Source organism: Porphyromonas circumdentaria, assembly GCF_900167105.1.
Lineage (GTDB): Bacteria > Bacteroidota > Bacteroidia > Bacteroidales > Porphyromonadaceae > Porphyromonas > Porphyromonas circumdentaria.
In genome coordinates this window covers 1-57,671 of record NZ_FUXE01000007.1, presented here as the reverse complement: position 1 = coordinate 57,671, position 57,671 = coordinate 1, and the positions used below count along the sequence as shown (strand labels likewise).

The 57,671-nt window shown below is 43.6% G+C and carries 51 protein-coding genes and 2 tRNA genes (1 of these 53 running past the window's edge); 29 read left to right on the top strand and 24 right to left on the bottom strand.

Annotated elements, in window-relative coordinates; all coding sequences use genetic code 11:
* The 10 genes from B5D06_RS04290 to ribF all read left to right on the top strand — a co-directional run.
* Positions 1–46, top strand: the 3' end of a protein-coding gene (locus tag B5D06_RS04290; protein ID WP_078736787.1) for a sigma-54 interaction domain-containing protein. The gene continues 1,253 nt to the left of window position 1, outside the view; 46 of the gene's 1,299 nt are visible here — the last part of the coding sequence; the start codon falls outside the window, past its left edge; it ends in the stop codon at positions 44–46.
* Positions 33–560, top strand: a complete 528-nt coding sequence (lptE, locus tag B5D06_RS04285) for an LPS assembly lipoprotein LptE (protein WP_078736786.1) — start codon at positions 33–35, stop codon at positions 558–560. Before B5D06_RS04290 ends, lptE begins: the two co-directional genes overlap by 14 nt.
* 2 nt (positions 561–562) lie before the next feature.
* Positions 563–1,258 carry a hypothetical protein gene (locus tag B5D06_RS04280; RefSeq protein ID WP_078736785.1) on the top strand — a complete coding sequence of 232 codons (696 nt, stop codon included), beginning with the start codon at positions 563–565 and terminating at the stop codon, positions 1,256–1,258.
* A gap of 20 nt (positions 1,259–1,278) precedes the next feature.
* Complete coding sequence (gene secG, locus B5D06_RS04275) at positions 1,279–1,617, top strand: preprotein translocase subunit SecG (protein WP_078736784.1); 339 nt, start codon at positions 1,279–1,281, stop codon at positions 1,615–1,617.
* Between the two features lie 237 nt (positions 1,618–1,854).
* On the top strand, positions 1,855–2,982 hold the full coding sequence (locus tag B5D06_RS04270) for a 4-phosphoerythronate dehydrogenase (protein WP_078736783.1): 1,128 nt from the start codon (positions 1,855–1,857) through the stop codon (positions 2,980–2,982).
* Between the two features lie 188 nt (positions 2,983–3,170).
* A complete protein-coding gene (gene dut, locus B5D06_RS04265) occupies positions 3,171–3,608 on the top strand; it encodes a dUTP diphosphatase (RefSeq protein WP_078736782.1) in 438 nt (145 codons plus the stop codon).
* A gap of 22 nt (positions 3,609–3,630) precedes the next feature.
* Positions 3,631–5,373, top strand: coding sequence for a tetratricopeptide repeat protein (locus tag B5D06_RS04260; protein ID WP_078736781.1), 1,743 nt, complete (start codon positions 3,631–3,633; stop codon positions 5,371–5,373).
* Between the two features lie 86 nt (positions 5,374–5,459).
* A complete protein-coding gene (locus B5D06_RS04255; RefSeq protein ID WP_234989553.1) occupies positions 5,460–6,194 on the top strand; it encodes a lipoprotein insertase outer membrane protein LolB1 in 735 nt (244 codons plus the stop codon).
* A gap of 12 nt (positions 6,195–6,206) precedes the next feature.
* Complete coding sequence (locus B5D06_RS04250) at positions 6,207–7,499, top strand: murein hydrolase activator EnvC family protein (protein ID WP_078736779.1); 1,293 nt, start codon at positions 6,207–6,209, stop codon at positions 7,497–7,499.
* Entirely contained in the window at positions 7,487–8,464 is a 978-nt protein-coding gene (gene ribF, locus B5D06_RS04245) for a riboflavin biosynthesis protein RibF (RefSeq protein ID WP_159442690.1), read from the top strand. Before B5D06_RS04250 ends, ribF begins: the two co-directional genes overlap by 13 nt.
* Before the next feature lie 144 nt (positions 8,465–8,608).
* On the opposite strand, the gene B5D06_RS04240 is transcribed toward ribF, so the two are convergent.
* The 6 genes from B5D06_RS04240 to purN form a co-directional block, all read right to left on the bottom strand.
* Positions 8,609–9,070, bottom strand: coding sequence for a DUF805 domain-containing protein (locus B5D06_RS04240; protein ID WP_078736777.1), 462 nt, complete (start codon positions 9,068–9,070; stop codon positions 8,609–8,611).
* A 294-nt stretch (positions 9,071–9,364) separates the two neighbouring features.
* Positions 9,365–11,053, bottom strand: a complete 1,689-nt coding sequence (locus tag B5D06_RS04235; protein WP_078736776.1) for a T9SS-dependent choice-of-anchor J family protein — start codon at positions 11,051–11,053, stop codon at positions 9,365–9,367.
* Positions 11,054–11,565: 512 nt separating this feature from the next.
* Positions 11,566–13,302, bottom strand: a complete 1,737-nt coding sequence (locus B5D06_RS04230) for a T9SS-dependent choice-of-anchor J family protein (protein ID WP_078736775.1) — start codon at positions 13,300–13,302, stop codon at positions 11,566–11,568.
* A gap of 181 nt (positions 13,303–13,483) precedes the next feature.
* Positions 13,484–14,293, bottom strand: coding sequence for a tRNA1(Val) (adenine(37)-N6)-methyltransferase (locus B5D06_RS04225; protein ID WP_078736774.1), 810 nt, complete (start codon positions 14,291–14,293; stop codon positions 13,484–13,486).
* 110 nt (positions 14,294–14,403) lie between these two features.
* Complete coding sequence (gene nth, locus B5D06_RS04220) at positions 14,404–15,054, bottom strand: endonuclease III (RefSeq protein ID WP_078736773.1); 651 nt, start codon at positions 15,052–15,054, stop codon at positions 14,404–14,406.
* Between the two features lie 50 nt (positions 15,055–15,104).
* A complete protein-coding gene (gene purN, locus B5D06_RS04215; RefSeq protein WP_078736772.1) occupies positions 15,105–15,680 on the bottom strand; it encodes a phosphoribosylglycinamide formyltransferase in 576 nt (191 codons plus the stop codon).
* A 228-nt stretch (positions 15,681–15,908) separates the two neighbouring features.
* On the opposite strand from purN, the gene B5D06_RS04210 reads away from it, so the two are divergent.
* The 9 genes from B5D06_RS04210 to cas2 all read left to right on the top strand — a co-directional run bounded on the left by B5D06_RS04210 (position 15,909) and on the right by cas2 (position 22,979).
* Complete coding sequence (locus B5D06_RS04210) at positions 15,909–16,142, top strand: acyl carrier protein (protein WP_025842694.1); 234 nt, start codon at positions 15,909–15,911, stop codon at positions 16,140–16,142.
* A 1-nt stretch (position 16,143) separates the two neighbouring features.
* A complete protein-coding gene (fabF, locus tag B5D06_RS04205) occupies positions 16,144–17,400 on the top strand; it encodes a beta-ketoacyl-ACP synthase II (protein ID WP_078736771.1) in 1,257 nt (418 codons plus the stop codon).
* A 131-nt stretch (positions 17,401–17,531) separates the two neighbouring features.
* Entirely contained in the window at positions 17,532–18,308 is a 777-nt protein-coding gene (locus B5D06_RS04200) for a ribonuclease III family protein (protein ID WP_078736770.1), read from the top strand.
* Positions 18,309–18,366: 58 nt separating this feature from the next.
* Positions 18,367–19,554: a serine palmitoyltransferase gene (gene spt / locus B5D06_RS04195; RefSeq protein ID WP_078736769.1), complete on the top strand. Its 1,188-nt coding sequence runs from the start codon at positions 18,367–18,369 to the stop codon at positions 19,552–19,554.
* A 170-nt stretch (positions 19,555–19,724) separates the two neighbouring features.
* A tRNA-Thr gene (locus B5D06_RS04190) sits at positions 19,725–19,798 on the top strand.
* A 495-nt stretch (positions 19,799–20,293) separates the two neighbouring features.
* Complete coding sequence (gene cas6 / locus B5D06_RS04185) at positions 20,294–21,073, top strand: CRISPR-associated endoribonuclease Cas6 (protein WP_078736768.1); 780 nt, start codon at positions 20,294–20,296, stop codon at positions 21,071–21,073.
* Positions 21,074–21,190: 117 nt separating this feature from the next.
* On the top strand, positions 21,191–21,703 hold the full coding sequence (gene cas4 / locus B5D06_RS04180) for a CRISPR-associated protein Cas4 (protein WP_078736767.1): 513 nt from the start codon (positions 21,191–21,193) through the stop codon (positions 21,701–21,703).
* Positions 21,700–22,716, top strand: a complete 1,017-nt coding sequence (gene cas1b, locus B5D06_RS04175; protein WP_078736766.1) for a type I-B CRISPR-associated endonuclease Cas1b — start codon at positions 21,700–21,702, stop codon at positions 22,714–22,716. The genes cas4 and cas1b overlap by 4 nt, the downstream gene beginning before the upstream one ends.
* Entirely contained in the window at positions 22,716–22,979 is a 264-nt protein-coding gene (gene cas2 / locus B5D06_RS04170; protein WP_078736765.1) for a CRISPR-associated endonuclease Cas2, read from the top strand. The genes cas1b and cas2 overlap by 1 nt, the downstream gene beginning before the upstream one ends.
* A gap of 755 nt (positions 22,980–23,734) precedes the next feature.
* Here the strand turns inward: cas2 and B5D06_RS04165 are convergent.
* Entirely contained in the window at positions 23,735–26,836 is a 3,102-nt protein-coding gene (locus B5D06_RS04165; protein WP_078736764.1) for a hypothetical protein, read from the bottom strand.
* A gap of 304 nt (positions 26,837–27,140) precedes the next feature.
* Between B5D06_RS04165 and B5D06_RS04160 the strand changes: the two genes are divergently transcribed.
* Both B5D06_RS04160 and B5D06_RS04155 read left to right on the top strand, forming a co-directional pair.
* Positions 27,141–28,142 (top strand): malate dehydrogenase, encoded by a 1,002-nt coding sequence (locus B5D06_RS04160; RefSeq protein WP_078736763.1) that lies wholly within the window; start codon positions 27,141–27,143, stop codon positions 28,140–28,142.
* Positions 28,143–28,338: 196 nt separating this feature from the next.
* Positions 28,339–29,769, top strand: a complete 1,431-nt coding sequence (locus B5D06_RS04155) for an aspartate ammonia-lyase (RefSeq protein ID WP_078736762.1) — start codon at positions 28,339–28,341, stop codon at positions 29,767–29,769.
* 129 nt (positions 29,770–29,898) lie between these two features.
* On the opposite strand, the gene B5D06_RS04150 is transcribed toward B5D06_RS04155, so the two are convergent.
* Together B5D06_RS04150 and B5D06_RS04145 are read right to left on the bottom strand one after the other, a co-directional pair.
* Positions 29,899–30,501 carry an aminotransferase class IV gene (locus B5D06_RS04150; RefSeq protein WP_078736761.1) on the bottom strand — a complete coding sequence of 201 codons (603 nt, stop codon included), beginning with the start codon at positions 30,499–30,501 and terminating at the stop codon, positions 29,899–29,901.
* A gap of 71 nt (positions 30,502–30,572) precedes the next feature.
* The gene (locus B5D06_RS04145) at positions 30,573–31,604 is read right to left on the bottom strand and encodes an aminodeoxychorismate synthase component I (protein ID WP_260398690.1); all 1,032 of its coding nucleotides are present in this window, start codon (positions 31,602–31,604) and stop codon (positions 30,573–30,575) included.
* A 72-nt stretch (positions 31,605–31,676) separates the two neighbouring features.
* Between B5D06_RS04145 and B5D06_RS04140 the strand changes: the two genes are divergently transcribed.
* The 3 genes from B5D06_RS04140 (at position 31,677) to B5D06_RS04130 (ending at position 34,490) form a co-directional block, all read left to right on the top strand.
* Complete coding sequence (locus tag B5D06_RS04140; RefSeq protein ID WP_078736760.1) at positions 31,677–32,258, top strand: anthranilate synthase component II; 582 nt, start codon at positions 31,677–31,679, stop codon at positions 32,256–32,258.
* A gap of 371 nt (positions 32,259–32,629) precedes the next feature.
* The gene (locus B5D06_RS04135) at positions 32,630–33,829 is read left to right on the top strand and encodes a leucine-rich repeat domain-containing protein (RefSeq protein WP_078736759.1); all 1,200 of its coding nucleotides are present in this window, start codon (positions 32,630–32,632) and stop codon (positions 33,827–33,829) included.
* Complete coding sequence (locus tag B5D06_RS04130; RefSeq protein WP_078736758.1) at positions 33,810–34,490, top strand: InlB B-repeat-containing protein; 681 nt, start codon at positions 33,810–33,812, stop codon at positions 34,488–34,490. The genes B5D06_RS04135 and B5D06_RS04130 overlap by 20 nt, the downstream gene beginning before the upstream one ends.
* A gap of 197 nt (positions 34,491–34,687) precedes the next feature.
* On the opposite strand, the gene gcvP is transcribed toward B5D06_RS04130, so the two are convergent.
* The 5 genes from gcvP to B5D06_RS04105 all read right to left on the bottom strand — a co-directional run bounded on the left by gcvP (position 34,688) and on the right by B5D06_RS04105 (position 40,251).
* The gene (gene gcvP / locus B5D06_RS04125) at positions 34,688–37,579 is read right to left on the bottom strand and encodes an aminomethyl-transferring glycine dehydrogenase (RefSeq protein ID WP_078736757.1); all 2,892 of its coding nucleotides are present in this window, start codon (positions 37,577–37,579) and stop codon (positions 34,688–34,690) included.
* 5 nt (positions 37,580–37,584) lie between these two features.
* Complete coding sequence (locus B5D06_RS04120) at positions 37,585–38,238, bottom strand: MBL fold metallo-hydrolase (protein WP_078736756.1); 654 nt, start codon at positions 38,236–38,238, stop codon at positions 37,585–37,587.
* A 24-nt stretch (positions 38,239–38,262) separates the two neighbouring features.
* Positions 38,263–38,901, bottom strand: coding sequence for a 16S rRNA (guanine(527)-N(7))-methyltransferase RsmG (gene rsmG / locus B5D06_RS04115; protein WP_143742607.1), 639 nt, complete (start codon positions 38,899–38,901; stop codon positions 38,263–38,265).
* 727 nt (positions 38,902–39,628) lie between these two features.
* Complete coding sequence (locus B5D06_RS04110) at positions 39,629–40,021, bottom strand: outer membrane beta-barrel protein (protein WP_159442689.1); 393 nt, start codon at positions 40,019–40,021, stop codon at positions 39,629–39,631.
* The gene (locus B5D06_RS04105; RefSeq protein ID WP_078736754.1) at positions 40,018–40,251 is read right to left on the bottom strand and encodes a hypothetical protein; all 234 of its coding nucleotides are present in this window, start codon (positions 40,249–40,251) and stop codon (positions 40,018–40,020) included. The genes B5D06_RS04110 and B5D06_RS04105 overlap by 4 nt, the downstream gene beginning before the upstream one ends.
* A 498-nt stretch (positions 40,252–40,749) precedes the next feature.
* Here B5D06_RS04105 and B5D06_RS04100 point away from each other — a divergent pair, with 498 nt between their 5' ends.
* Complete coding sequence (locus tag B5D06_RS04100; RefSeq protein WP_200804982.1) at positions 40,750–42,132, top strand: tyrosine phenol-lyase; 1,383 nt, start codon at positions 40,750–40,752, stop codon at positions 42,130–42,132.
* 358 nt (positions 42,133–42,490) lie between these two features.
* Here B5D06_RS04100 and B5D06_RS04095 read toward each other — a convergent pair whose 3' ends face one another.
* From B5D06_RS04095 to B5D06_RS04040, 10 genes are all read right to left on the bottom strand, one after another.
* On the bottom strand, positions 42,491–44,554 hold the full coding sequence (locus tag B5D06_RS04095) for a T9SS type A sorting domain-containing protein (RefSeq protein WP_078736753.1): 2,064 nt from the start codon (positions 44,552–44,554) through the stop codon (positions 42,491–42,493).
* 366 nt (positions 44,555–44,920) lie between these two features.
* Positions 44,921–44,993 (bottom strand) — tRNA-Gly (locus B5D06_RS04085).
* 271 nt (positions 44,994–45,264) lie between these two features.
* On the bottom strand, positions 45,265–45,822 hold the full coding sequence (locus B5D06_RS04075; RefSeq protein ID WP_078736750.1) for a DJ-1 family glyoxalase III: 558 nt from the start codon (positions 45,820–45,822) through the stop codon (positions 45,265–45,267).
* A 24-nt stretch (positions 45,823–45,846) separates the two neighbouring features.
* On the bottom strand, positions 45,847–46,626 hold the full coding sequence (locus B5D06_RS04070) for an energy transducer TonB family protein (RefSeq protein WP_078736749.1): 780 nt from the start codon (positions 46,624–46,626) through the stop codon (positions 45,847–45,849).
* Positions 46,627–46,629: 3 nt separating this feature from the next.
* A complete protein-coding gene (locus tag B5D06_RS04065) occupies positions 46,630–47,055 on the bottom strand; it encodes an ExbD/TolR family protein (RefSeq protein WP_078736748.1) in 426 nt (141 codons plus the stop codon).
* 14 nt (positions 47,056–47,069) lie between these two features.
* Entirely contained in the window at positions 47,070–47,801 is a 732-nt protein-coding gene (locus B5D06_RS04060) for a MotA/TolQ/ExbB proton channel family protein (RefSeq protein ID WP_078736747.1), read from the bottom strand.
* 8 nt (positions 47,802–47,809) lie between these two features.
* The gene (locus B5D06_RS04055; RefSeq protein WP_078736746.1) at positions 47,810–48,529 is read right to left on the bottom strand and encodes a pyridoxine 5'-phosphate synthase; all 720 of its coding nucleotides are present in this window, start codon (positions 48,527–48,529) and stop codon (positions 47,810–47,812) included.
* Positions 48,530–49,454: 925 nt separating this feature from the next.
* Positions 49,455–50,393 carry a cation diffusion facilitator family transporter gene (locus B5D06_RS04050; protein ID WP_078736745.1) on the bottom strand — a complete coding sequence of 313 codons (939 nt, stop codon included), beginning with the start codon at positions 50,391–50,393 and terminating at the stop codon, positions 49,455–49,457.
* Positions 50,394–50,511: 118 nt separating this feature from the next.
* A complete protein-coding gene (locus B5D06_RS04045) occupies positions 50,512–51,492 on the bottom strand; it encodes a YeiH family protein (RefSeq protein WP_078736744.1) in 981 nt (326 codons plus the stop codon).
* Positions 51,493–51,673: 181 nt separating this feature from the next.
* Positions 51,674–52,831 (bottom strand): DNA polymerase III subunit, encoded by a 1,158-nt coding sequence (locus B5D06_RS04040; RefSeq protein WP_078736743.1) that lies wholly within the window; start codon positions 52,829–52,831, stop codon positions 51,674–51,676.
* 195 nt (positions 52,832–53,026) lie between these two features.
* On the opposite strand from B5D06_RS04040, the gene ftcD reads away from it, so the two are divergent.
* The 4 genes from ftcD to hutH all read left to right on the top strand — a co-directional run bounded on the left by ftcD (position 53,027) and on the right by hutH (position 57,443).
* Positions 53,027–53,932: a glutamate formimidoyltransferase gene (ftcD, locus tag B5D06_RS04035; RefSeq protein ID WP_078736742.1), complete on the top strand. Its 906-nt coding sequence runs from the start codon at positions 53,027–53,029 to the stop codon at positions 53,930–53,932.
* Between the two features lie 114 nt (positions 53,933–54,046).
* Positions 54,047–55,300 carry an imidazolonepropionase gene (hutI, locus tag B5D06_RS04030; protein WP_078736741.1) on the top strand — a complete coding sequence of 418 codons (1,254 nt, stop codon included), beginning with the start codon at positions 54,047–54,049 and terminating at the stop codon, positions 55,298–55,300.
* A gap of 16 nt (positions 55,301–55,316) precedes the next feature.
* Entirely contained in the window at positions 55,317–55,943 is a 627-nt protein-coding gene (locus tag B5D06_RS04025; protein WP_078736740.1) for a cyclodeaminase/cyclohydrolase family protein, read from the top strand.
* Between the two features lie 3 nt (positions 55,944–55,946).
* Positions 55,947–57,443 carry a histidine ammonia-lyase gene (gene hutH, locus B5D06_RS04020; RefSeq protein WP_078736739.1) on the top strand — a complete coding sequence of 499 codons (1,497 nt, stop codon included), beginning with the start codon at positions 55,947–55,949 and terminating at the stop codon, positions 57,441–57,443.
* The last annotated feature ends 228 nt before the right edge of the window (positions 57,444–57,671 follow it).

Sequence of the window (57,671 nt, the reverse complement as noted above, 5' to 3'; positions counted from 1 at the left end):
GGTACGTACACTGCATCGCAAATTAAAGGAGTATGGTTGGGAGTAGTTATAAACGTTACTTGCTCGGTGTGGGTAGCCTTCTTTTAGTGCTTTTCTTGGGAGGGTGTAGCATCTCGTACAAGTTCTCGGGTACCTCGATAGATTATACCAGAACGAAAACATTCTCGGTGTCTCTCTTCAACAACCAAGCTCCACTTGTTTACCCTCCGTTAAGTCAATCATTTACCGAGAGCCTAAGAGAACTTTTTCGCCGTCAGACCCGTCTGGAAGAGGTGGGGCAGGCGGGCGATTTTTCTCTCGAAGGGGCTATTGTAGGCTATGATTTGGCACCTGTGGCAGTACAGGAAAACTCATATGCGCTCCTAACACGCTTTACGATGACCGTATCGGTGCACTTTGAGAACAGTGCCAACCCCAAGAAAAATTTCGATAAAAATTTTTCCGCCTATACCGATTTTGAGAGCAGCTCCCTATTTTCAGATGTGCAGGATGATTTGGTACGACAGCTTACAGAGGATATAACCAAGCAGATATTCAATGCTACGGCAGAAGACTGGTAAAAATGACAGCAGAAGATTTGAATACCTATCTAAAAGACCCTTCGTTGCTCCATAAGGGTACACTGGACGACCTGAAATATATGGTCGATAATTACCCCTATGCCCACACGTTTGTCTTTCTATATCTCTATAACCTTGCATTGGTAGAGGATATTCGTTATTTCGCCGAGTTGCAACGCTTAGCCCCTTTTTTGGCCGACAGAAACAAACTCTACGTGATGGTAGAGAAGAAATATATCGCCTCCTCTTCGTCGTCAAGAGAAGAGCACAGCTCCGATAGCTTTGCCTCGGTAGACCGTTTCCTGGAGCAGATGGAAGAGAAAGGGGCATCCGCTGTGTCTTTGCCTGCCGACTTCGTCTCCTCTTCGGGTGATTATTTTTCAATCCATGGCATATCTTCCGATGCTACTCTACAAACAGAGGGCGGGGAAACTTTGGCAGCTCTGCATCAAGATATCTCTTTGACTCCTCAAAACGCTGCCGTACCTGCTGTAGAGCTGACCCAAGCGGTGGGCGAACCCGACGATGCCGATGCTCCGATCTTTACCGAAACACTGGCGCGGCTCTATATAGAACAGCATTGTTATGACAAAGCGTTAAGTATAATTCTCTCTATGAAAGATAAAAATCCAGAAAAAAGTAGTTACTTTGCAGATCAGATACGTTTCTTAGAACGCTTGATAGAGATTAGTAAATAAATTAGATACATACAAAGGCAATGTTTATATTTTTGACTATTTTGATTTTGTTGGCAGCGATCTTACTCATATTGCTCGTTGTTATTCAGAACTCTAAAGGTGGAGGTTTGGCTTCTGGGTTTTCTTCAAGCAACCAAATCATGGGAGTGCGTAAGACAACCGATTTTTTGGAAAAAGGTACATGGTGGTTGGCAGGAGCGATAGCCTTATTGAGTATCGTATCTACACACTTCTTGCACAGCTCTATTAATGAAGAGAAGCAGGTATTGGAGGTAATCGAGCAAACTACGCAGGAAGAACCTGCACCTCAGTTGCCTAACTTGGGCGAAACTCCTACGTTGCCTACAACTCCTCAATGAGGCGTTAAGTAAAGGATCGTAAAAACATATTTTGAGATATCAGGAGTTCGGCTCTCTCAGATAGAGAGGGGTGAACTTCTTTGTTATATTTCTTTGTAAAGAGGATTTTTATGGGGGCTAAAAAGAGCGATAAGATCGGCCTTTTTCCATAATCCTATTACACAATACCTTCCTTTTGTTGGTCAGAAGTTTTATTTGCAGTACCATTGCAGGCGCAAAGAAAATCAACAAAGCTCTATGCCTACTCGTTTAATAGCCGATGCCTCGCTGCCCTATATAAAAGGGGTATTGGAGCCAGTGGCAGATGTACTCTACTTGCCCTCTCAAGAGATTACTCGAGCAAGGATTATAGCCGAGAGAGCCGAGGGGCTGCTCATTCGTAGTGTAACTCGATGCAATGCTACTCTTTTGGAGGGAACGGCTATACGATTTATAGCCACGGCAACGGCTGGGTTTGACCATATAGATACCGCCTACTGTGCAGCACAGGGCATAGAGTGGCACAATGCCCCAGGCTGTAATGCTCGGGGGGTGGCGCATTGGGTTATGTGTGCGCTCTCTCTAATGGCTGTGCAACGTCGTCGCCCCTTGAAAGAAGAGAGTTTGGGCATTGTAGGGGTGGGGAATGTTGGGCGTAACCTTTTGCAGATGGCAGAGGGTTGGGTTGGCGAAATCTTACTGTGTGATCCGCCCAGAGCAGAGCAGGAAGGAGCCGAGGAGTTTCACTCTTTGGAGCATTTGGCAGAGCATTGTTCTTTACTTTCTTTTCACACACCTCTTACGCGTGAGGGGTGTTATCCTACCTATCACCTTATCAACTCAAAGTTGCTGGCACACTCTTCGCCACGAACTATTGTTCTTAACGCTGCTCGAGGAGGAGTAGCCGATAGTCAGGTCTTGCTGCAAGCCCTTCGATCAGGAGGTATAGAGAGTGCTATGCTCGACTGTTGGGAGGGAGAGCCTCATATAAAAGAGGAGTTATTGCCCTTTGTGCATCATGCAACACCCCATATCGCAGGTTTTTCTGCCGAGGGGAAAGCGCGTGGCTCTCGTAGTGTGGTAGAGGATACTCTTCGTTTCTTTGGTTGGGAGGGTATAGATCTTTCTGTCATTAAAGTGCCCGATTTGGAGCATCCCTTTATTACTATTCCTCCAGAACATGCTCTTTGGCTCGAGGAAGTATTCCTTCAAACTTCCGATACTATCCGTCAAGTCGAGGTTGTTTTGCGCAAAAATCCCTCTCTTTTCGAGGCACATCGTGTAAATTACCCTTTTCATAGAGAGCCCGAGGCTTATATCGCTATAGGGGGAAATGCGCATCAACGAGCTATTTTACAGCGGATAGGCTTTCGCCTCGAAACATAGCTTATTGGATCGTACAGCCTGCAAATACTTGTACGGTACGCCCTATTATCTCTAAATTTTAGTAGTATAGTGCTTTTTAGTACCTTAGTGGACTGAACGGGCTACTTTTTCTAACGGGGAAAAGCGATACTCTTCAAAGACTCCAAAAGGAGAAGTAGCGACGTATGGCTTAGATAGAAAAAAGAGGTATGAAAATCCCTATCATCAATAAATCTGATAATCCTTTGCCCCGATATGCGACCGCTCTCTCGGCAGGGGTAGATCTCTCTGCCTATTTGCAAGAACCTGTGCGTTTGCAACCTGGGGAGAGACGATTGATACCTACGGGTATTTCGATTGCTTTACCATTGGGTTACGAAGCACAGATACGTCCCCGTAGTGGTTTGGCTCTAAAGAAAGGGATTACGCTACTCAATACGCCAGGAACCATTGATGCAGATTATCGAGGAGAGATAGGAGTTATCTTGATCAACCTTTCGCAAGAAGAGGTAGAAATTGTTTCTGGAGATCGCATTGCCCAGATGGTAATAGCTCGTTACGAAGCAGTGGAATGGGAGGCAGTAGATACTCTCGACGAGACAGAACGGGGAGCTGGCGGCTTTGGCCACTCTGGAATTAAAAATTAGAGTGATACAAAAGGCACATTGTATGAGAGCTTTATCCTTTAAGCAACTATTCGCGATATGTATAGGAGTAGCATGTTCGATCTCTTTTTTGTATGGACAGACTCCAGACCAAAGGGTTATCGACAGTGTGCGCTCGCAGTTTCTTTTCGAGCAGGGGATGATAGCCCTCCATACAGATAAACCAACCTTGGCTTACTATTTACTCTCTTCTTCGTTTAACTATTCTCCCTCTGGAGCTGCTGCGCATGCTTTGGCCGAGTTGACACAGGGGCGTATGTCTGACCGCTCTTATGAGTGGGGCAGAAAGGCTTTTGATTTGTCTCCTTCGGAACAGCGTTATATGCAGACTTATGTGAATGAGTTGCTCCAGAAACAGGACTGGAAGGCTGCCATAGAAGTACTTGAACGCTATAGAAAGTATGCGCCCACAGAGGTGGAAGCAGCGATGCTACTCACAGAAATCTATATTGTAGATGAAAAGCCCGACAAGGCAAAGAAACTCTTTGACGAGATGCGACCTCTTATGATAGATACACCCTATGAGGAGGTTATGCACCAGATACGTTTCAAAATCCTCCAAGCAATGGGGGCAGATCTTAAAGAGGTGCGCCTTTATGCAGAAGACCTTTTGAAGAGTCAGTTGCGAGCAAACCCCGAGAAAGCTATGTCTGGAGTTTCCTATCTACTCTCGATGGGAGATGCAGAGGGTGTAAGGGAAATCGTCAATCGACTGCCTGAGGCGGAGCGCAATCTCCCCTCCAGCCGAGTATTGGTTACTACCTCCTTTATGATAGAGGGGCGTCGAACTGAGGCAAGTCACGAAATATTACAGCTGTTGGCATCGGGACAATTAACTCCCGATGAGGCTTTGGTAACGCTTTTACCTTTATTACAACGAGAAACTCAAAAGGGTGTTTTACCCCGAGAATACAATACGGTTTTTGAGGCATTACTCGCCCTTCACCGTGATAACTATGACTTGCATGCCTCTTATGTAGCACAATTGTATGGGCAGGGAGATAATGATGGAGCCTTAAAGTATCTCTATAAACTCTCGCAACTATTCCCTAAAGAGCATCCCGAGATATGGTCGGCTCTTATAGAAGAGCGTTTGATGGAGGGAGATTTTTCTGCTGCAGAGCGTTTTATTGACGAAGGGTTACAGCAGTATCCCAAAGAACCTTCGCTTATCGTTTATAGGGGACTCATCAGAATGGCGCAAGAGAAGTATACTTCGGCAAAGGAGCTTTTCCTACAAGCCTTACAATTCACTCCTGCCGAGGAGCATACTGTACGGGCAGAAATATTCTCGCATTTGGGCGATTTATACTACGCACAAAACTCTTCGCAAGAGGCTTTTGACTATTATGAAAAGGCTCTTGCCGATAATCCCAAACAGATAAACGTGTTGAATAACTATGCCTATTACCTCGCAACAGAGGGCGGAAATCTTGAAAAGGCTGCCCGTATGGCGGCAAAAGCTGTAGAGCTACAGCCCGAAATGCCTTATATCTTAGACACGTATGGTTATATCCTTTACTTGCAGAAGAACTATACTCTTGCCGAAATCTACCTTCGTAAAGCGATAGAGAACAGCGTGGATAATCCCGATAGTCGTGTTACCTATCTACTCCACTATACAGCTGTTTTGGAGGCTTTAGGTAAAGTTGCCGAGGCCATAGAACTACTCCAAAAGGAGTTGCAAACGAATCCTAATGAAGAGATAACTGTAAGAATAGAGTATCTCAAAAGTTTGAAGAAGTGAAAGCAAAAGGAACTTTTCTTCCCCATTATTTACTCTTTTGGGGTTTTCTATTTGTGTTATTTTCGTGCAGCACGCGCAGAGAAGCGTTGGAGTCTCCGACGACTATTGCCGTACGTCCGCAGGACTATTTGAGACAGTTTACCGAAACGAGAGTAGAGCCGATAGCTTGGCAGGGGTCGGGGTCTTTAGGAGTAGAGGTTTCTGGTTTCTCAATCGATGTACGTACAGATATATCCTTTTTCCCAGGCTATGGCTTTTTCTTTTCTTTCCGACCTATGCTCTTTGCAGAGGTGGCTCGCATTTATATTTTGCCCGACGAAGTAATCGTTATTGATCGATATAATGAGCGTTACTTCAGAGCTTCTTATGATTATCTAAGTGAGCAAATTTCTTTTTCCCTATCTTACTCGATGATAGAAAGCCTTTTTTTGGGAGAGGCGGTACGTCCTTATGAAAAGGTGGCCTTTGCCGAAGAGGGCGCGGTAGAATTACACCCTCTGGGTGCTCCCATATACCTATACTATCGTTTGAATGATCTTATCCGTCCGCATCGAGCTATGACTATGCCTTTGTTTAAGGGGGTATACGCAACGATCGATTATGCCTCTTACTCCGATCGATTGCCTGGGGCATTGCCTACCGATATAAATATCCAAGTTTTCCGTCAGGGCTATAAACAGGTCGGACTGCACTACGTAAGTCGTACGCTACGTCGAGATATCACCGCTGCCGATCGTTTACGTCCAGAGATTCCTGTGCAATACAGAGAGTTGACGGAGGATGAGATAGCCCGTTTACTCAGCAGTTTATTCCAAGATTAAACCCTATATAGCATGAAACGTATTCTATATATTCTCATAGCCATAGGTTTGGCACTTTCTACTCTGACTTTATCGGCACAAACGAAGTCTAAAAAGGTGCAAAACCTTGAACGTCAGCGCAAGGCTGCTATGGAGGAAGTGCAGAAAACAAGCAAAGAGTTGAATAAAGTAAGCCGAGATAAATCGAAAAAGCAACAAGAGGCCAACCTCTTAAAGAAGAAGGTAGTGCAGCGAAAGAAGCTGATAAACCTCTTGGATGCCGAGATAAAGGAACTTAATGGGGATATAGATTCGCTCCAGAAACAGGAAACACACCTTAAAAGTGAGGAGGAGTTGCGCAAAGAGGCTTATGCCCGTTCGGTAGTAGCTTTGCAGCAAAGGAGGTCTATTACAGACCCTATGCTCTTTGTACTCTCATCTCAGGCCTTTGACCAAGCTGTTAGACGTATGCGTTTTGTATCGCAGTATGCTTTGGCGCATCAAGAGGCTTCTGCCAAATTAAAAGAGACCCGCGTCGCTTTGGAGCAGACCCGTATATCGATAGAAGCGAACCGAAACAGCAAATCGAGCCTTTTGGTACAGCGAGAAAAGGAGTGCAACCTCCTCCAGCAAGAGCAGAAACAACGCCTTACAGAGGTACAACAGCTACAAGGCAAAGAAAAAGACCTCAAGGCACGCCAACGCAAACAGCAACAACAAGTAGCGGCATTGAATAAAAAGATCGAGCAGCAAATAGCTTTCGAAATTGCCGAAGCAGAGCGAAAGGCAAGAGAAGAACGAGAAAGACGCGAGCGAGAAGCCGCAGCGCGCGGGGGAAAATTACCCGCTACCGAGGAACGAAAGGCTGTCACAAAAGGAGGCTATCCGATGACGGCAGAGGAGCGAAAGCTCGGGGGTAGTTTTGCTCAAAATAAAGGCAACCTGCCCGCTCCAGTCAATAATAATTACCGAATTATAGGACACTTTGGTGTACAGCAACATAACCAACTTAGCAAAGTGCAAACCAACAATAATGGTATCGACTTGGAGGTACCTAACGGAACCAGTGCACGTGCCGTCTTTGAGGGCGTTGTTACCTCTGTTTTTGTGATAGAGGGAGATAAGGTTGCAGTTATTGTGCGCCACGGTAACTATTTGACGGTTTATTCCAACATAACCAATGTAGTCGTGAAAAAGGGGCAGAGGGTTAAAGCCCATCAGCCCCTGGGACGTGTGGCGGTCGATAGTTTCTCCAATAAGGCCGTTCTCAACTTCCAAGTATGGCACGAACGTACAAAGCAAAACCCAAGTTCATGGATACGATAAGATTGATTCGCTCCGAAGAGGGTATCTCATTGCCCGAAGGAGTAGTTCTTTCCACTCCCTTAGTTGCTACTATGGGGGTATTTGATGGTGTGCATTTAGGACATAAGTATCTCATCGAGTGCCTCAAAGAGGAGGCTCGTAGAGAGGGACTTTCCTCCGCCGTTATCACATTTGACCAACCGCCCATAGCGGTGATAAGACCCGATATTCCCTATGAAAAGCTTCATTCGGAGGACGAAAAACTAATACATCTTGCCGAGACGGGTGTCGACTACGTGATCGTTCTCCCCTTTGACCGTCCGTTGGCAGCTCTCTCTGCAGAGGAGTTTTGCGCCCAGATATTGAGTAAAGAACTCTCTGTGCGTAGGTTGCTTATGGGGTACGATCATAATTTTGGGCGTCCTCCACAAAAGGGAGCACCTCCCACAGACTATCAAGCTATCGGCAAGCGATATGGTATAGAGATATTACCTCAGGGACCTATCTTCGACGAAGATATGAATTTGCCCTATAGCTCCAGTACCGTACGTAAGCTCTTACGGGAGGGGAATCTGACCACAGCGAACCGTTTCTTAGGGTATCCCTATTGCCTGAGAGGTGCAGTAATAGGAGGTTTAGGCTTGGGGCGTAAGTTGGGTTATCCAACAGCTAATATCGAATTGGAAGACGACCATAAACTAATCCCCCCTCATGGAGTATACGCGGTATGGGTTTCTATAGAGGGAGTGCGGTATGGAGGTATGCTTTATATTGGACGACGCCCATCTATTGCCGAAGGATTGGAGGAGAGTATCGAGGTTAATATCTTTGATTTCTCGGGCAATCTGTACGAGAAAAAAATTTCAATTGAATTGATGGCGCATACAAGAGGAGAGATGTACTTCGATAAGCACGAAGACTTGGTAGCGCAGATTGATAGGGATTTCGAGCAAGTGCAGAAGGTATTGACCGAAAATCCTCGTTAAGGTAGAGGGGCTTGTAGCACATACACTCGTCTCCTCTTTTTATAGATTGATTAAAGCTGTTTGAATAGAAAGCCCCCGAGCCTCACAGAGGTTCGAGGGCTATTTTTTTGACCTGTACGTCGCTCTTTTAGGTGTTATGCTTTTTTACTCGTGCGCGTTAGCAGGGTACTCATTCTGCTTGGGGTCTTCTCCGTACTTATTAGTTCCGATATTACCATCTAACAATAGGAAGACAAGACCCACAATGGGACCAATAAGAGGTATGAAATTGATGAAAAACCACCAACCGCTACGTCCCGTATCGTGCAGACGACGAACATAAACGCATATGCCTGGTATGAGAAAGATAAGAGCTACAATTTGATTGATAATAAAAGGCGTACTCCCGTATAGTATGAGCATATTGTTTACCATATCGTTGGGATTATTTCGCACAGCCTCCATGTACTCGATAACGGGTAATCCAAAAACCGCTATGGCAAGGACATATAGTCCGTTTACGATGAGAAACTGAAAGAGAACATAATACCAATACTCTCGACGACGTGCGCGTCCTCTAAAGTTCCATGTCTTAAATGCTTTGCTAAAATAACCAAATCCATTCATAAGAAGTGTACATTAAGTTGTTAGTATTCTTGTAATAATTGTTCTTTTAATTGGCAGGGAAAGAGCCTCTTTGACGAGCAGAGATACACCCGTAATAGGGATAATCTCTAAAACACAAGACCATTCTCCCAAGGGAAAGATGGTCTTGGCTCTATGTCGCATAGGGAAGATAGTTGCTTGTACAATCAACTATGCTCATAATCTTTTTCTAACAAAGAGTAGTTTGAGATTATACCGTCTACAATAAGAGTATGATAGCTCTAATCCCTACCCTGTTTGTGTTAGAGGCTCTGTTTAGTGTTGTACGATGATAGGAACCAATTTAGTTGCTCCCTCTTGCTCGGTAACACGTACGAAATAGTTGCCAGGGCTTAATTCATTCGTTGTGATCTCTACAATACTTTCTGCCTTTTCTTGGCGGAAGATTTGTCTTCCCTGAATATCAAAGAGAACTATAGAAGCCCCCTCGGTACACTCTACTGTAATATTTTGGTCGGCAACCGTAGGATAGACTTTTACATTCTCTGCTTCTGGAGCATTGATAGCTACTTTTTTGTTGAGGCTAATCTCAATATCATCAAGCATAATGCCTGGTCCCTCTCTTAATGTTTTGTGTACAAAGGCGAGGGAAATACGTTGGCCTTTGAAGCGAGAGAGGTCTATACTTTCTACTCTCCAACCTTGATCTTTTTCTGAACCATACCCATCTTGTAAGAGGAAGAGGAAATCCGATGTCTTGATCGTTGCCCCTATCGCCGCATAAACCCGATACTTATCCTTTTTATTTTTAGTACTAAAGAAACTGTTTACTGCAAAAGTCAGTTTAGGCTCTATATCGTCATCGTTGGGAATGTTTATAGCGGGTGAGATAAGCCAGTTATTTGGATACAATTCGATACCCTCGAACGTGAATTGATTCTCGTCAGTTCCACTGGGGGTTGCCTTAGTCGGATAGAAACTCCAAGATACCAACGAATTTTTAGACTTGTAGCCGTAGCCAAAGTTCTCTCCAACTGTAATGCCCAAACGCTCTAATTCTCTTTTTGTATTTGTCCATGTGTAGTTGTCTCCATCCTTTCTTAGCGTACGCCATCTGGAGGGGAAGTTACCATCTTCCATATCGATCTTCACTGGAAAATCAGTACGGTTGCCATCATACACCTTGAACTCAGTTTCACTGGTCGCTGTACCATATTTGTTGGTTATGGTAAATGTAACCTTGTAATTACCAGGATTGTCCCAAACTACTACAGGACGCTCTTTGGAAGAAGTAACGGTTCTTGCACCCTCAAACTCCCATGCAAAAGAGGTGATGGGGCTATCAGATCTGTAGTCGGGTAGCCAATCGATTTCCTCTCCCGTATAAGCAAATTTGATGGCTTTAGGAGTGCTTGCTGTAGGAGGAATTGGGCGTTCTTTCGGTGCAGGGCAAGATTTTAATAGCTCTCTCATAAGAGCGATATTTCTGATAGTACCCTTACCATAAATATTTGCATATTCACCTCCAGGGCTTATGAATGCCACTGTAGGGTAACCTTCGAGTCTTATGCCCAAAGCGGCCATTAGTCCCTTATCGCTAATGACGGGGTAGGGTACTTCTTCCTGAGTACCACTAATCAATGTCCAGTTTCTGTCGTTTGCTCTAATCTTATTTTCTGGAGCTCCTTGAGCTTCTACCCAAAGGATTATTAAGTCCTGTGATTGACGTCCATTAGGGCCAAACTCTTTGTCAAGAGCTTCTAAATAACCATTGGTGTGAATAGCCCAGCAGGGTCCGCACCATACGGCTGAAAAATCAATGAGTATTTTCTTCCCTTGACGGAGTAGTTGTTGAATGTCATGTTTGTTTCCCTTCAAATCGGTAGCAATGTACTCTGCCGAGGAAATCGGTGTCCAGCTGAAAGTGTTGTACACGGAGCTTTGCCCCCAAAGAGCCAATACTCCCAAGCAAAGAGTTAGGCAGAAGGTAGTAATTCTTCTCATCGTAATTTTATTTTTTATAGTTATTCTCTGATTAACATCTGCTCTTAAAAAAGGAAATCAGTCTCTTAAATAAAGAGGTTAGGTAATATAGCGTTACAAATATAACTATTTTTAGAACAATTTGTTCTATCTGCATATTATGTTCTTTATATATTCCCTCTGCAGATAGAATAGTATTTCTTGTCTCGCCTCTTTGGAGAGAGTGATATAAGGGTGTAATACTAACTTTATAGGCTTGTTTTTGTTTGCTATATACCTTTTGAAAGTTAGCTCATATGCTAAGTTGAGTTTCCATATATCAAAACTTTAGTTAGCATATGAGCAAACAAAAGTTGATACATGCCTTAGAAATCTAATATGCCGCCATCGTATAAGTTGCCCCCTTGAGGTTTTGTGAATGCTTCCCAAAAGAAAGAGGCTCCTCTACATCAAAGTAGAGAAGCCTCTCTGGGTTATGTGCTCAAGCAATCTTGCCTCAGTAGGCTAAAGATAGCTTGGTGTGAGCATTTCGATTAGCGTTTTACGATCACAGGAACTACCTTCATAGCACCTTCGGCTTCTACAACGCGAACGAAGTAGTTGCCTTCGCTAAGAGCTACTGTATTGATACGTACTTTGCCGCCTTCTACACGAAGAGTTTCAAGCTGACGACCCATTACGTCGAATAGGACTACAGTAGCATTTTCTGCTGCTTCAACAAAGAGTTCGCTGTTAGCTACAGTTGGGTACACTGCTACGTTCTCAGCTACAGGGATAGTAGAGATACCTACTGTACCATCCAATGTAATACTTAACTTGTCAATCCCAACGCCCGAACCTCCATCAGGATTGTTTGATTCGTGTACGAAAGCAATTGTTACGCGTTGTCCTTTGAACTGAGAAAGATCAATAGTCTCGGGTTGCCATCCTTCTGCTCCCTTGCCAGGAATCTTAGGAGCTACCAATTCCACTGTAAAGGCAGTAGGATCTATCGTAGAGGTCGTAGAAGCCAATACTTTATATTTGTCGTTAGGTTTAGTAAAGAAACAACCAGAGGCAAAGAAGAGAGTAGGCTTCGCTGCATCGGCAGGAATATCGATAGCAGGTGAAACAAGCCAGTTTTTAGGTTTGTGAACATCTCCTCGGAATTGTAGCCCTTGTGGTCCTTGAACCGCCTCTGTAGGGTAGTAAGCCCAAGATACGGCATGGTACAATGAGTTGTAACCGAGCTTAGCTCCTGGGTTCAGCGTGAGGCCTAAGCGATCAAGCATGGCCTTAATGTTTTCCCAAGAGTATTTGTCTCCGTCTAAGCTGAGTGTGCGCCACTCATTCCATGGAAAGCCTCCATCATCAAAACCAGCTGCTATGGGGAAGTCTGCGCCCTTAAGTTCTTTAACAACGAAGTCGCGTTCTACCTTAGTTTCTCCATATTGGTTAGAAACAGCAAACTTTACCTTGTAAGTACCAGGGTTAGCCCAAGACACCTTAGGTTTTTCTTCGGTAGAAGTGGTGGTATTAGCCCCTTCAAATTCCCACTTAGAGCCTGTAACGTCTGCTACAGAGCGGTATTCAGAAGAGAACTCGATAGTTTCCCCAGCGTAAGCATACGACACAGAGCGTATATTCACAGATTGAGGTGCAGCGTTAGGATTGGGAATGTCTTCGAGAAGAGCCGCTATTTCGTCTGTTTTTATATCATCGAAAGCACCTACAGCAAATCTTCGAGCATCTGTAAATTGCCCAGTGGGAGCCAGAAGAACAAGTGTAGGAACAGCAGAAGTATTTATTCCTAAACGACCCCCTAAAGATTTATCGATGATAACAGGATAAGGTACTTCTTCCGTTGTACCGTATTTCAAAGTCCAATTCTTGTCGGGGTTCTTAATTTTTGCTTCAGATGCTCCTGTTACTTCAACCCACAAGACCACCATATCCTTTCTCACGGTTCCCTCTGGACCGAATTTTTCGTAAAATTTTTCAAGCCACCCTTTTTGATGTACCATCCAACAAGGGCCACACCACTCGGCAGAAAAATCAATCAAAACAGTTTTTCCTTCAAGGAGTAAAGCTTGGATATCAATTTCATTACCTTTCAAGTCGCGAGTCTTATAACCATCAAGTTTTAAGTCTTCCCACTTGTAATCTTCGTATGCACGAAGAGAGTTTGCGTCCCTGAGGACTACAGGTGCCGATGTTTGCATCGTCTTCTGAGCAAAGACGCCACCCGAGAGTGTAAGTGCAGCGGCACATAGCGTAATTAATTTCTTCATAATGGTCTCAAATAAAATAATTATGTATTAAACGTTATTCTCTTTTTCAATGTAGTTGGAGGTGTGTACCCGCAGTAAGACGATAAAATCTTTCCGATACAAATGTAGTAGTTTTTTTATGAGAAAGATGTTTTAGGTTGTTAAAAATAGAGGCACTTCACAGCTGTTTTGTGGATTTAGTTTATAAGAAAATATAAAAAGGAGCGGTGAGAGCTGTGTATTCGGGGGTATATTCCCCCTCTTTTGTGCGTAAAGAGAGTGTTGTTATAGGGCAGAAAGTATCCTCTTTATTACTTCGCTTCCATTCGCTTAGTAGACGCTTTGGGGCTTTACCCTCTACTGTGACAACAGCTGTGAGACGATGAGGGGTCAATCCGACGGCTGTAGCCTCTATGCGTAGTGCGTCGAGTTGGTCAAAAGGGGTAATCAAGGCCAGTCTTCCCATGGGGCGTAAGAGACGGAAAGCCCAAGGAAAAAGTTGTCGAGCCGAAAGGGTTTCTGTGTGTCGCGCCTGCTCTCTTTCTTGAGATCGAGTAGTTACTCCAGAGGGGAAAAAGGGAGGGTTGGAGACGATAAGATCTATCGAATGGTCGGGAAGAGTTAGAGCATACTGGGCAAAATCATCATGTATGATAGAGATACGCTCCGAGAACGGAGAGGATAGGACGTTGTTTCGAGCTGTAAGGCTTGCCCCCTCTTCTATTTCTACTCCTGTCAAAAGGGCACTGGGATACCGCTGAGCCAGCATAAGTGTTAGTAGCCCGGTTCCAGTACCTACATCTATAATAGTAGTGGGCGAGGAGATATTTGCGGATGAAGCTTGGGAGAAGTGTTGGGGCTTCGTCGGATTAAGCCGTGAGGAAGACGAGGATGTCTCTAACGCAAGCGATGCCCAGCTGCCTAACAATACACCATCGGTACCGATACGCATGCCACAACTCTCTTGCCGTAGAGAGAATTCTTTGAAGTGCATTATATCTTCGCCAGCCATGAATGTGCTCTCTTTGTACTGCGCAAAGTTATAGCTCTTCTTCTAAAATTGATATAATGTTCTGGTTAAACAAGGATGGATTTTTAGCCACGACTTCTCGGCAAAGTCATCTATTCTCCCTTTCTTTGCTGAGTAGCGTAATAACGGCAATAGGGAGTTAGTCCGCATTCCTCACATTTGGGCTTGCGAGCCAAGCATACATATCTCCCGTGGAGGATAAGCCAATGATGCGCTTTGGGTATTAAATGTGCGGGAATATATTTGACAAGTGTTTCTTCTGTTTGGAGAGGAGTTTTTGAGTTTGTGGTGAGGCCTAAACGATTGGATAGGCGGAATACATGTGTATCTACTGCCATGGCAGGCTTGTCGAAAACAACGGAAGCTATAACGTTCGCCGTTTTTCTGCCTACTCCAGGGAGCTTCATCAGTTCTTCTCTTTCGGAGGGTACTTCTCCGCCGAATTGGAAAGAGAGCATCTTGGCCATTGAAGAGAGGTGTTTGGCTTTGTTGTTGGGGTAACTGATACTTTTTATAAGGTCGTAGATCTCTTCCACCTTGGCTGTCGCCAAACTTTCTGCCGAGGGGAAATGCTTAAAAAGTTTAGGAGTAACCATATTTACTCTCTTGTCGGTGCATTGTGCCGATAAGATAACAGCAACGAGTAGCTCAAATGGGGTGGTGTATTCCAGCTCTGTTTCTGCCACAGGCATATGCTCCTCAAAGTATTCTATAATGTGTTTGAAGCGTTCTTGTCGAGTCATGAGAGTAAAAAGAATCCTTTTCTTGCAGTTCTAAGGAGAGATTGTTTCGGTTAATCCGCTCGCTGCAATAAATCTCTTACAACAACAGGAAAATAAATGTGTTCTAAGCGATGTATCCGCTCTGCCAAAAGATCGGGAGTGTCTGTATCTGGATATACAGGACAGGTTACTTGACAGATTGTCGCACCGTGGTCATACTCGGCATCGACAAAATGTATAGTTATACCCGAGAGTTTCTCTCTCTGCTGTAAAACGGCCTCATGTACATAGTGCCCATACATCCCTTTTCCACCAAAACGGGGTAAAAGGGCAGGGTGGATATTTACAATCCTCCCTCCAAACTCCTCCAGCAAAGGCCCAGATATTTTCCCTAAGAAACCAGCTAATATAATCCAGTCGATTTTTTCTTCTTTGAGGAGTTGGCAGGCAGTAGCCCCTTCCGAAAGCTCCTTCCTCGAAAAGTGTAAGCATCTTACACCTAATCTTTTACCTCTCTCCCATATGCCTGCTTGCAGATTGTCACATATAATGAGGGGAAATGAGTACCCCTCCTCAGCCCCTAATTGAGTTATTAAATTCTCGGCATTACTCCCATTGCCACTGGCAAAAATTGCTATCCTTTTCATCGGTTATAGTAGAGATTGTTCGCACACATATGCATTCTTTGTGCAAGAAAGTTGTATATTTGCTTCCAAGTTTTCCTCAAGATTAGGCAAAAATGTCTTTCTTTGTGGCAAAGATAGTACGAAAGGTACTATCTAAATATAACCCCTATTATAAATATAGGGTGGTATGTGATATTTAATAAGTGAGTATATAAATAGTTTATAAACCCTCTAAACAGAGTAAAAACAATGAACGAAATTCAAGAAAAAGTAGTAGAACTTATCGTAGATAAGCTTGGCGTTGAAGCAAGCGAAGTAACAATGGAAGCAAACTTCACCACAGATTTAGGTGCAGATTCACTCGACACAGTTGAGCTTATGATGGGCTTCGAACAAGAATTCGATATGAAGATTCCTGATGAAGATGCTCAAAAGATCCAAACTGTAGGAGACGCTGTAAAATATATCGAAAGCCATAAGTAATATGGAATTCAAAAGAGTCGTAGTTACTGGTCTTGGAGCCTTGACCCCATTAGGGAATAGTGCCAGTGAGACTTGGGATAATCTTTTGGAGGGGAAGAGTGGGGCAGGTCCCATCACTCTCTTCGATGCTTCGAAGTTCAAAACTACATTTGCTTGTGAAGTGAAGGATTTCGTCCCAACGGATCACTTTGATCGTAAGGAGGCTCGTCGTTATGACCGCTACACGCAGTTTGCATTGGTTACTGCCAAACAGGCTCTTGAGGATGCAGCGGTAGATCTTGACAAGATCAATAAAGAACGCGTCGGAGTTATCATTTCATCGGGTATCGGAGGGTTAAGTACTTTCGAAGAGGAAGTAATGCAATACTCTCCCGAGGTAGGTCCTCGTTTCAATCCGTTCTTTATTCCAAAAATGATTTCAGACATTGCTGCAGGATTAGTTTCCATCCAGTACGGATTTAATGGTCCCAACTATTCGGTTGCTTCTGCCTGTGCTTCTTCTACAAATGCTATTATCGATGCTGCTATTATGATTCGTTTAGGAAAGGCAGATATGATTTTGGCAGGAGGTAGTGAAGCATCGGTTACGGCGGCTGGTATTGGTGGCTTTACAGCAATGAATGCTCTTTCTACACGCAACGATAGTCCTCAGACAGCAAGTCGCCCCTTTAGTAAGAGTCGTGACGGTTTTGTATTGGGAGAAGGTAGTTGTGTGCTTATATTGGAAGAGTTAGAGCATGCTCTTGCACGTGGAGCGAAGATATATGCCGAGTTTGGTGGTTTTGGGCTATCTGCCGATGCGCACCATCTTACAGCAAGTCACCCCGAAGGATTAGGCGCACAGCTCGTTATGAAGCGTGTGCTTGAGGATGCGGGCATGACACCTGCCGATGTAGATTATATCAACGTTCACGGTACGAGTACTCCTGTTGGAGATGTTAGTGAGGTTAAGGCTATTAAAGCTGTCTTCGGAGAGCAAGCTACTCGCTTGAACATTAGCTCAACGAAATCAATGACGGGGCACTTATTGGGAGCTGCTGGAGCTTTGGAGGCATTTGTTGCCGTGAAGTCCGTGGCAGAAGATGTTATCCCTCCTACGATTAACCACTCCGATGATGATGATGATGATCCCGAAGTAGATCCATCATTGAATTATACATATAATAAGCCTTGTAAGAGAGAGGTGCGAGTAGCAATATCCAACACCTTTGGTTTTGGAGGTCACAATGCTTCTGTGCTTTTTAAGAAATACAAATAAGTATTTGTTGGGCTCAATGCTGTATAATATTTACTAACAAGTAAGGGACACTTCCTTGATAATAATGAAAAGGGTGTCCCTTACTCTTTGTATCATTGTAGAACTCTCAGTATACCTATACTACATCGTCTATGAATTGGACTTCGGTTTTGAACTTTTTCTCATTAAACTACTCTGGAAAGTTTAGAAGGAAGAAGAACGAGCCAAATTGGGCTGTATTAGAGAGTATTTTAGATTTTAGTGTTCGCAACAAGGAATACTATCGCCTCGCTCTTATAGACCCGTCTTGTCATCACGCAGGAGCGCAAAGGCATTCCAACCAAAGGGATAATGATCGTTTAGAGTTCTTGGGAGATAGTGTCATAGGTGCTATTGTTTCAAAGTATCTCTATCTGAAGTATCCCGATAGCCTTGTTGGTCCTATGTCTGAAAAGAAAGCGCGCATTGTATCTCGAGAAATAGGAGATACTATAGCCAAACGAATAGGAATAGATAAAGTCCTCATCAAGAACAAGAATAATCCTTTGGCAAAAGATGCTTTAGGTAACGCTTTGGAAGCTATTGTCGGAGCAATCTTTTTGGATAAAGGTTTTGAGCAAGCCGAGAAGTTTGTTCGGCAAAAAATGATTTCTATTTTCGAAGAAATCAATCAAGAGAATCCAGATCTGGGGATTAATTTCAAGAACCGACTGCTCGAATGGGGCTTAAAAGAAAAAGTAGAAGTAGATTTCCGTCTCATACACCATAGACCAGGCCCTTGTTGTACCTTTGTATCTCGAGTGTATATTAACGGAGTTGCTTCGGGAGAGGGTAAAAGCTCTACCAAAAAAGGCTCTGAACAGATTGCTGCCAAGAATGCACTTTCTGCTCTTCTGAAACAGCCTTCCATTTTATCCTCAATGAATTAAAACCAATCCGCCCCGCGAAGAGAGACTTCTTATCGAAGCAGAAGTAGATAATAGCAATATGAAAATACTCCAAGAAAAATTAGCCTCCTATACAGCTCCTCAGGAAGCTCAGGCGTTAGGCATATACCCCTATTTTCGTAAGATAGAATCAGAGCAGGATACCGAAGTCGTGATTGATGGACGTAAGGTGCTCATGTTTGGCTCTAATTCATATTTGGGACTTACCAATCACCCAACTCTAAAGAAAGCTGCCATTGAGGCTACCGAAAAGTATGGTACTGGTTGTGCGGGAAGTCGTTTCCTGAACGGAACTTTAGATAGCCATATCGCTTTAGAAAAAAGACTGGCCGAATTTTTGGGTAAGGATGATGCTATCATCTTTTCCACGGGGTTTCAAGTTAACTTAGGGGTTGTTTCTATCCTTACAGGAAGAGAAGACTATATCATTTGGGATGAGCTCAACCATGCTTCTATCATAGAGGGAATGCGTCTTACTTATAGTACTAAACTGAAGTACAAACATAACGATATGGCTTCTTTGGAGCGTCGCTTGAAGCAATGTACTCCTGGGAAGATAATTCTTATTGTGGTTGACGGAGTTTTTTCTATGGAGGGAGATATTTGTAATCTGCCCGAAATAGTTCGCTTGGCTAAAAAGTACAAAGCTACTTTGATGGTGGACGAGGCTCATGGTATTGGGGTACTTGGCGATTGTGGTCGTGGCGTCTGTCATCACTATGGACTTAGTCAAGATGTAGACTTGATTATGGGTACTTTCAGTAAATCTTTTGCTTCGCTTGGAGGCTTTGTGGCAGGAGATAAGGTTTTGATAAATTACCTTCGCCACCATGCGCGTAGCTACATTTTTAGTGCAAGTTGTACTCCTGCTTCTACAGCCGCTGCCAGTGCGGCATTAGATATTATGCTTTCAGAGCCTGAGAGATTTGAGCGTCTCTGGGAGCTTACTCACTACGCCTTAGATCGTTTCCGTACCTTAGGATTTGAGATTGGGAATACTTCTACCCCCATTATTCCTCTTTTTATTAGAAACAACGAGGCAACATTTTGCATAACGAGAGATCTTTTCCAAGAAGGCGTTTTTGTAAACCCTGTGGTTTCTCCTGCAGTTCCACCAGAAGATACTCTAATTCGCTTTAGCTTAATGGCCACACACACTAAAGAGCAGTTAGACTTTGCAATAAATGCCTTGTATAAAGTCTTCGTGGCCAATGGCATTATCCGTTAGACCATAAAAAAGAATGCTTTTTTTGAAAGAAAATATTGCAGATGTCAAAAAAAGTAGTACTTTTGCACTCGGGTGAGTCCTACACGACCAGCTCCCTGTGAATCCCCCAGGGCTTGATCGCAGCAAGGGTAGTAGGTCGTAGCGGTGCGATGTAGGTTGCTCACCTATATGCCTCTTTAGCTCAGTTGGCCAGAGCACGTGATTTGTAATCTCGGGGTCGTTGGTTCGAATCCGACAAGAGGCTCAGGTAAGTGAAAGCTCCCTTCTAGACAAAAGTATAGAAGGGAGCTTTCTTATGTATATATTCTTTTGAACTCGCTTTGGGCTATTAAGAGCCTTAAGAATGGTAGTGTCTCCCCAAAATCTAAGCTTCATAAAAACAGTTTTTGTGAGGCTTATATTGTTCTAACTCGAAAGATAAAAACCTTGAGCTTATCCTCTTTTTGGGGACACTATTACGTGTAATCAAATGTTCTATCCTCTAAAAATCAAGGAAAAAGCAAGTCTTTATTCAAAGTAAGCTTTCCCAGAAGTTGATTCCCTTTTTTCTCTCTTTTGAAAACTCCCTTCAAAAAACATGAGTCAATAGAAAGAATTGTTTTTTTGTAGGTGTAAACTTTATTTTTGACTAAAAACAGAAATAAGATAGTACGAAAATAATATGAAAAATAATATCCATTAAATTAAGCCTCTATTTTTGTACATTTGCGAACAGTTGTAAATAAAAAACAATACATAGATGAGGTTCAAAATATCTTTACAGGTTAATAAGGCTGCATACGGCAATCTTTTGCCTCTAAACTATCAGTACGAACTCTCTGCTGCTATATACAAGATATTGTCCCGATCCGATCAAACCTATACGGAGTGGTTGCACAATAATGGCTTTATGGGGATACATAATCAGAAAAAATTCAAGCTTTTTTGTTTTTCCCGACTTTATCCCGAAAAGTTTCGTCTCATAAAAGAGAGCGCAAGGCTTGAGATATTAAGTGATAAGGTTGAATGGGAACTCTCCTTTCTTCCTGAGAATAGTACGAGTAAGTTTATCCAAGGTATATTTTTGAATCAAGTCTTTGAGATTGGCGATAAGTACTCTTCTGTTCAATTCAAAGTGCAAAATATAGAGGCACTCCTCTCTCCCTCACTCTCTTCCGAAATGCGTTTTGAGACATTGTCTCCGATCTGCTTGCGAATGCGTAGGGAAGACTTGAGTACAGAGTACATATCCCCTTTGCATGAAAAGGCGCGAGAAGCTATTCGATATGGTTTGCTCAATCGTTATGAAGCTTATCACAATAAAACCTATTCTGGAGAGGACTTTTTTGAATTTGAACCTCTAAATATTCCCAAATCTGCACTTATCAAAGTCAAGGCGAATACTCCTTATGAGACGAAAGTGAAAGGGTTTATGTGTCGCTTTCGAGTGAAAGCCCCTGTGGACTTGATGCACATCTTATATGCAAGTGGAGTAGGAGAGGAGTGCTCACAAGGCTTTGGTTGTGTACGCATATTGTGAAACAATTAAAGAAACCCTATTTATGAGTTTAGATACCATATTAACTATTGGAAAGGCTTTGCGAGAATCTTCAAAACAAAGTTTTATTTATAGAGCGAGTACCCTTTACAATAGAATATGATTATCACGGGAACACATTTCAATTACTATCAGGTCTGCCACAGAAAGCTATGGCTATTTTCCAATCAGATTAGTTTCGAACACACTTCAGACCTTGTATATGAGGGTAAGCTCATTCATGAGCAAAGTTATCCTCAGCGTTCTGTAAAATATGAAGAGGTTGCTATAGATGGGATAAAGGTCGATTTCTACGATCCTAAAGAACACATTATACACGAGATAAAGAAATCCAACAAAATAGAAAAGGCACACGAGTGGCAACTCAAATACTATATCTATGTTTTCGAGCGCAATGGAATAGAGGGCGTTTCTGGCATATTGGAGTACCCTGCTCTGCGAAAGAAAGAGTGCATATTTCTAAGCGACATAGACCGAGAGCACATTGTGCAGATGGAGGCCGACATAACTCGTATTGCCTCAAGTGAAGTCTGTCCCCCACTTATAAAGCGAAGTTTTTGTCGCAACTGTAGCTATTATGAATTTTGTTACTGTGGAGAAGAAGAAGCATGAAGAAGAGTTACTATCTATTCAACCCAGGCGAATTGGAGCGAAAAGACAATACGTTGAAGTTTACCCCCTATGAGGAGTTGGGAGAAGACAAATACACCCCAGGACCTGCAAGATACCTCCCGATAGAAGATATTGACGAACTCTACGTTTTTGGTTCATTAAAGGCTAATAGCAGTTTATACAATTTTCTCGGGCAGCAAGGTGTAGTCGTTCATTTTTTCGATTATTATGAGAACTATACAGGCTCATTTATGCCTCGAGACGCTCTCCTCTCGGGTAAAATGCTATTAGCACAAGCTGCTGCTCATAAGAATAAGAAGAGACGTTTGCTATTGGCACAGAAATTCATCACAGGTGCTTCTTTCAACATACAGAAGAACCTCTCCTATTACAACAATCGAGGGAAAGAGTTGCTCTCAACCATTGAACTCATCGAAAAGTATGCTGCTTGTATCGAAACCTCTACCTCCGTCGAGGCTCTCATGGGTATCGAGGGCAATATCCGACAGTTATATTATGCGGCTTTTAATACCATTATAGAGAGTTTTGAAATGGGGGCGCGCAGTAAACAGCCTCCACAAAATGAGATAAATGCTCTCATCTCTTTTGGCAATATGATGTGTTACTCGCTCTGTCTTAAGGCTATTCATCAAACTCAATTGAATCCTACGATTAGTTACTTGCATACTCCAGGAGAGAGGAGGTATTCGCTCTGCTTGGACATTTCCGAAATCTTCAAACCGATACTCGTAGACAGAACGATATTTAAGGTGTTAAACAAGAGGATTATACAGGAAAAGCATTTCGACCGACAGCTCAACCGTTGCATCCTCAACAATAACGGCAAAAAACTCTTTGTGCAAGCTTTTGAGGAGCGACTACAAGAGACTATAAAACATCGCAAACTAAATCGCTCAGTTAGTTATAAACACTTAGTCAAATTGGAGTGTTACAAACTGGCCAAAGATATATTGGGAGTAGAGGAGTATCAACCCTTCAAAATGTATTGGTGATGTATATCATTTTAGTTTACGATATTAAGGAGAAGCGTGTGGCAAAGATGCTAAAACTCTGTCGCAAATATCTCAACTGGATTCAGAACTCCGTTTTTGAGGGAGAGATATCGGAGGCCAAACTCAAAGAACTCAAGATATTGGCGAGCGAAATTATGGACAAAAAAGAGGATAGCCTTATCATATTTTCCTCTCGACAGGAGCGTTGGCTCAATAAAGAGATTATCGGCAAAGAGCGGGGAGCGACAGATATTTTCCTTTGAAAAAGAATATCACGCGTTTTAATACTGTTTCAAAAAGCGAGTAACCGAGCTTCCTTTATTTACCCTTTCTCGCTAAGTATAGCCCATTCGTAGCAGAGAGGTTGCTTTCTTGTATGTGAGGTGCATATTTCAAAGAAGCTCTTCACACGCCGATGCTTCTTTTCTCTTCTTTCGATAGGCTTTGTATCCATAAAAGCTCGTCCGCCCTATCTATCTACTTTTCCTAACCCTTTTTCGTAAAGAGGAAATAAACTGATTAAGTCTTTTCAGAAAACAGATTGTATAGGTGTAAAAGTTACTTTCATTATGTGTATTTCTCTATTCCCAATCTGAATATATGTATATTTAGATTGCGTTTATATATATTCAAGTTGCGTATATGTATATTCAGTCTTAATATAGAGAATTGTACAAGATGAAACGAGAAAGTTGAAGTGATAAACGCATTAAAAGGGTGCTTACGTAGCGAAAAATCTGCTTATTGGAGTTGCTGTTTCCTATTTTTTCTCTCTCCGATGCTAAAGATTGGAGAGGGAAAGGTATGCACATTTTTCAGACATTATCCCGAACACTACCACTTTATACATCCTAACAGACCAGAAAGAAGGGCTTTGCCAAATGAATCTTGGCAAAGCCCTTCTTTACAAATTATGGTATTTGAAATTTCGTTACCGTTGGAGCCTTCCTATAGCCCCAGGGGGCGAAGCCCCGTAGAGGTCTTTACTAAGAAAGAACTCTACAGAGAAACTCAACACTTAACGAACGATACATTTTCTATTGTTTACAATATAGATACCCGCTGGAAGCCCCTCCGCATCCGTTGCATTACGGCGGATTAGGCGACCATCTATTGTGTAAATATCAGCACGACCCTCTTCTTTCAAAATAGCTTCTATATGGGTAGGAACGGTTACATACACAGGAGCCGATTCGATGCCATTGTCGAAGAGAACGGTTACTGCATACGTTTCCTCGCCTTTCACATAGTCGGTTTCAAAAGAGGTCGTAGCCTCGCCCTCGAGTGTGCTGAGAAGTTGATTGTTGCGATATACCTTGTATCCCGTGATCGTACCAGCAGAAGCCTTGAAGGTAATATCGTCTATTCCCATCATATAGGTGTCTTTTTTTCCTGTGATACGGTGGAGGGCAAAGTAGCGTGCTCCCTCGGGCACTTCCACACGTACCTCTTCCCAAACAACGCCAGAAACGACACGACTTTCTCCCAACTTCTCAAAAGAAGCGATATTCTTGTCTGTTTTCGAAAAGAGCAAGTCATACGTTTCGGGATAAGGCTTAGAACCAGATTTTTGATTCAGTACCCAAAGGCTTATTGTCTGTTTCTCGCCCGACAAAAGAGGGCTGATAAGCCATTCGTCTGCATCTACAATCTCGGAGTTTATAAACTCGTAGATACTTGCTGCGTATTGATCTCCCGTACGGGGCGACATCTCGGGGAAAAGACGCAAGCACTCTGGAGAAATTGCACTTGGATTCATTACACAGAAAGCGAACGGTGTACCCTGCAATGGATAGGTTGTTCTCTTGAATAGAGCCCCTGCCGTAGCTTCTTCTTTACCATTCACGGTAGTCCATTTGCCAAACTGGGTGAGCCAAGGGCTATAGTCCTCAAAGCTTTCTGTAATAAGTACGGAATTAGAGGCGGGGGCTTGCCATGAGAGGCGTACCTTACCCTCTTTATTTTGTGCCTTGAGAGCAGTTGCAGAGGGTAGAGTAGAGGTGAGCAGAGTTATATTTTTTACTTCATTGTCGTTCGAAGCATTGCCGTCGTTTTCTGTCGTCACAATAGCTTTTATTTGAGCGGTTTCTCCTGCTACACCATCTATTTGAAGTCCATCGAAAACGATAGTTTGGATTTCTCCGAATGTATTAAAGGGTGCTTTAACGTTCAGTTGTTTTACTTCCTTACCATCAATGTAAACAGTAACAGTGTAGTCAGATACTAACTCCTCTCCCAAACACTTGACTACTGTGCTGACAGAAAAAGGCTCTCCTTTAACAATCTTTTTGGGCGTAAAGAGTTCCAAAGCGAGGTCGCGTTTAGGTAGATCTATGACAGAGATAGCATCCAGAGAGAGTTGTACTCCTGCTTGCCCGTAGGCCTTAAAGCGGGGCATAACGTAACGCTCGCCTTTTAAGCTCTCGAGACTTACTCGTTTCATTGTCCACTGAGGAACTTTTGTAGTGCTATAATCTATCGTTTCTAAAATTACCTCTTCACCATTGGGCTTTTTGCCAATAACTTCCATGCGCACGGGCTTCTCTTCGGAGCACTTGTGATAGAATACCAAATAGGGCTTTTGAGTATTCTTAAGGGTAATTTTCCCAAAGTTGATAGCACTCCACTCTCTATTGTTATCTGCCTTGAAAGCTAAGGAACCACCGTCGCCATCTGCATGGTCATAGTCGATGATAGTAAAGGATTGTTTGCTGTTTTTATTGATCCAAACCACCGTTTCATAGTTTGTTTCGGGGAAACTCTCCATAAAAGGCACTTTATAGGCTTCGCCCATCAAGAGGTAGGTGTAGGCATTATCACTGGTTCCTGCAGCATTGCTGGCGGCAAGATACCAAGTAGCAAGATTTTGTTCTCCTTGATTGGGGTTCATCTCGAGTGTATGGGTGGTTTCTTTGGTTACTACGGCAACGAGCTCTCCAGGTTCGCCATCTTGATTCATTGCGCGAATCTCATAGTTGACGGTTTCGGGATTAACCCAACCTCCTGTTTCCCCTTGCTCGCTCACAGCATCCCAAGTAAAACGTATTTTTGTCTCTTCATCGTAGGCCTTGAATTTTTCGGGACTTTGTGGTCGGTCTACTCCTACACGTGCAGAGGCTTGTGTTTTACGCCCCTCTTCTGTACCACTATAAGTAATAACTGTATATACGTTTATTCCGTTTTTAGCGTGTATGTCTTCATGCTCAAGAAGACTTCCAGGAGCAGGGTTCGCAAAAGATTTGATCTCTTGATTGCCTCTAAATATACTAATGCGGGTAAGGTTGGTGAGGGCAGTCCCGTTGATAGCTTGAGTAGGAGCCTTGAAAGCAATTTTTGCCCTATTTAACCCCGTGGGGTCAGGAGTGATCTTAAGTTCACTAACCTTGTCTGGAGAGGTTACAAGGGGACCTGCTTTGATGTAGATCTTTCTCAAGTGTAGTTGGTATTTATTGGCTCTACTGGTCGCATGAAACCCGAAGAAGTAGTTGTCCGTAGTCTCGATAAGCACCTCTTTTTCATAGGTTTTTGGGGTAGTGTCATATATCTCGACTTCAGGAATTAACTCGTTAGATAACCCAGCTACTGTTGGGCTTTTGCCCCATTTAGCCTCCATGTGCTCCGAGTCATAAAGGCTACCTGCATTTACCGTACAACCAACGTAATAAAGTCGTCCCGCAACAAGGTTAATGCTCGGGGTTATAGCCCATTCATCAGCTTCTGAAAGATTGTAGTTGTACAGGATATATTTTTCTTGCATGTTGTACATCCATGTGTTGCCGTCATTATTGGCATCAATGATTGTCATCTTTCCAAACCCTGCCGAAGTTTGAAACTCTTCGTTGTACAGTAGATCATTGACGTTGGTTCGGAGTCCTCCACTTTGCAGAGATGGTGTACTATCAAAAAACATTACCCCTGCCTTTTGTAGTCTTTGGTAATCGTTCCAATGTAGATGATTGGCCTTAACTCCATCCTCTGGTAATACTCTCAAGGGGGTTTTTGAAGTAACTTTTTTTCCATTACTCTGGGGTGATTTTTTCTGAGCACTCATGGGTACGGTAAAAAGAAGTAACTGTACCAAGAGCACTCCTACTAATCGAAAGAAGTTCTCTTTAATCATAATATCCAAATACTTATTATAAAAATGCCTGCTCCAAAAATAATAAATTTTACCATTCTAATGCGACATCATATTGTTTTTCTGAAATGTTTTTCTAAAAGTCTTGTGCTTGTTTAAGGCAAAAACTTCTAATTAAAGAGCTAAACCAAAGGATAGATAGATGAGAAAAGATGTATGTTTACTCCCAAAACTTTTCGTTTGTAAAGATGGATGAAAAGGAGTATCTTTGTCCAAGTCCCTGGTAATTATGCGATAACTGGATAAACAAAGGGGAGAATATGTAAATAATTTAAATAGAAAAACTATGAGTTTCTTGACGGAAGATAAATTGGTTTTTGTTGGAGCTGCTGGTATGATTGGCTCCAATATGGCACAGACGGCAGCGATGATGCGTCTTACACCTAATATTTGCCTCTATGACCCCTTCATCCAAGGATTGGAAGGGGTAGCCGAGGAGATGCGTCACTGCGGTTTCGAGGGGCTGAACATTACCTTTACAGATAGTATTGAAAAGGCTTTTACAGGAGCAAAGTATATCGTTTCTGCTGGTGGAGCACCTCGCAAAGAGGGTATGACTCGTGAAGATTTATTGAGAGGGAACTCCGAAATCGCAGCCGAGTTGGGTCGTAATATCAAACGTTATTGTCCTGATGTACAGCATGTAACGATTATTTTCAACCCTGCCGATATTACGGGGCTTGTAACCCTTGTTCACTCTGGCCTGAAACCATCTCAAGTAACCACACTGGCTGCTTTAGATACCACTCGTCTACAAAGTGAGTTGGCAAAGCACTTCGGAGTGCTCCAAAGCAAAGTAACCAATTGTCGTACTTATGGAGGTCATGGAGAGATGATGGCTGTTTTTGCTTCTACAGCGCAGGTAGAAGGTACGCCTCTTACCTCTCTGATTGGTAGTGATAAACTCTCTAATGAGGAGTGGGCAGCTCTAAAAGAGAGAGTGGTTAAGGGGGGAGCTAATATCATTAAGTTACGTGGTCGCTCCAGCTTCCAAAGTCCTTCTTATGTATCGGTGCAAATGATTGCAGCCGCTATGGGGGGAACTCCTTTTACGCAGCCTTCGGGATGCTATGTGGCAAATGAAAAGTACAACCACATTATGATGGCTATGGAAAACAACATTACCAAAGAGGGAGTCGTATGCCACGAAATGAAGGGAACCCCTGAGGAGTTGGCACTTTTGGATCAAAGCTATCAACATCTTTGTGCGTTGCGCGATCAGGTTATTGATATGGGTATTCTGCCTCCCGTTGCTGAATGGAATAAGGTAAATCCCAACCTAAAGTAATAGGGCACAGAGCCTGACAAAATAGGGGAAGTAGTATCTGCGTCAAGGAGATACTACTTCTCTTTATTTATATGCAGATGAATAGAAAATTCTTATTTATTGCTAAGAGCGTTGTTATTAGATATTTAAGTGTACCTTTGCGGAACACATTAAATTTCAACGTTCGACGAGTATAACACATAAATAACTATATACGATGGATACGAACAATAAAGTGCGCATTGAAAGCGACCTTCTCGGAGAGAGAGAGATTCCTGTAGACAAACTCTATGGAGTGCAGACCCTCAGAGGGATTGAGAACTTTCGTATAAGTAACTTTCGTCTTGATCAGTACCCTCTCTTTATTAACGGCTTAGCTTATACCAAATGGGGAGCAGCGATAGCCAACTATGCTCACGGGCTATTGACCAAAGAGCAGTACGAAGCAATCGTTGGAGCTTGTCGCGAGATTATTGAAGGTAAGCACCACGATCAGTTCCCAATAGATATGATACAGGGTGGGGCGGGAACAACGACCAATATGAACGCTAATGAGGTGATCTGTAACCGCGGGCTCCAGCTTATGGGACATCAACCTGGGGAGTATCAATACTTACAACCCAATGACCATGTAAATTGTAGCCAATCAACCAACGATGCCTACCCAACGGCTATTCATTTGGGATTATATGCAAAGCATCTTTCCCTGAAGCCACATCTCGAAGAGCTTATTCGTTCTCTCAGAAAAAAGAGCGAAGAGTTTGCTCATATCCTTAAAATGGGGCGTACTCAGCTCGAAGATGCCGTGCCTATGTCTTTAGGCCAGACATTCGGCGGATTTGCTTCTATCCTTGAGGAAGAAATAGAGTATTTAGATTTTGCTGCGAAGCAATTCCTCACTATTAACATGGGAGCAACCGCTATAGGGACGGGAATTTGCTCAGAGCCTGGCTATGCAGAGGCTTGTATTAAGGCTACTGCAGAGATTACAGGTTGGGATATAAAACTTACCAAAGATCTTGTCGGTGCTACGAGCGATACCTCCGTAATGATTGGTTACTCATCGGCACTTAAACGCATTGCCGTTAAGCTCAATAAGATTGGTAACGATATCCGTCTTTTGGCATCAGGACCTCGTTGTGGTTTGCACGAAATCAACGTTCCTGCTATGCAACCAGGCTCTTCTATCATGCCTGGTAAGGTAAATCCAGTTATCCCAGAAGTGTTGAGTCAGGTATGCTACAAGGTAATGGGTAATGATTTGACCGTTACTTTGGCAGGTGATGCTGCTCAAATGGAGCTTAACGCTATGGAGCCTGTTATGGCGCAATGCTGTTTCGAGAGCTGTGATTTGCTCATTAATGGTATGGATACATTCCGCTTGCTCTGTGTAGATGGTATCACAGCCAACGAAGAAGACTGTCGCAACTACATACGCAATAGCATCGGTATCGTTACAGCCTTGAACCCAGTAATTGGGTACAAGAACTCAACGAAGATTGCTAAAGAGGCTATGGAGACAGGTCGTGGTGTTTATGACCTTGTACTGGAGCATGGCATTCTTACTAAGGAAGACCTTGATACGATCTTGAGCCCTGAAAATATGATTAAGCCTGTCAACTTACAGCACATTAAGCCTCTGAAGTAAGTGCAGGTATATGCTGAAAAGAGAAAAGCACCTTAGAAAAACTTCTGAGGTGCTTTTTTATTGTCGTCTTCTTTTACAATGGGAGGTAATGCTTGCCGAATTTGTGTTGTACTTGGGGTACTGGGAGCGTTATCGAAGTAAATCTTTCACAGCAAAAAGAGGCATTTCTTCCAGTGGCATCATAGCATTGATAAGTCCTATATAGTCGTATTCGTTGAGGCCTTGAAGGGTAATTTCTCTCTCCTCGATTCGATTCTTCTCCAATAGATAGTGTCGTTGTACTCCTTCTAAGAGAGGAGTTGAGGGCGTGTAACAACTTCCCTCTTGCAGGAAAATAAGGTTCGTATAACTACTATCGGTCAAATGCCCTTTTGAGTTGAACAGAATTACTTCGTCGGCACCACTTTCACGGCGCAGTCCCTCTAGTACAGAGCGATTGGTACTCTTGTAGCGATAGCTATAATCGGACGGAAGAGCGGCCAAGGCTATATGTTTTAGGGGGCGTTGCTTATACTTTTCAAAAGATATATGCTCTATTTTATCTCCGTAGATAATACGACACTTGGTAAGCCCTTGCCGACAATCGATAGGGCATAGCACTTCTAAATCGGGAAGCTGTAGAGCGGGCAATGCATGGTCTCGTAGTGTGCGGTCTATTCTTTCTTGGTGTAGATCTTTCAGTTGCACTACTCCTTCCCTTAGGGCAATACTTTCTATAAAAAGCTGTTCCATAGATAGCGAACTTTGACGAGCCTTATCTGTAAAAATGATTTTAGTACAGAGTTTTTCCTCCTGTTGAGATATTAAGTAAAAGGGAGGTAGATCTTCTGTATCACCTCTTCATACTCCTCCTCGGGTTGACTGTTTATGGTTATTCCTCCACCGCTTCGGAAAAATGTCTCCCCCTCCTCATCGCATTCTATGAAACGTATGAGCACGCCCGAGTCCAAAGAAGAGCCATCGAAATAGCCAAAAACCCCAGTGTAGTACCCTCTGCTTTCTCCCTCTGCCTCGTGAATCGCCTTGAGGGTAGCTTGTTTGGGAGCTCCAGATATAGAACCTGCAGGCAATAAAGCATGAAATATATCTCCCAAACGAGAGAAGGCTTCTTCTTCGAAATCGGCTACAATCCGAGAACTTACCTGTAGTAACTCTCCTCGTAGTGTAGGTACTCGATCTATGTAACGAAACTCTTCCACACGCACATTGCGTCCTACTCGCGCCAAGTCATTACGCATAAGATCTACAATAGTATAATGCTCTGCCGTTTCCTTATAATCATTGCGTATCAACTCCTCTGCATTGGGAAGAGAAGCATCTATGGTGCCTTTCATCGGGCAGGTTTCGATTCTTTTGCCCCCATGGGTTATAGAGACAAAACGCTCGGGAGAGAAAGAAAGAAAACTATTAGGAACGAGAAGTTTATAGGGCGCAGAAGCCCGTGTATAGATCTGTTCCAAAGAAAGTGGAGTACTGATAGGAGTTTTGATTGTTAGGTTGGCAAGAAAGGAATCGCCTCTTTGAAGAGCCTGCTCTATGCGGTGGTATTTGAAAAGATAGTCGTTAAAAGTAATGGGCGATACGTGTAGCAACTCCTCTTGGGGAGGTAGATTCTTTTCTTCGTTACCCAGAGGTGGAAGTCCATTGCTTATAGCTCCTACTTGAAAGTGTATCTCCCTCTGCTCGGTAGGATGGGTAATAATAAAACCTTTCTGGAGCGCATAGTCCACGGCAAAGAGGAAAGGCGTACCCAATGCTCCCAACCGATTCATTTTATTGAATACGCCACGCACCTCTTCCGATGGGTGTACCTTTTCCATAATGTCCTGTCTCATATTTTTCTTTCGGGTATTCCTTAGAGCAAATACCTATTCCTCGACAAATATACTATAACTTTGCCTGCACTTATGGCGCATATACTGGTTGCAGACTGTCACGACTCTTTTGTTTACAATCTTATTGAGATTATACGAAATACTGATGGATGCTCTTACGAGGTCTATCCCATAGAGGTGTGTGGAGAGATGCAATTAGATACTTTCGATGCGTTACTACTCTCGCCTGGGCCTGGGCATCCTACAGAAATGAAGGGGCTTTTCGATTTAATCGAACGCACCTATCGGCGAATGCCTATAATGGGGGTGTGTTTGGGATTGCAGGCTTTGGCTTGTTTCTTTGGGGGAAATTTGCGCCAACTATCTCGCCCTCTGCACGGTCATGCCGATTATTTGCGTTTATCCTCTCCGACGGAAGAGTGGTTTTCTGCTTTTCCTCTGGATAGTTGCATAGGACGTTACCATTCGTGGGTTGTGGACGAAGAGACTTTTCCGAAAGAGCTTCGCGTAGTTGCCTATGCCAAGAGCGACAACACTATCATGGCTCTTCGCCACCGTTCCTTGCCGATATATGCTGTTCAGTTCCACCCCGAGAGCTATATAAGTCTCCATGGAGCCGAACTTATAAAGTATTGGTTGCGCTCTATACAGTAGAGAGTCTTGCAAAGGGTAATTACTCGCTCATTACTATCATTTCTTTTGTAGTGTAATCCCTTTCTTCCTTCTCTTGAAAAGGGACTGAGCTACTCATTTCTACTTATATTCTTTAGCTTAAAAGGGTTATTAGTACTAAATTATGGTGATTTAGTATTATTATTTTGATTATTAGTACAAAATAGTATTTACCTTTGTGCCGAAAGTAGTACTCAATCGAGCTTCCAGTAGCCTTTTTATGTGCTTATGGGAGTGCTGATTATGGAAAACTCTATTAGAGAATAATTTGTTCCTCATTGCATATGAGGCAAACTCGAGAGAATGCTCTATCCAATCTTTGACTAATAATCGAATAAAAAATAGTTTGTGTTATGAATTTTAGAAACTTATTCGGACTTTTTCTAAGTCTTTTCTTTGCATCCTTGCTCCCAAATTCTGTGCTTGCCGACAATGTGATTACCATTTCGGTTAAAGATCTCGCAGACAATCACAATGACGAAGGAACACCTATCATTAAGTTTAGCCTGAAGGCCAATGGAGATGTAACTCTTACAGGCGTGGAAGGAGTGTACGACCCCTCGAAAAGAGTATATACAATGACCGATAAGACTGTAACAATTACAGGAGATGTTACAGAGTTTGACTGCGACTATGCTAAGATGGAAACATTAGACTGCAGTCAAAGTGCTCTATTGGAGGAGCTTTATTGTAAGAGTGCCAACATAAAGCATCTTAAAGTTGCAGGACTAACAAAGCTTCTTAAGGTAGATTGCCGCTATAATGACTTTGAAAACTTAGATTTTACGGGATGTGCCGCATTAACTTCTCTAAAGGCAAGTGGCTCTAAGACTAAAACTTTGGTATTAAAAGGTTGTAGCGCACTTAAGACTTTAGAAGTTTCTACTTCTTCAGATTTGGAAGTTCTTGACCTTTCGGAATGTCCTAATATAGAAACGGTAGAGTGCCAAAACTGCAATTTGAATACACTGAATCTTCAAAAGTGTGAGAAACTAAACGATTTGAGTTGCTATGAAAATAAACTTACTTCAATTGATTTCTCTGATTGTAAGAGTCTTACAAGTGTTACATGTGGAAGCAATCCTCTTACAAAATTGGAGATAACTAATAGTCCAAAGTTGCAGTATCTCTCTTGTTACAATGCAGAATTAACTCAACTCAATGTGTCTGGAAGTCAAAAGCTAACGGATCTCTACTGCGAAAAGAATAAACTAACCTCTGTTAATATCGAGAATTGCCCCGCTTTGGCGCGTATGTATCTCTTTTTTAATCAGATTTCTAAAGAAGAAATGCAACGCATCGTAGAGGCTCTTCCTAATAGAGAAGAAACTCAAAAAGCAAAGATAACCGCCATTGGTAAGGCAAGTGATAGGGAGGAAGGCAACAAGTGTAGCAAGAAAACAGTCGCTGCAGCTAAAGCAAAGAACTGGAGTATTTTCTTCAAAAATGAAGATACCTACCAAATAGAAGAGTACGAGGGAGAGGCAACATACTATGCTGTTACGTTAGAAAGTAACTTTAGAGATTGTAGGTATGCCTTCCGATGCTCTTAACCAGATAGAAGAGGGTACACTACTAAAAGTAAAAGCTACCCCTAACGAGGGCTACAAACTTGTAGAGCTGCTTGCAGGAGAGGTCTCTATTATGGATGTAATGGAGTTTACGGTAAATGCCGATGTTACAGTAAAAGCAGTATTCCAAGAAATAACTTGCAAGGTAGAACTCTCCGCAGAGGGGCCTGGAATAATACGCATCGAGGGCTACGATGCTGAGCAACTCAAGAAGGTTAAGCCTGGGCAACTGCTCAAAGTAATCGCTGTACCCGTACCTGGCACCGACAATGTGGAGCTCAAAACCTTGACGCTAACGGTTATTAATCCAGATGGAGAAAATACGGTAACCGATATTCTCGCCTCTAAGCAGTTTACGACAACGGAGAAAGACGTCCGTGTAAATGCTGTTTTTGAAGTGGTTAAGTCTGTAAACAAAATAGAAGAAGCAACTTTTGCCGTTTATGCCAACGAGGTAGGCAATGTACTCTCTGTTGAAAAAGCTACTCCTCTTACTCATGTGGAGGTATATGCCGTAGAGGGAAGAGTTGTACGCACAGCGACCACTAATAACGAGGGAGCTGCTCGCGTGGATATTTCTCTTCTTCCCAAGGGTACCTATATCGTTCGCGTTGCTAACAAGGCTGTAAAGGTTATCCTTTGATAAGAGTGCTATTCCTATTGAGCAAGGGTTGATGATTCCCTTTTGCTGAAAATCAATACCTCTGCTGGAGTTTTCTCTATGCAGAGGTGTTTTTGTTTCTAAGTAATACTATGACGCTGTTCTATACAGTAGCCAATAAAAAACTCCCTCTGTTGGCCAAGACCTTCAGAGGGAGTACTCATCGTTAAAATATAGGATTATTTACCCTGTTCTTCCTTGAGTTGAGAGAAGAAGCCTTCGCAGTCGCACATTGTAGGGATAAGGTTACGGTCTCCAAATCCGTTGTCTACGCGTGCTACGTTGATCCAGAACTTATTTTCTTTCAGGAAGGGAAGAGCAAAAGCAGCTTTGCTACGTGGATAACTGTGCTTCCATTCGTCGGCAACTACTTCGTATTGTGGGTGAGGAGCATTCTTCAACACGTTGTCTACCTTGTCTGCTTTACCCTCCATGATCTCACGAGTTTCTTGGTAGATGCAATCCATGACATCGCAGAAGCGGTCAAGCTCTGCCTTGCTTTCGCTTTCGGTGGGCTCGATCATCAAAGTGCCATGTACGGGGAAAGATAGTGTGGGAGCATGATAGCCAAAGTCCATCAAGCGTTTTGCGATATCGCTTTCGTCCACTCCACACTCCTCTTTCACTTTACGACACTCGAGAATCAACTCATGACCTACACGGCCAGTTGCTCCTGTATAGAGTATACCGTAAGTATCCTTAAAGCGTGACGCCATGTAATTAGCGTTGAGAATAGCCATTGCAGTAGACTGGCGCAAACCCTCGAATCCGAGCAAACGGATGTAGCTATACGTGATGATTGCTACTCCCGCACTTCCGTAAGGAGCGGCAGCCACTTGGTTCTGCTCATCCTCGAAGCGGATAACGTGCTTAGGAAGGAAGGGGGTCAAGTGTTTCGCTACGCAGATAGGACCAACACCAGGGCCACCACCACCGTGAGGTATAGCGAACGTTTTATGTAAGTTTAAGTGACACACGTCAGCTCCGATAAATCCAGGGTTTGTATAGCCCACCTGTGCATTCATGTTGGCACCATCCATATACACCTGACCTCCACAGTCGTGGATGCGTTGGCATAGATCTACGATGTTTGTTTCAAAGATGCCATGGGTACTTGGGTAGGTAATCATCATCGCTGCAATCTGATCTTTATGTGCTTCGGTTTGAGCCATGAAGTCGTCCCAATCTACGTTACCGCGCTCATCGGTTTTGATGATAACGCACTTGTAACCGCATTGTACAGCACTTGCAGGGTTGGTTCCGTGAGCAGAAGCAGGAAGAATTACCACATCACGATGTCCCTGACCGATGCTTTCAAGGTAGGTGCGGATAGTACGCAACCCTGCATACTCGCCCGAAGCTCCAGAGTTAGGTTGGAGAGATGTAGCGTCAAAGCCCGTAATCTTAGCTAAGTAGTCGCTCAAATTATCCAACATTTCGAGGTAACCCTCCACTTGATCATCAGGTGCATAGGGGTGAATGTTGCAGAAGTTAGGGTTGCTCAAAGCGAAAAGTTCGCTCGCAGCGTTCAACTTCATCGTACAAGAGCCAAGAGAAATCATAGAGTGCGCCAAAGAAATATCCTTGCGTTCCAAGCGTTTGATATAACGCATCAACTCGGTTTCTGTGTGGTAGTCGTTGAAGACATCGTATTGGAGGAAGTCGCTGGTACGTACTTTCTTCTCAGATACGTATATCTTATCACTGCTCAAGCCTTCGAGAGAAGGAACTTCCTTACCTGCAGCTTCAGCAAAAATGTAACAGAGTACGCCGATGTCTGATGGGAGGGTGGTTTCGTCGAGGCTTATACCTATGCATCTGCCGCATGGGAAGTAGAAGAAGTTTACACCGCACTCAAGAGCGATTTCTTTAACGCGGTCGATAGAAACTCCCTCATGCATACGTACGTGGAGGGTATCGAAAAACTCTTGGTTTCTTTGATCGTAGCCCAGCTCTGCCAGTTTCTCATTCAAGAATCCTGTATAAGAGTGGATGCGGCGTGCTATCTGACGCAAACCTTCCGCTCCGTGATACACAGCGTAAAGACCACTCATTGTAGCGAGCAAAGCCTGTGCCGTACAGATGTTGGAAGTTGCTTTTTCACGCTTGATGTGTTGCTCACGAGTTTGGAGGGCAAGACGATAGGCAGGATGCCCATAAGCATCTTTGGACATACCGATGATACGCCCAGGGATTTCTCTCTTATATTCCATACGGCAAGAGAGGTATCCTGCCGAAGGACCCCCGAAGTACATGGGGATACCAAAGCGTTGAGAAGAACCGAATACCACATCTGCCCCCCATTCTCCTGGAGGTGTAAGAAGTACAAGGCTCATAAGATCTGCCGCTACAGCCACCATAGAACCGTTGGCCTTAGCCTTAGCCACAAACTCTTCGTAGTTGTGTACCGCCCCCTTCATATCGGGGTACTGAATCATCACTCCGAAGATGTCGGGAGTAAATTCCAACGTTTCATAGTCGCCCACTACGAGGTTCATCCCCTGAGGGATAGCACGTGTACGTATTACGGCCTGTGTACTCTTGAAGAGACGCTTGTCTACAAAAAGAGTTTTTGCACCCTCTTTTACCTGTGCACGTGTGCGCTCGTTGAAAAGAAGAAGAGCCGCTTCTGCCCCTGCCGTAGCTTCATCGAGTAGAGAACAGTTGGTCAGAGGCAAGCCTGTTAGCTCGGTAATTACGGTTTGGTAATTGAAAAGAGCTTCCAAACGTCCCTGTGAAATCTCTGCCTGATAGGGTGTATACGAAGTGTACCAGGCTGGGTTTTCCAACACATTGCGTTGGATCGGTGCAGGAGTTACCGTATCATACCAGCCCTGACCGATATAGGAAGTAAACGTTTTATTCTTGGAGCCAAGCTCGGCGATATGCTCTGCAAGCTCACGCTCTGTCATCGCCTCAGGAATATCTATAGGTTCTTTGAGAAAGATATTCTCTGGGTATACTTGGTGCATAAGTTCGTCAACGGAAGATACTCCTACTGCTTGGAGCATCTCGGGTAAATCCTTGTCGGAGATACCGATATGACGGGTGGAAAATTTAGTTGTGTCCATTTTTTTTATTGGATATAGGGATTATATTTATGAACTGAATCCATGTCGAAAGAGGGGCCATGCCCCGAATAGACTTTAGTCGTAAGGGGCAGCGGCAGAAGCTCCTCCTTAATACTCTTGATGAGCGTAGAGAAACTCCCCCCAGGTAGATCGGTACGCCCAATATCACCGCCTACAAAGAGTACGTCGCCTGCAAAGAGAGAGCCGTCTACAGGTTCGTAAAAAGCGATATGCCCAGGAGTGTGCCCTGGTACCAACAGTACTTTTAGCGTTGTTGCACCCAACTTAATTTCATCTCCCTCGTGTAAAGGGGCATAGGAGGGTTGAGGACGTACCTCTGTATTGGGAAACCCAAAGGCAAGTAATTGCTCTACCAGAGGAGGCATCTTTTGTATCTCGATGTCATGCGCCATAGGGGTCAGACCGTATTGCTCTGCCGCAAAGGCTGCTCCCCAGCAATGATCGAAGTGTAAATGAGTAAAGAGAAGAAGTCGAGGGGTTACTCCCAACTTTTGTATCGTCTGTACTAAACGTTGCTCTTCCGCCTCGTTCATACATCCGCAATCGATAATTGCTGCCTCTTTGGTTGCTTCGTCTACGAGTATATAGGTATTTTCTTCGACGTAATTAAAGGTAAGTTGATGAACAGAAGTCTGCATCTCTGATAGGTTTTTGTTATTGGGTTAAAGGGGCAGATAGACAACCTTTTTCTCTTTGAAATAAAGATCGGGGAGAAACGGGTAAAGCTCTTCTTCCATGGCCTTTTTGCCAAAAGAGGACAGTTCTCCCGCCAAATTACCTCCCTTAAGAGCAATAAAACCGTTGGGTAGAGCATTAAATTGCTCTTTGGATATGAGATGACGGCTCAACTTGACCAACTCTGCAAGAGGCATCGTGGCACGTGTTACTACAAAGTGACACTGCTCTTTGAGATTTTCTACGCGGGTATGATAGGTGGTGACATTAGACAACCCGATGGCGTTGGCAACGTTCTCTGCCACTTTTATTTTCTTACCTATGCTATCGACGAGCGTAAACTCTACCTCGGGTAGCATTATCGCCAGGGGGATGCCAGGGAACCCGCCTCCCGTACCCACGTCAATCACTTTTGTTTGGGGGGCAAACTTCAGTACCTTGAGTATCCCCAAGGAATGGAGTATATGGTGGAGATAAAGATGCTCTATATCCTTACGAGATATAACGTTTATCTTGCTGTTCCAGTCCGTATAGAGCTCCCAAAGAGCTTTCATTTGGCCTCTCTGCAGATCGGTTATATCGGTAAAGGTGGTACTGATAAGTGCCAGTTCTTCCTGTGGTGTCATATCGTATCGTCTCTATAGAGATCTCTTTTTCTTTAGGAGTAAAAGGCCTTTTGGGCTAAGTGTAGATGCTTTTGTCTACGCCATAAAAAGACTTTTTTTAAGCACACAAAAACGAAATAAGGCACGGCAAAAAAGCTATAACCTTATCCCCTTACTATGCGGATACAAATATACACCATTTTTGTATAGATATTCTCTATAAAGAAAGTGTCGAGAGTAGATAGAAATGAGAGCGAACCTGAATAGCAACAACAGCGTGGTGTAGATTCTGTTGCAAAGCCTCTTTAACTTGTTTATCGTATAGGAGAAAAAGAGTTTTGTTACCTCTATAAACTTATAATCTTACGGGGAATTCTTTATTTGCAATCTACAAATATATATATGCAACTTGAAAATATATATATTCAGATTAGAAATATATATATTCAATCTGAAAATAAAGAATTGTCTGGTGGAAAATAGGGTTTTTACTGGGTCTCGGAGAGTTTTTGCTCAAGAGCCTTTGAACTTCTCAATGAAAATGGAGAGAAGAAATATGCCTTATAGCCTCTTTTTTAGATCCTTTACAAAAGGAGGATAGAGTTTGAGGTAAAGAGTAGAAGGAGTAGGAAAAGCTCTTATAGTATCCTTACTCAGATCTCTTTTGATAAAAATATGGGTAGCCTTTTTACGGACTACCCATGCTTCATACTCCTCTACTGCGAGAGAGGATATATTGTGGAGAGTGTTAGAAACGGAAGCCTATACCCATTATGTAATTGAGGTTGTTCAATGTTACGGCAGAACTTTCCGTTGACATATTAAGTAATCCGCGCTCATATCCAAAAGTTGCGTAGTATCGGTCGTAATCCAAGGCTACCGATGCTCCTACACCCATATCGAATCTGGATATAGTGCCATCTTCCTGGAAGAGAGAGTTAGAGGTTTTTACCGAACCTACCTTTCGGGTAGCACTACCAAAAAGGCCAAAAGCTACATAGGGACCCACTTCTACCGATACGTTAAACTTATTGCCCAAGTCTATGCGATACCCTACATTGATGGGTACTTCCAGATAATGAATGCGGCTACTAAGTCTAACTGTCGTGGTGCCCAGAACACTGCTCTTGAACCCTTTCACGCTGTACGCCAAGCCTGGAGCCACATACACCCCTTTGCAATGGCAAACTCTGCGGCACCACCTACTCTAAAGGTGGGTAATGAACCCATGGTGGTACTACTGTTTTTGGAGAGCACCACAAAGTCTGAGATCATAAAGTTTACATCTGCTCTAAAAGAGGGTCCTTTCTGTGCCCAAGACAAAGCTACAGAAGAGAGCAACATCATTGTTACGAAAAATACTTTCTTCATAATTTAAACTTGTTTATAAATACACTTATATTCGATTAATATTAAAGGTCTATCTATTTTTTACTTTATGGTATCTCATTTGCAAATATATGTGTATTTCCAAAAGTTTACAAATGTGTTTTGATTTCGATGTTTATAACCAGCTTAGATCTCTTATGTACCAAGATTTTAGAGCGTCTATGTTGGATAAAAAATGATACTCTCCTCTGTGATCTCCCATGTATTATACTCCTTAGTATAGCCTTTGGGAGGGGGCTAACGCTCCTCTGGCATCTCGCCTTCGTAGGCTTGCAAATGTTCTGGTAGGAGAAAAAGAGTGAGCAATACTTGATACTTCATTGTCTCACAGAGTTACTACTTGCATATCTGAGAATAATACGTATATTTGCATTGCATCATTTACATACAGACCTATTAAGGTTTGTTCTTTTAAGAATATACCTTTTGGGGCTTTTTTGTGGTGTGTAAATTAAATAACCATTAAGTACAAGTATAATTATGATTGATTTTAGCAAGTATCCTGCAGAGCCATTTCGCATCAAAAGTGTAGAGCCAGTAGCGATGATTTCTCGCGAAGAGCGTCTCAAAGTAGCACAAGAAGCTGGGTATAATACCTTTTTGATTAACTCCAAGGACGTATATATTGACCTCCTTACCGATAGTGGTACAAATGCGATGAGCGATAGACAGTGGGGAGGTATGATGATTGGAGATGAGGCTTATGCGGGTAGCCGTAACTTCCACCACTTAGAGGAAGTGGTTCGCAAGCACTTCGGTTTCAAACATTTGGTGCCTACTCACCAAGGTCGTGGTGCAGAAAACTTGCTCAGCCAGATAGCTATTAAACCTGGTCAGTACGTACCTGGTAATATGTACTTTACGACTACTCGTTACCACCAAGAGCGTAATGGAGGTATTTTCGTTGACATCATTCGCGATGAAGCACACGACGCTACTTTAGATATTCCATTCAAGGGTAATATCGACTTGGCGAAACTCCAAAAGCTTATTGACGAGAAAGGTGCAGAAAACATCGCTTATGTTTGCCTTGCAGTTACAGTAAACTTGGCAGGAGGTCAGCCCGTGGCTATGGAAAATATGCGTGCTGTGCGCGAATTGACCCAAAAGCACGGCATCAAAGTATTCTATGATGCAACCCGTTGTGTAGAGAATGCTTACTTCATCAAAGAGCAGGAAGCAGGTTACGCAGATAAGACAATCAGCGAAATCGTACACGAAATGTTTAGCTATGCAGACGGTTGTACCATGAGTGGTAAGAAAGACTGTCTTGTAAACATCGGCGGTTTCTTGTGTATGAACGATGAGGAACTCTTCCAGAATGCTAAAGAACTCGTAGTTGTTTACGAGGGAATGCCTTCTTACGGAGGTCTTGCGGGGCGCGATATGGAAGCTATGGCAATAGGTTTAGAGGAGTCTATGCAGTATGAATATATCCGTCACCGTGTACTTCAGGTACGTTACCTCGGCGATCGTCTCAAGGCTGCAGGAGTTCCTATTATCGAACCCGTTGGAGGACACGCTGTATTCCTCGATGCACGTCGTTTCTGTCCACATCTTACACAGGAACAGTTCCCAGCTCAGAGCCTCGCTGCCAACCTTTATATCGAGAGCGGGGTACGTAGTATGGAGCGTGGTATTGTTTCAGCGGGTCGCGATATCAATACGGGAGAAAACCACAAACCCAAATTGGAAACTGTACGTTTGACTATTCCTCGTCGTGTGTACACCTACAAACATATGGACGTAGTGGCAGATGCAGTTATCGACCTCTATAAGAACAAAGAACAAATCAAGGGCTTGCGCTTCGTTTATGAGCCTAAACAGCTCCGCTTCTTTACAGCTCGCTTTGAAGAGATCTAAGAGAGAAGCCGTTGCATAGTTCACAAAAATATACCTCCTCTTTGTGAGGAGGGAATAACTGAAAAAGCCGAGCGACCTTTAGGGTTACTCGGCTTCTTTTTATTGATAGCGGTAAGAGGCATTATATCGGGAAGAGAGAAAGATATTTCCTATACACCAAGCATTGTGGTTCTACGAGATGTCGTTACAAGAGGGGGAATATGGGATCACTGTTAATATACAGGGACGAGGTACATACGTACAGGAACTTTCTTTTCTCCTTGTTCTCAATGCTTTGTGATAGTACTCCTTTATTGTTTTAGTCGGAGAGTTGTCCCGTTAGTCTGGGGAACAACCCTCCGAGGATAAAGTTTTTCGACTACTTTGTTACTTGTAAGAGGTGTGTCCCTTTTGCTGTTTGGAGCAGATACCACCCAGCAGGAACGGTTGCGAGATCTATGTGTACGCTATTTTGCTCTGCAAGCGTCTTCCACAGCGTAACGCCTTCGACAGTGAGAAGCTCCACTCGATCTCCACGTTCTACACCCGATACGATGATATACTCTTGTGCAGGATTGGGGTAAATTGCCGTCTTAAGAACGTCATATATAGGAGCGCAACCTGTAACTCCTCCGTATTCGCTTTCCTCATAGTCTGCATCAACTTTGGTTACCTTCCAGCGTTTTTCACGAGCTATCTCGACATCCGTCTCCATACAGATATTACTCTCGGGCATATCTGTTCCTTCATAGAAAACGGCAATGTAAGCCTGACGGTCGGGATCTTGGACAACAGGTAGCGATTGCATCATAGCGGTCATAGCCTCTCCTTTAATCTTATTGGCAAAAACGGTTACTCGATAGAGTTGATCAGAGACGAAAAGAAGCTTCGTGAGTTCGTTGGCATGTGCCTGAATGCTCTCTAAAAGAGGGTTCTTAGAGAGGTCTAATTCGGTCAAAGAACAGCCACTAACGGTCAATTCTTTCAAGAGAGGAGCATGGCTAAGGTCTATCTGACGGATGTCGTTATTAGATATATTGAGCTCTTGTAATAGAGGGGTTTTGCTCAAATCCAAGGAGCCAATTTTAGAAGTGCTACACTTAAGCACCTTTAGATTCTCGGCTTGAGAAAGGTCGAGTGTGAAGATGTTCGTTTGGGTAATATCCAGCTCTTTCAAATCTTTGTGTTGAGAAACATCTAGCTTTTTGAGCATGGGGTTGTTTGCACAGCGGATTGTAGTCAAATGCTTATTGCCCGAGATGTTTAAGTCGGTAATTTCACAGCCCGAAATATCTAAGTAAGCGACCTTACCCTTTATAGTAACCTGTTTTTTCTTTAGGATATATTCGTCGCGTTCGCTCTTACGTTGCCAGTATTCGGCCCCATCTACCAAAACGTCTGCATTATCCTTTCCTTCGATGCGCATGAAGATAGATGCGTTTTGGGCTATATTAGTATTGAAGGTAATTATATCGTCACTGTAGTTGGGGGCATAATCATAGCCTTTGTAGGGTTGGCGAGATTCATTAAATACACCCCAGTCTTTTTTTACAGCAGCGTTGACATGCGCTACGGAGCAGCGGTTGTTTTCTTCGAAAGTAACGGGGTTTTCATCAATTACAAAGAGCATCCCACGTTCATCGTTCTCAGATAAATCGGGTAAAGAGGCAATTAACTGAGCCATCTTCTCATCTTTAATCTGGTTACCAAATACCAAAAGAAAAGAGAGATTATCACAACCGGTTACATCCAATTCGGAAAGTTGTGCAGGAGCCACTGAGAAAACAGAAAGGAACTTAAGTCCCTTTACATTTACCTTATTGACTTTTGTAAAGGCTGCTGCTATTGTTTTCATATAGGGGTTATGAGAGAAGTCCAAAACCGCAAGATCTGGGTTTCTATTAGCATAGAACTCTTCGAGGGTTGGGCAGTGTGAAGCATCGAAAGAGACAATACCTGTTTCCTCGACATCTACGATACGAAGGGGAGTTTCTGCCAAACTTTTTACACGGATTTTTTGATTCAAAACTCGGTAAATGCGAGTGTCATGACTTCCTCCCTCGGGATCTGGAATGACACGCACGAACTCCAAACCCTCGATTTGATTATCGGGGACATCGGTTCCGAAGCGTACTTCTGCTCCGATAGCTTTGGTTAAAACGATATCTACATACGCCTCCTCGGGTGATTGTGCCTGAGAGGCAAGATTTTTTGTCGTATCGAAACGAGCGATTACGTTTCTCTTCTCTTGCTTCTTTTGCGTGGTTTGTTCCAGTTTCTCGGTAAGAGAACGACTCAAAGTCTTAAATAAATGGGCATTCTTGCGTGTTACGTTTCGAGGGATATCTTCTCTCTCAACAGCTGCACGACCCTCTACAAAGGTAGTATGAAACAGAGCAAAAAAGCTCAGTAGAAATACTCCAACGGTAAAAAATCTTCTCATCTTTTCATTCTAATTATACTATTACTTTTTATACCTATAAGGAGGGAATAGGCTTTCGTTATGGTTGCTCTACCTGAGAGAGCAAAGGGTGTCTCTCCTCTTTTTATGTTCTGATTTAAGGTCTCTCCCACTCTATTGAAGAAAAGAGAGGATAGAAACTTCGGCTTCGAAAGTACAAAAAGTATCTCTCCCATCAAACTTTCTCTCTTTGTGCTTGACTTTAGGAATATTTCTATCTGAGGGAGCAATGCTTAAAATACCATTTGACGAGAGAAAGAATACGAGTAAAGCGGAACTCCATAAATAAAAAAGACCAAGAGAGCCGCAGCTCCCGATGGTCTTCTCCACCTAAAAATCATGAAAGAGAGCGGAAAACGAGACTCGAACTCGCGACCCTAACCTTGGCAAGGTTATGCTCTACCAACTGAGCTATTTCCGCATAAAGAAGAGAATAGTCTTCCAATCCATCGCAAAGGTACTACTTTTTTCGAGTTGAACAATAACTCAATGTGGCTTTTTACACTCTTAAAATCAAAAAAAAGAGAGAAAGCCATAGCCCTCTCTCCTATAGAGTTTCTTTGGAGTATATCTCCCGCTCTCAACAACCCTATGCTTGCACGCATTGTAGGGAACATGGGCGAGAGTTTAAGAAAGCCCCAACCTCTTTTTCTTTTGCCTCAAAGGGATTTTTATTGCTCTCTTTTTACCTTCTACTCTTTGAACAAAAGTTCATTAGCCACTCTCTTACGAGTGCTCACATCTGTCAGAGCCTCTACCACTTCCAAAGCAAACGGCATTGCGGCAGCGGGTCCTTGACCTGTTATGATATGTCCATCTCGAACCACATATTGAGCGATAGCCTCTGCCCCTAACATCTTGGGTTCAAAAGAGGGATAACAAGTAGCCTTACGACCCTCTAAAAGGTGCATGGTGCCCAATACTACGGCTGGAGATGCACAAATAGCAGCAATGATTTTGCCCTCTTTGTTTTGCTCAATAAGCATAGTGCGGAGTGCCTCGCAAGCATATAGATTGTCTGCTCCAGGTAGACCTCCAGGGAGTACCATAGCATCTGTTCTTTCCCCTTGTATTTGGTCAATGGTCTTATCTGCTGTGTAGGGTACACCGTGCGCACCTGCCACAACGGGGGTAGAGTTAACAGAAACTGTCGTGGTAGCTATACCTGCACGACGCAAAACATCGATAGATGTAACAGCTTCAATCTCTTCAAAGCCTGTTGCTAAAAATACGAATGCTCTCTTTTCCATACAGTTTGTTTTCTAAAGGTTTATTTATTGAATGTCGAAGTGATAAGTAATAGTTCCTTCCTGATCGGCAGCTCCAGGCTGAGGATTGAATCTTGTAGCCTTTGCGGCACGTACCGCCGCCTGTAGTGTGGTAGGGTCAGTCACGTTTGTTCCCCTAAGTCGCTCAGAAGCCTCTATCACTCGTCCCTCATCATTTACCACGATACGCACTACTACAGTACCACGTGTGGGGCGGAAGCCTGTAGGTCGTGCTGGCATACCTCCATTGCCTGTGATGCTTCGTCCTGCAAGAGAGAAGCCCGAGCCGATACTTTTGCCCTGCGAAGCGTTGCCTTCTGCCCCATTATGCTCTTGCGATTTAGAACCTCCCTTGCCAAATGCTCCTACGACCTTGCGGTTGATTTCTTCGCGACGACGGCGTTCCTCTTCCTGTGCTTTCTTTGCCTCCCTCGCTTCCCTCTCGGCAGCTGTTTCTTGTGGTTGCTCTACGGGCTTGGGTTTCGGTGCTGGCATCGTTTGTTCGGGTTTGCTGTGAGAAACAAGAGGTGCCTCCTTTGCAGGAGTTGGAGGGGTAGGTTTTGTTGTTACAGGCGGAGCTACGGGCTCGGGAGCAGGGGAGGAAGCAACGGCAGCTGCGGCTACTTCTTGCGATGTCGACTCCTCTAAAACCCCTACTGGGATTAGTGTTATCTCCTTGGTATGTGAGACCACTCTGCTCGATAGCGTTATCCAAAAGAGCAATGCCACTCCCAAGATATGGAGCGTTAGGGTTATAACTAATGCTATTAAACGATCGCGCAACATGAATTAATCTTTCGCTTGTAGTGCTTTGGTGGCAAGTACCAGCTTCAAATCCAACTGTGCCGTGATGTTCAATATCTTTACGATCTCTCGATAAGGAACCTCTTCATCAGCGTAGAGAGCTACAAGCATATCGGGGGTTTGTTCCCTTGTCTGAATGAGTTGCTCTGCCAGTAAATCGATGGTAACTTCCTGCGGAGTTTGTGCAGAAGGGGTAACAATGTAGCAACGCCCCTCTGCCGTAAGCGTTAGACGCACCATGGGCATCTCGCTGGGAGCTGTAGATTGTGAAGAGGGTAGGTTGACTTTGATAGCATTGGGTACGACCAAAGTGCTCACCACCATAAAGAAGATTAACAAGAGGAATATAACATCGGTCATCGATGCCATACTGAATGCCTCATTAACCTTTGTTTTTCGTTTGAGTGCCATGCTTGTAACGCTGTTTATTGTTGTGGGGTATGCTCGGCCAACTCATTGAGCACATCCATAAACTCTATACTGCGTGCCTCGAGAAGGTTAACCGTTTTGTCGATGCGAGCCACTAAAAAGTTGTAGGCAAACAGTGCCACAATACCAACAATCAAACCTCCGACAGTGGTTACCAATGCTTCGTAAATCCCTCCCGAAAGGAGCGAAATGTCAATAGCAGTACCCGCATTGGCCATATCGAAGAAAGCTCTTACCATACCCGTTACAGTACCGAGAAAGCCAATCATAGGGGCACCAGCGGCAATGGTAGCTAACAAAGGCATTGACGTTTGGAGCTTGCCGACCTCAAGGTTACCTGCATTCTCTACAGCGACGGATATATCTGCCATGGGGCGTCCAAGTCGCATCAGTCCTTTATCTATCATACGAGCCTCGGGAGTATCTGTTGAGAGGCAAAGGTTATGAGCAGCATCTATTCTATGCGTGTTGATGTAGTCTTTTATGCGCTCCATAAAGGAAGAATTGGAGCGTAGAGCAGCGCGTACTTCCAAGAACTTTTTAACGAAAATGTAGATGGCTGCCAGCGAAAGTAGGCCTAAAACCACCATAATCCACCCGCCTTTGAGTGTCAGTTCCCAAACCGAAAGCGTGACAGGGCTCTCTGTAACTGTACCCACAGAGGTGAGTGCATCTTGCATTGTATCTGCCACAATGCCATCTAATTGTAATAATGGTAAGAATTTCATATTTCTGATTAAACGATTAGCTGTTGTCTATATCGACGGATCGTCTCTTCTAACCCGAGGTAAAGCGCGTCGGCAATGAGAGCATGCCCTATGGAAACCTCTGCCAGAGGTTGTACCTGCGAGGCAAAATAATGGAGGTTCTCTAAGTTCAGGTCATGCCCAGCGTTTACTTCCAGACCACAAGCCGAGGCGTGAAGGGCAGCCTGAGCAAAATCGGCTACGGCTTTCTCTCGTTCTCCTTGGGCAAAAGCCGCTGCATACGGCTCTGTATATAGCTCTACTCTATGGCATCCCGTCTCGGCAGCACGACTGATATTGTCGCAATCGGTACCTGTAAAAATAGAAGTGCGAATGCCCGCATCGTTGAAACGAGCTATCACATCTTTCAAAAAGGTAAAGTGTTCTTTTACATTCCACCCCGCGTTGGAGGTCAAAACATCGGGTGCATCGGGCACCAAGGTTACCTGTGCAGGCAGTACCTCCAAAACAAGCTCCGTAAAGGAGGGAACGGGATTGCCCTCTATATTAAACTCTGTGGCGATATGCTTACGTAGTTCCCGCACGTCGGAGTAGCGGATATGTCTCTCATCGGGTCGGGGATGAACTGTTATGCCTTGTGCCCCGAAGCGTTCGCAATCTAACGCAACCTGCAAGACATTAGGAATAGTACCCCCACGTGCATTGCGTAAAGTCGCCACCTTATTTATATTTACGCTAAGTCGTGTCATAACTTATCTACTTCAATCTGAGAGCAAATATAATGTTTTTATAGCAGGCTCTGCGAAAAAGGAGAGGGCAAGCGACCGAAAGAGCCGACAGAAACGAACTCCTAATTCAGGAACAAGTCGTTTTCTATTACTTTTTCAGAGACGTTTACTCCTGTTATGGGAGAGAGACTCTAATGGACTTTTTGCCATACTCTCAAGGAGATTTTAATCTGCGCTTCACTTCTGATACGCAAGAAGTTTCTCCCAACGTTTCAGATTCTCTAAAGGTTTTCATGGAGACATCTTGTTTTTATAGTTACCCCTGAGTGCTATACTAATGAGGTTCAGTACGAGAAGATGGTGCAGTATCCGCAGAGCTTCACTCTATTATACGCACAACTTGTAGTTATACGCGTTTGGAAAAACTCTTTTGCACACAAAGAAAAACCCCTTAAGATGTTTGTGAAAGTTTATATGCAATCTGAATATATATATTTTTAAGTTGAATATATATATACTAAGATTGAATATATGTATGTTTAGATTGCGTATAAAGTTTTGTTCCTATGTAAACCTCTTTTAGTTCATATCTTCGGCATTTTTGGGAAGAGAAGAAAGAGAGTTGAAGGGGGTAATCGCCTTTGGAGTAGAGGACGTAAATTTTACTTCGCTACATCAGCGCACTACTACGAATATAAACATCTCTCAAAAAGGTCTTGATGTATATATGGGGTTCAAGAAGAGGAGGTATAAAAAGGACGGGCTTAAGAGTTGATTGGGCACGTGTAAACGTTTGCTACGAAACACATCAATCTCATTACGTATCTCAACTCCGTGGCGATGCGTTTAATTCTTACCAAGAGGGTTGCTAAAAGAGATAGGCTTATAGAGCGCAGATTTTGCGAGAGTGTTCTATTTTTTCGATACTATACTTCGGGAGAGCTATTTACTCAAAAGGTACAAAGTCTTCGTCTCGGTCTTTTTCCTCTTGAGGCTCCACGTGTATGATGATGTGGGTTTGAGGCCCGAAGCAGAGACGTAGACGGTCTTCAAGTTCTTGGGTGACATCGTGTGCAGCTCTCACACTCATCGAACCTTTGACCCTTATATCTACCTCTATGGCATATCTTGTGCCGATGCGTCGAGTGTAGAGCTTATGGTAACTGAGTATAGCGGGCTCTTCGTCCAGTATGGCACAGATGTTCTTTTCTTCATACTCGGGAATGCTTTTTTCCAATAGTTCTTCCAGGGCAGGAACGAGTACGGTTACACCCGTATAGGATATAATCAAGCTGACAAAGCCTGCTGCGATGGGCTCTAAAATAGCCCATTGATCATCAAATAGCATCGCTGCAGCAACGCCGATAAGTACAGCCAAAGAGGTGAAAACGTCATTGCGATGATCGAATGCCTTAGCACGAAGACTGGAGCTTGAGAGTTGGTCGCTTTTCTTTTTGGTGTAGATAAAGAGGCTGAGCTTGAAAGCAATAGAAAAGAGGGCTATAACCAATGCTATGGAGTGAGGTAGAGTAATCACTTGTTGATGGTGAATAACGTCTTTCACGGTATTGATGGCATCGACAAGTAGCGATATTCCCAAAACGATCATCGCCATACCGATTATGGCAGAGGCTAAGGTCTCATACTTCCCATGTCCATACTTATGTCGTTTGTTAGAGGGGCGGCAAGAAAGCGGTACGAGTACTATGAGGACAATGTCTGTGATCAAATCGGAAAGAGAGTTGGCCGCATCTGCAATCAGAGCACTACTATTGCCCAATATACCGGCTACAAACTTCAAAATTGTAAGCAGTGTATTGGAGAGCAGACTGATGATACTGACCTTGAGAATCTTCTTTTTTCGAACTGAATGGGTAGGATTCATTTCTTTACGCTCAATGCAATAGTTGTTACCATATTATTTCTTGTAAATCCCCTCAACACCTATTGTAAAACAGAGTGTGAACGAGCTTCCCTCGACAGATTAAGAAACAGAGGGTGTGTCAGAGAAGATAGATAATAAGGAGGCTCGAAATACTCACAAGAACCCAGAGCGAGAGAGCCAGCAAAAAGGGTTTTACTCCTATGTTCTTTAGAGATTGAGGCGAAAGAGTAGCCCCGATGAAAAACATGGCCAATATCATCCCCTTGCGAGCGATACTACTAATCATTTTTCCTATTTCAGGATAGGAAGATAGTAGGTAGGTATTGATAAGTATGGCTATAACGAAGTAGAGAATGAACCAAGGAATGTTTACCTTACTGCCCTTTTCTTTGAATATAAAAGAGGATATAAAGGCTACGGGGATAATCCACAAAGCACGGGTTAGTTTAATCATTGTGGCTGTTTCGAGGGCTGCCTCTCCGTAAGTTGCTCCAGCACCCACTACGCTACTGGTATCGTGAATAGCGATGGCTGCCCATGTACCGAAGTCGTGTTGCCCGAGCGATAGGTAAGAACCAATGGAGGGGAAGATAAAAAGTGCCACAGCATTGAGTATGAATACCGAGCCCAAAGCGACAGACATAGACTCTTCGTTGGCCTTTATGCTGGGACCAACGGCCGCAATAGCACTACCGCCACAGATGGCAGTGCCCGAGGAAATCAGGTAAGATGTTTTTCTGTCTACCCCGAGCCACTTTACCCCAATAAACATTCCCACCACAAGCGTTAAGGCTACTGATAGAATGGTAAAGCTCATGCCTCCAATACCCGAGGAGAGTGACTCCTGCAAGTTCATGCCAAACCCTAAGCCGATGATAGACCATTGTAGCAGTTTCTTGGAGGCTTTGTTGTTGAACTTCTTGTAGGGAGTACCCAACAAAGAAGCAAATAGAAGCCCTATAAGTAGCACTATAGGTGCTTTTACCCAGCTATAAAGATAGGAGGGGAGAGGAGTATAACTTGCTAATAATAAGATGATAAGAAGAACTATAACGCCTCCGTACAGGGGACGACTATATTGTTGGGTATACCTTTTCATAAGCACTATCTATCCCTTTTTCGATGCAAATATCATTATTTTACATCGAACTTCATCAAGGTAGTGAAGAAAATAAACGCTCTGAGGTTCGTAGAAACGAAGCTTACTATGCGAATTTGCTGTACTACCTCCATACATAATAAGGAGATAATCTTCTGAAAGGAGTAGAGTAAAAAGAGAGTTAGAGTCGAGCTTGCTGTTTCTTAAGCTCAATAGAAAATATCGCTGTGTAGCGAATAAACGTGTCGAAGAGTACTATTTTGGGAGAAACATACCCTCGTATATGGCGTATGCCCTGCTCGGAAAGATGGTAGAGATGTTTGATATTTTGTGGCGTGACGCATACTTTTATGCGGTTAAGTAGGCGTTGCTCGTCCGATGAAAGTAGGGCAATACTCCCAGGAATTAAACTCTCTCGCATAAGGGTACGAAAGCACTCCTCGAAATACTCAAGCATATTGATCGCTACCGCTCTTCCCTCTTTGTGCAACTGTTCGCTAAGGGTGCGAAATACGATAATCTCTTTATTGAGCATTGCATTGGTAAGCATATCAAAGTAGGTGATGTACTTTTTTTCGGCATTCTTGTTTTCGAGCAGTCTCTTGGCTTTCAATACAAGTCCTTGCGAGCGTTGCACAATCGTATCAATAGTATTGCTTGCTGTATTGGACGGGGCGATGCGAGCGATTGCTTCTCGCATTTCTGCGTGAGAGAGAGGAGCCATTTCGATGGTTTGCATACGACTCTGCACGGTTTCTAACAGAAGGTCGGGGCGGAAAGAGACAGAGATAAAAAGAGTACGTTCGGGTGGTTCCTCCATCGTTTTTAAGAGCTTATTACTCGCCTCTTCATTCATTTTGTCGGGTTGGTAGATGATGATGCAGCGGTAAGAAGCGTAGCCAATGGTTAGTTGTAGCTTTTGTTCAAGAGCATAAGCATCTTTGCTATAGATAATAGGTTGCTTGTTCTCGGGGTTTAGAGCTTGTAGCCACTCCTCGCTTCCCCAGTAGGCTCCATGCTTTAGTACCATATCTCGCCACTGAGGCAGGTAGTTGTCTGATGGATTTTCTACATCGGCAGAGTCGATAACAGGGAATATGAAGTGTACATCGGGGTGTTCCAGTTGAGATATCATCTTGCATTGTGCGCAAGTACCACATGAGTCGCCATCTTGTGGATTAAGGCAGTTGAGGTACTGCACCCAAGCCAGAGCCATTGCAATGCCTGGCATACCATCCTGAATCTCTAAAAGAATATTGTGTGGTATCTTGCGAGAGTGCGTCATCGAGCGTAGATGCTCTTTCAGATTTTCATAGCCATCTATATCTCTAAACTGCATACCCCTTTTCGACTTTGTTTGCTCTTCTATCGATTTTTCCTATACGAAGATACAACTCTCTTTGATGATAGAGGTAAAAAGCTCTCAAGAAAGTACTAACTTCGCACTCAAGAAGAAAACTTTTCTCAAGTAAGTTTTCCTCTCTGTAAAAGAAGCTATTTAATAGATGAACATTCACTAAATCAAATAAAAAACATGGCTAATCTAACGAAGATTGTAGAGTGTGTGCCCAATTTCAGCGAAGGGCGAGACAAACAAAAAATAGAGAAAATCGTAAATCCCTTCCGTACTCGTAGCGGAGTGAAGCTGCTTAACTACAGCAATGACGAGGACCACAACCGCCTTGTAGTAACCGTAGTGGGAGAACCCGAACCTCTAAAGGAAGCTCTTCTCGAAGCAATTGGAGTGGCTGTTGAGGTAATTGACATGACAAAGCATTCGGGACAACACCCTCGTATGGGGGCGGTAGATGTAGTTCCTTTCATCCCCATTCGCAATATGGAAATGGAAGAAACTATTGAGCTCTCTCGTGAAGTAGCGCAAATCATAGGAGAAAAGTACGGTATACCTGTGTTCCTTTATGAAAAATCGGCTACAGCTCCTCACCGTGAGAACTTAGCTAAAATCCGTAAGGGAGAGTTCGAGGGTATGGCAGAGAAGGTACACGAGGCTGAGTGGAAGCCAGACTTCGGCCCCGCAGATCGCCACGCAACTGCTGGGTGTGTTGCTGTGGGAGCTCGTATGCCTTTGGTGGCTTACAATGTTAACCTTAACACAAGCGACGTTGCTATTGCCGATGCGATTGCTAAAAAGGTGCGTCATCTCGGGGGTGGACTTCGTTTCTGTAAGGCAATGGGTGTAGAGCTTACCGATCGTAAGGTCGCTCAAGTATCTATGAACCTCACAGACTATACCAAAACAGCTGTGTATCGTGCTCATGAAATGGTACGTATGGAGGCAAAACGCTATGGCGTGGAAATCATCGGTAGTGAGGTAATCGGCCTTCTTCCTATGGCTGCTTTGATTGACTGTGCGGAGTACTATTTAGGGATAGAGAACTTCTCTCACGATCAAATTCTTGAACTAAGGATGATGGAGTAACAAACTTCGTTGTAGCTTAGATGCTATTAATTAAATAAAGAGGGGTGGAGAAAAGTCTCTGTATGTTTGGTTGCTTCGCCCCTCTTTAGTCGATAATTCTAAAAATCTGATGTTATGAACCTCTATGTAAAGAATATAGGTCAGCTCGTTACTTGTAAGGGCCAAAAGGCAAAGCACGGATCTCAAGCCATGCGAGATCTGTCTGTTGTAGAAGGTCCTGCTGCTGTAGTAATTCGAGACGGTATTATTCGTTTTGCAGGACCTGCTAAAGATTTGGATCTTGCTCTTACCCAAGGGTGCGATGTGTGCGATGCCGAAGGCAATGCCGTATTACCTGGATTTGTCGATAGCCATACCCACGTGGTTTTTGGGGGCTATAGAGAAGATGAGTTTCAATGGCGTTTAGCAGGAGACAGCTATATGAGCATTATGGAACGGGGGGGAGGTATTGCCAATACGATGCGTGCTACCCGCACTACTCCCATCGAAGAGTTGGAGCGTGCTGCTCGTGCCCATTTAGACGCTATGTTATCCATGGGGGTAACTACTGCCGACGCAAAGAGTGGATATGGTATGGATTTAGATACCGAGCTCAAGCAGTTAGAGGTTGTACAGCGTCTGCAAAAATCACATCCTGTAGAACTGTTTAGCACCTTTATGGGAGCACATGATACGCCCGATGAATATAAGGGACGTACGACGGAGTATATCGATTTCATCATTCGTGAGGTGCTCCCCGTAGTTCGTGAGCGTAACCTTGCTGAGTGTTGCGATATATTTACCGAAAAAGGGGTCTTTGACCATGCTCAGACATGCCAGTTGTTGAATGCAGCACGGGATATGGGTTTCAAACTTAAGATGCACGCTGATGAGATCGTACCCTTTGGAGGGGCAGAGTTGGCGGCAGAGTTGGGGTGTCTTTCTGCAGACCATTTGCTGCAAATCTCTGAAGAAGGGATTAAAGCTCTTGCAAACTCCGATACAGTAGCCACCTTGTTACCTTGTACAGCATTCAGCCTTAAGGCCGATTATGCACCAGCCCGTAAGATGATAGATAGCGGTTGTGCAGTGGCTGTAGCGAGCGATTTGAATCCAGGGAGTTGCTTCAGTTCCTCTGTTCCTCTCATGTTTGCCCTCTCAACCATATATATGGGTATGACTGTTGAGGAAGCGGTAACGGCACTAACCATCAACGGTGCTGCCGCTATAGATAGAGCTGATCGTATAGGAAGTATCGAAGAGGGCAAGCAGGGCGATTTAGTCATTTTGCGCTTCCCTTCCTACAAATTCTTGTCTTATCACTTTGGCGTTAACCTTGTACGCTCTACCATCAAGAAGGGCGTTGTATACACAAATCATATCAATTAAGAAATAAACGATAGTTATGCTAACAGAATTAACCGTAAAAGGTCTTTTGGCTGAAACAGCTGGTGAGGCTCCTGTGCCTGGTGGTGGTAGTATTTCTGCCCTTAATGGAGCAATTGCCGCAGCACTTACAGAAATGGTTGCCAACCTAACCGTTGGTAAAAAGAAATATGCAGAAGTGGAGGAAGAGATGAAAGCTATTGCAGCCGAGGTCGCTCCTATACAAAAAGAATTGGTACTCGATGTTGATAGAGACAGTCAGGCTTATGACGGAGTAGCTCAAGCTTTCAAACTTCCTAAAGAAACAGATGAAGAGAAAGCTGCTCGCTCTGCTGCAATACAAGAAAATACCAAGAAGGCAGCACTTGTCCCTATGGAAGTGGCTCGTCGCACCTCTACACTTCTTCCTCGCATAGAGGCAGTGGTAGCTCGTGGTAATCAGAATGCTGTTACCGATGGTTGCGTGGCTATGATGTGTGCGCGTGTAGCAATTGTTGGAGCTCTTTTTAATGTGCGCATCAATTTGACTTCGCTCAAAGATGAGGCTTTTGTTGCCGAAATGAGAGCCGAAGCAGACCGCTTGGAAGCCGATGTTATGGCTCGTGAGGCTAAAATAATAGAGTACACCAAAAAAGCGTGTGAATAATTTATGGCAGGCCATACGTTTTTTGTGGGTTCTGCTCCGCTAACTCTTGAGTTTTGTGCCCAATACTTAGAGGAGCGTTTTCCCTTGGCTCTTAGCGAAGAGGCTAAAGCTCGCATACAGCATTGTCGAGACTATCTCGATAATAAGATAAAGGAAAGTGATAAACCTATATATGGTGTGACAACGGGCTTTGGTTCTTTGTGTAACCGCACTATATCTCCCGAGCAACTGACCACGTTACAAGAGAATTTGGTAAAAAGCCATGCTTGCAGTTGCGGTACAGAAATTCACCCCGACATTGTGCGTCTTATGTTGCTTTTGAAAGCACATGCCTTGCAGTTGGGGCATAGTGGAGTACAGGTTATTACCGTAGAGCGTATTCTTGATATGCTTAACCATGATGTCCTCCCTATTGTCTATGATCGTGGTTCGTTGGGAGCTTCGGGTGATTTGGCTCCGTTGTCTAATCTTTTTCTCCCTTTGATTGGAGAGGGTGAGGTGCGTTATAAGGGTGAGAAGCGCGATGCAAAAGAGGTTTATACAGAGTTAGGGTTAAGCAAAGTAACCCTTAAGAGCAAAGAGGGATTAGCACTTCTTAACGGTACTCAGTTTATGAGTTCGCATGGAGTTTATGCACTTATTAAGGCACGCCGTTTGGCTAATCTTGCCGATAATTGTGCGGCACTCTCTCTGGAGGCTTTTGACGGACTTGATGCTCCTTTTTCAGATGCGTTGCATATTATACGTCCACATAAGGGACAGCTTACAGTGGCTCGACACTTGAGAGCTTTATTGGAGGGTAGTGAACTTATTCACCGCCCCAAAAAGCAGGTACAAGATCCCTACAGTTTTCGTTGTGTACCTCAGGTGCATGGAGCATCTCGCGATGCGATCGATTATGTAGAGAGTGTGATAGTAACAGAGATTAATTCCGTTACTGATAACCCTACTGTTTTCCCCGATGAAGATAGCGTTGTTTCTGGCGGTAACTTCCACGGACAACCTTTGGCGATTGTGTACGATTTCTTGGCGATTGCCTTGGCAGAGTTAGGAAACATCTCTGAGCGTCGTGTAGCTCAATTAATTTTGGGCTTGCGTGATTTACCCGAGTTTCTCGTGGCAAATCCAGGGTTGAACTCTGGCTTCATGATTCCTCAGTACGCAGCAGCAGCCATGGTAAGCAAGAACAAAATGTATTGCTACTCAGCAGCATCGGACAGTATTGTTTCCAGCAATGGACAGGAAGACCACGTCTCTATGGGAGCCAATGCGGCTACAAAGCTTTTGCCTATCATAGACAACTTGGAGCACATCTTTGCTATCGAGTTGATGAACGCAGCACAGGCACTCGAATTTCGTCGCCCAGCTAAGAGTTCTCCTACAATTGAAGCGATGATGAGCGCATTCCGTAGTGTTGTACCTCGTGTCGAGGAAGATGTGGTAATGTACAAGCAAATCCAAGATGCAACGGAGTTTGTACGTTCATATGACTTCCAATAATCTTTAGAGATAGACTCCTTAATTATAAGTTCTCTCCCGTACTCGTAAAAGAGATATGGGAGGGAATTTTTCTTTTAATGTGTCAAGTTTGTGTCAAAGAATCTCTCTGAGTTTTTTCAGGGCAACCGCATCAAATCTTTAGCAGCTTTTTGAGATAGTCTATATTTAAAGCAGCCTTAAACAACCTTTTCCGTAGGGAAAGTTTGTCTTTATACTGAGAAACAATGG

Bases quoted from the DNA above. Each gene is read 5' to 3' on its own strand.
- cas4 (WP_078736767.1), top strand. From the start codon at position 21,191: ATGATTATCACGGGAACACATTTCAATTACTATCAGGTCTGCCACAGA.
- lptE (WP_078736786.1), top strand. From the start codon at position 33: ATGGTTGGGAGTAGTTATAAACGTTACTTGCTCGGTGTGGGTAGCCTT.
- rsmG (WP_143742607.1), bottom strand. From the start codon at position 38,901: ATGACACCACAGGAAGAACTGGCACTTATCAGTACCACCTTTACCGAT.
- B5D06_RS04025 (WP_078736740.1), top strand. From the start codon at position 55,317: ATGCTAACAGAATTAACCGTAAAAGGTCTTTTGGCTGAAACAGCTGGT.
- B5D06_RS04280 (WP_078736785.1), top strand. From the start codon at position 563: ATGACAGCAGAAGATTTGAATACCTATCTAAAAGACCCTTCGTTGCTC.
- secG (WP_078736784.1), top strand. From the start codon at position 1,279: ATGTTTATATTTTTGACTATTTTGATTTTGTTGGCAGCGATCTTACTC.
- B5D06_RS04065 (WP_078736748.1), bottom strand. From the start codon at position 47,055: ATGGCACTCAAACGAAAAACAAAGGTTAATGAGGCATTCAGTATGGCA.
- gcvP (WP_078736757.1), bottom strand. From the start codon at position 37,579: ATGGACACAACTAAATTTTCCACCCGTCATATCGGTATCTCCGACAAG.
- hutI (WP_078736741.1), top strand. From the start codon at position 54,047: ATGAACCTCTATGTAAAGAATATAGGTCAGCTCGTTACTTGTAAGGGC.
- B5D06_RS04270 (WP_078736783.1), top strand. From the start codon at position 1,855: ATGCCTACTCGTTTAATAGCCGATGCCTCGCTGCCCTATATAAAAGGG.
- B5D06_RS04100 (WP_200804982.1), top strand. From the start codon at position 40,750: ATGATTGATTTTAGCAAGTATCCTGCAGAGCCATTTCGCATCAAAAGT.
- B5D06_RS04250 (WP_078736779.1), top strand. From the start codon at position 6,207: ATGAAACGTATTCTATATATTCTCATAGCCATAGGTTTGGCACTTTCT.
- nth (WP_078736773.1), bottom strand. From the start codon at position 15,054: ATGACTCGACAAGAACGCTTCAAACACATTATAGAATACTTTGAGGAG.
- ftcD (WP_078736742.1), top strand. From the start codon at position 53,027: ATGGCTAATCTAACGAAGATTGTAGAGTGTGTGCCCAATTTCAGCGAA.
- B5D06_RS04060 (WP_078736747.1), bottom strand. From the start codon at position 47,801: ATGAAATTCTTACCATTATTACAATTAGATGGCATTGTGGCAGATACA.
- B5D06_RS04120 (WP_078736756.1), bottom strand. From the start codon at position 38,238: ATGCAGACTTCTGTTCATCAACTTACCTTTAATTACGTCGAAGAAAAT.
- B5D06_RS04260 (WP_078736781.1), top strand. From the start codon at position 3,631: ATGAGAGCTTTATCCTTTAAGCAACTATTCGCGATATGTATAGGAGTA.
- B5D06_RS04200 (WP_078736770.1), top strand. From the start codon at position 17,532: ATGAATTGGACTTCGGTTTTGAACTTTTTCTCATTAAACTACTCTGGA.
- B5D06_RS04155 (WP_078736762.1), top strand. From the start codon at position 28,339: ATGGATACGAACAATAAAGTGCGCATTGAAAGCGACCTTCTCGGAGAG.
- B5D06_RS04075 (WP_078736750.1), bottom strand. From the start codon at position 45,822: ATGGAAAAGAGAGCATTCGTATTTTTAGCAACAGGCTTTGAAGAGATT.
- B5D06_RS04145 (WP_260398690.1), bottom strand. From the start codon at position 31,604: ATGAGACAGGACATTATGGAAAAGGTACACCCATCGGAAGAGGTGCGT.
- hutH (WP_078736739.1), top strand. From the start codon at position 55,947: ATGGCAGGCCATACGTTTTTTGTGGGTTCTGCTCCGCTAACTCTTGAG.
- B5D06_RS04235 (WP_078736776.1), bottom strand. From the start codon at position 11,053: ATGAGAAGAATTACTACCTTCTGCCTAACTCTTTGCTTGGGAGTATTG.
- B5D06_RS04050 (WP_078736745.1), bottom strand. From the start codon at position 50,393: ATGAATCCTACCCATTCAGTTCGAAAAAAGAAGATTCTCAAGGTCAGT.
- ribF (WP_159442690.1), top strand. From the start codon at position 7,487: ATGGATACGATAAGATTGATTCGCTCCGAAGAGGGTATCTCATTGCCC.
- B5D06_RS04095 (WP_078736753.1), bottom strand. From the start codon at position 44,554: ATGAGAAGATTTTTTACCGTTGGAGTATTTCTACTGAGCTTTTTTGCT.
- B5D06_RS04105 (WP_078736754.1), bottom strand. From the start codon at position 40,251: ATGAAGAAAGTATTTTTCGTAACAATGATGTTGCTCTCTTCTGTAGCT.
- B5D06_RS04040 (WP_078736743.1), bottom strand. From the start codon at position 52,831: ATGCAGTTTAGAGATATAGATGGCTATGAAAATCTGAAAGAGCATCTA.
- B5D06_RS04135 (WP_078736759.1), top strand. From the start codon at position 32,630: ATGAATTTTAGAAACTTATTCGGACTTTTTCTAAGTCTTTTCTTTGCA.
- fabF (WP_078736771.1), top strand. From the start codon at position 16,144: ATGGAATTCAAAAGAGTCGTAGTTACTGGTCTTGGAGCCTTGACCCCA.
- B5D06_RS04045 (WP_078736744.1), bottom strand. From the start codon at position 51,492: ATGAAAAGGTATACCCAACAATATAGTCGTCCCCTGTACGGAGGCGTT.
- dut (WP_078736782.1), top strand. From the start codon at position 3,171: ATGAAAATCCCTATCATCAATAAATCTGATAATCCTTTGCCCCGATAT.
- B5D06_RS04055 (WP_078736746.1), bottom strand. From the start codon at position 48,529: ATGACACGACTTAGCGTAAATATAAATAAGGTGGCGACTTTACGCAAT.
- B5D06_RS04070 (WP_078736749.1), bottom strand. From the start codon at position 46,626: ATGTTGCGCGATCGTTTAATAGCATTAGTTATAACCCTAACGCTCCAT.
- B5D06_RS04210 (WP_025842694.1), top strand. From the start codon at position 15,909: ATGAACGAAATTCAAGAAAAAGTAGTAGAACTTATCGTAGATAAGCTT.
- cas6 (WP_078736768.1), top strand. From the start codon at position 20,294: ATGAGGTTCAAAATATCTTTACAGGTTAATAAGGCTGCATACGGCAAT.
- cas2 (WP_078736765.1), top strand. From the start codon at position 22,716: ATGTATATCATTTTAGTTTACGATATTAAGGAGAAGCGTGTGGCAAAG.
- B5D06_RS04165 (WP_078736764.1), bottom strand. From the start codon at position 26,836: ATGATTAAAGAGAACTTCTTTCGATTAGTAGGAGTGCTCTTGGTACAG.
- B5D06_RS04140 (WP_078736760.1), top strand. From the start codon at position 31,677: ATGGCGCATATACTGGTTGCAGACTGTCACGACTCTTTTGTTTACAAT.
- cas1b (WP_078736766.1), top strand. From the start codon at position 21,700: ATGAAGAAGAGTTACTATCTATTCAACCCAGGCGAATTGGAGCGAAAA.
- B5D06_RS04240 (WP_078736777.1), bottom strand. From the start codon at position 9,070: ATGAATGGATTTGGTTATTTTAGCAAAGCATTTAAGACATGGAACTTT.
- B5D06_RS04160 (WP_078736763.1), top strand. From the start codon at position 27,141: ATGAGTTTCTTGACGGAAGATAAATTGGTTTTTGTTGGAGCTGCTGGT.
- B5D06_RS04230 (WP_078736775.1), bottom strand. From the start codon at position 13,302: ATGAAGAAATTAATTACGCTATGTGCCGCTGCACTTACACTCTCGGGT.
- purN (WP_078736772.1), bottom strand. From the start codon at position 15,680: ATGAAAAGGATAGCAATTTTTGCCAGTGGCAATGGGAGTAATGCCGAG.
- B5D06_RS04130 (WP_078736758.1), top strand. From the start codon at position 33,810: ATGCCTTCCGATGCTCTTAACCAGATAGAAGAGGGTACACTACTAAAA.
- B5D06_RS04150 (WP_078736761.1), bottom strand. From the start codon at position 30,501: ATGGAACAGCTTTTTATAGAAAGTATTGCCCTAAGGGAAGGAGTAGTG.
- spt (WP_078736769.1), top strand. From the start codon at position 18,367: ATGAAAATACTCCAAGAAAAATTAGCCTCCTATACAGCTCCTCAGGAA.
- B5D06_RS04225 (WP_078736774.1), bottom strand. From the start codon at position 14,293: ATGGCTGGCGAAGATATAATGCACTTCAAAGAATTCTCTCTACGGCAA.